The sequence below is a fragment of the Rhizobium album genome (genome assembly GCF_003122325.1).
Lineage (GTDB): Bacteria > Pseudomonadota > Alphaproteobacteria > Rhizobiales > Rhizobiaceae > Metarhizobium > Metarhizobium album.
The window spans coordinates 172,334-214,976 of sequence record NZ_QFBC01000011.1 but is presented as its reverse complement, the minus strand read 5'-3'; the positions used below and the strand labels follow the sequence as shown (position 1 = coordinate 214,976).

Here is a 42,643-nt window from a genome sequence, read left to right as displayed (position 1 = left end):
GCGGCCCGAAACGGCGGAACCATCGCGGCACACCCTCTTCGGTGCTGCGGCCGCGCAGGGCAAGCAGGGTGGCATCCGGCGCCGTCCGCCGCGCCAGCGGCAGCAGGCTCATCTCGTTGCCACCGGAACCATGGAAAAGAAACACCGTGGTGCCATCGGTCTCCGGCGGCACGAAAAACCGATGGATGAACGGCAGGTCGCGATAGATGATCCGCGGCTCACCCGGCAGCGAAAATTGCGGCAGCACCGCCTCAAGATCGGCAGTCTGTTCGGCCGTGCCCGGCGGCACGAACAAACGCGTGCCGAGATTTTCCGCCGTTTCATCCACCGTCATGCCCGGCGGATCGGTGGCCAGTTCGTAAAGCGCGCCGCCCGGCTCGCGGACGTAGAGCGAATAGAAATACTTGCGGTCGTGGACGTTCATGACCGCGTCCCCAAGCTTCGTCTGCACGGCTTCCACTTCCGCCTTGTCACGGGAGCGGAAGGCGACATGGTCGAAGGTGCCGCTTCCCGGCGCGCCGGGCCAAAAACCCTGGGCATCACGAATATCGACCGCATCGCCGGATTCGGACAGCATGCGCGTGATCGCCCCGGCCTGCACGTCGCGGCGATAATCGAAATTCCCTTCGAGGAAGGCAGCGGTTTCACCGGGCAGTTCCGTCAACAGCGTAACGCCGCGGATGCCACGGACGGCATCGCGCGGCGCGATCGACGCGCCCGCCCATGTCGGTGCCTCCGGAAAACCGGCAACACCCGTCAGCTTGACGATCACGCCGTCCGGGTCCTTCAACCGGATCGTCGGCTCGCCCAGTTCGGCCGCCGGCCCCTCCGGGGAAAGGCCGAAAGTCAGGGCTCGCGTCAGCCAGAAGCCGATGCTTTCCGGATCGATCGCCAGCGCCATCTCGCTGATCTGTCCATGCCCCGCCCGTCCCGGCGAACCGTCTTCCCAGACCAGAAAGGTAATCAGCGAGCCGGGAGATCCGGCACCATCACCATAGATCAGGTGCAATTGCGACGAATCCTCGAAGCCGGCTGTGCGCTTGACCAGGCGCAAACCCAGAAAACCGACATAAAAGTCGACATTCGCCTGAACTTTCCGTGTGATCAGCGTGAGGTGATGAATTCCCGAAACCATGCCATTCCTTTCCACCACCCGCGGCGGTTTTCGTTCCCGATCTGTCGGCCTTCGACGTGGAGCCACCGGCCGCCGCGTTTACGACCGAACTTGCACCACCGCAGCGGCGAACAAAATCCCTTTTCGATTTCGTTGGAGTCACGAGGGCAGCAAAACCCGCGCCACCCCGGAACAAAAATTTTGAGAAAACGTTAAAACTCAGAATTTTCAGTTTTCGGAGGAGCAGGTCCATGACGAACGATTATTGGCAGCCGGTCGCACTCATGCTTGTTGCGGCCTCGTGTTATTTCATGATCATTCCGTTGTGAGGTGGGCGATGTTCCTGCTCCTCTCCGCCACGCTCTATCTAGCCATATCGCTGGCGGTCATCGTCGCCATAGACCGTATCGTCGCCTATCTCTACCGGGCTCCATCCAAACCATTGTCCGGAGCATTGCGTCCGCTGAAGCTCGGAAAGACCGTGATTGGCCGCACCACCCTTTAGCCAAGCCGACCTTGCATCGACCGCGGGCTTCCATGAAGCCCGCCAAAGAATGTCGCTTTAAATATAATATATAAGCCCCCCTGAAAATGTGTTTTGAAAAACCATGGCTTACGGCGCCTGGATCGAAGGCTATGAAATGAAACACAAGATGATATATGAAACCCGGCGGTACATTTATCGGGGATTAGAGGGGAGCAGCGTGTCGGAACTCGAGCGCATCGATCATGAAAACCTATCAGCCAAGGCGTACCGGGAACTGCGTTCGGCATTGCTGGACGGGCGCTTCACTCCGGGCCAGAGGCTGCGGATATCGGCGCTCGCCGGCCTGCTCGGCACAAGCATAACCCCTGTCCGGGAGGCCATCTTCCGGCTGGTGAGCGAGGGCGCCCTCGAAATCAAGGCTGCAACTGCGATCCATGTGCCGAGCAACAGCGCCAAGCGGCTGGAGGAGGCGATGACCATCCGTCTGCACCTGGAGGGCGAGGCGGCGGCAGCGGCGGCGACCAAAATTTCCCGGCGGCAATATCTGGAACTCTGCGCCCTCCAGGAGGATTTCATCGAAGCGGCGGCGCAATCGCCGGAACAGGCCGGCGTGCTGAACCGCCAGTTTCATTTCCGCCTGCTCGAAATCAGCGACATGCCGATGACCACCTCGATCGTCGAAAACCTATGGGTCACCAGCGGCCCGTTCATGCGGCTTTTTCACACCCGCGTGCCGGTACGCGATCTCGCCAGCCGCGACCACAAGCATTTCAACCTGCTCGCCGCCCTCGACAAACGCGATCCCGAAGCCGCCCGCAAAGCGATCCAGGCCGACCTCAAATGGGGCGGCGCGCTGATGATCAAGTGGGCGAAAGAAATGGAAAGTGCCGCTCCGGTAATACCGGAAGCGGATCGCGACAACGATTGATTGCCCTCAGATCGTCTTCAGCACGTCGCCCAGCGCCTCCACCAGCATGTCGGCATTTTCGCGGGAGAAGACCAGCGGCGGGCGGATTTTCAGGATATTGGCGTTCGGGCCGGTAGCGCTGATCAGGATGCGGCGCTCGCGCAGGCCGTTGACGATGCGTGTCGTCAGCGTCGAATCCGGACGTTTGGCGGCGGCATCGGCAACGATTTCCACACCGATGAACAGGCCGGAGCCGCGGACGTCGCCGATGGCCGGATAGGTGTCCGACAAGGTCTTCAGGCCCTCCATCAGGTAACGGCCGACCTCCAGGGCATTGTGCTGCAGGCCTTCGATACGGATCGTGTCGAGCACCGCCTTGCCGGCGGCAGCGGCAATCGGATTGCCGCCGAAGGTGTTGAAATAGCGGGCGCGGGGGCCGAAATCGGCGATCACCTCGGGCCGCAGCACGATGCCGGCCATCGGGTAGCCGTTGCCCATCGGCTTGCCGATCGTCACCATGTCCGGCGCCACGCCATGGCGCTCGAATCCCCACATCGCTTCGCCGGTACGGCCAAAACCCGGCTGCACCTCGTCGGCGACGAACAGGCCGCCCGCCTCGTGGATCGCATCGACCGCCGGCTTCAGGAAACCCTTCGGCCCGGCGAAGATGCCGTCGCTCGAAAAGATCGTGTCGGTAATCAGCATTGCCGGCTTGATGCCGTGGCGCCTCAGGTCGGCAATCGCCGCCCGCACGTCGCGGCCGAATTTCTCCCTCATCTCCCCGGGCGAGAAACGATAGCTGTCGGGAGCGGCAACGGTGCGCACATGCGGCCCGAGCGTCACGGACTCGCCGAGCGAGGGTGAAAACTCCGCCACGGCATTGGTCAGGCCGTGATAAGCGAGATCGGTGGCAATGATGCCGGTGCCGCCGGTGACGAAACGGGCAATGCGAACTGCAAGGTCGTTGGCCTCGCTGCCGGTGCAGGTGAACATCGCCTGGCTCAGCGCTTCCGGGAAGGTCGCCGTCAGCGTCTCGGCATAATCGACGATGCCTTCGTGCAGGTAACGCGTATGGGTGTTGAGGACCGCCGTCTGCCTGGTGATCGCCTCGACGACGCGCGGATGGCAATGGCCGAGCGAAGCGACGTTGTTGTAGGCGTCGAGGTATTTTTCCCCCTTGGCGTCGTAGAGGAACACACCTTCGCCGCGCACCAGGTGCAGCGGCTTTTCGTAAAACAGCCGATAGGCCGGGCCGAGCACCTTTTCACGCCGGGCGATCAGCGCCTTTTCGGCCTCGTCCAGCCACTCGAAATCTTCGCGCGAGAATGCATTCACCATCGACATGTTTCAGGCTCCCGAAAGGTTGGGGACGAGCCGCTTCAATCCTGCGACGTCCAGTCCGGCTATGTTCTGCAAGCCCCGCGAGGCGGCGGCGTGATTGCGCATGATGTAGTCCCGGTTCTCCGGGAACCGTCCCGAACGCCATTCGGCGATGATCATCGACATCGCCAGCCGCGCGCGCGCGAGCAGGGGAAGCAGTTCGACCTCCGCCGGCTCGAGTGTCCGCGCCGACAGGAAACCATCGATAAAAGCGCCGGCGCGAGCGGCCCAGTTGTCCGTCGACAGATGGTAGGAAAGGCCGACGGCAAGGTCGTTGATCAGCGGCGCATGCACCATGTCGCCGAAATCGATGATGCCGACCACATCGACGGGAGCGGCCGGATCCAGCAGGATGTTGTGCGGATTGAAGTCGTTGTGGATGATCTGGCGGCGGGTGAGGTCACGGATGGCCGGCAGCGCCCGCTCGTATTCGGCCAGCACGGATTCCGGCTGTGCCCGACGGTCCGGTGCGACACAGCCCACGAAGGCGGCGAGATCCATCATGTGGGAAATGTCCCACATCAGCTTGCCGGCGGGCGGGCGGCCCCGGTAATTCTCAAGCCCCAGGCCGAGTTCGGCCAGCGCACGGCCGACATTGCGGCTCTGCGCCTCGGAGGCGGGCGTGCGGTACAACAATTCGCCGCGCAAGAATGTCAGCAGGCGCATGATGCGCGGACCGTCCGCGGTCGCCAATGTATGGCTCGACGTTCCGCCGCATGTCGGCACGATCCGCGGCACCGGCACCGCGGGGGCAGCCGCCGCCAGATGCAGGAGCGCACCATCCTGGAATTCCAGCGCAGCCGGCTCCTCGGCCGGGTTGGCGATCTTGAGGATGAATTCCGTTCCGTCGTCGCGAACAAACAGGAAGGTTTCGTCCCGTTCGCTGGAGAGCCGCTTGACGGTGCCGGTCAGGCCGTAAACGTCGGATACCGCGGCCTCGGCACCAGGAATCGATGTCTCGCTCCAGGAAGCCGACATGGCATCCTTCTTCTGCTCGGCGGGCGATCCCTCCGTCATGGTTTCTCCATTGTCCGCCGTTCCCGGCATTGCAACTGTGCACGCTTCGTTTCCCGTCGCTTTCGGTGAAAGCCGCCGGGTGACGACAGGCTCTACTTGAAACATGCCAAAAAAGATGCATCAAGTATCTTATTATCCGATTTTCAAGGTCAGTTCCATGCCTGAATTTGCAACACTGGATCATGAAAGCCTCAGCAGCGCTGTCTACGGCGCGCTGTGCGACGCGTTGATCCAAGGGCGATTCCAGCCCGGAGACCGGCTCAAGATCCGCGATCTTGCCGAACAGTTCGGCACGAGCGTGACGCCGATCCGCGATGCCATCCTGCGGCTCGCCAACGAGGAAGCGATCACTTTTCGCTCGCCGCGCGATATTCGTATTCCCAGCATGAGCGAAAGTCGTTATCGCGAAATCCGGGCCATCCGCGTCAAGCTGGAGGGGCTGGCGGCGGAAACGGCAGCCCAGGTGGCGACAAGCGCAGATATCGACTGTCTCGAGCAGATCTTGCGCGACAATGAACGGGCGATCGCCGATGGCGACCGGCTGAAGGGCACGCAACTCAATCAGGCCTTCCATTTCATGTTGCCTGAGATCGCCGGGCTTCCGGTGCTCAACGGCATCCTGCGACGCCTGTGGCTGCAGATGGGACCGCTGATTTCCGATGCCTATATTCCGGGCGGCCGGGCGATGATCGATCATCACTACCCCGTCATCGAGGCGCTGAAGCGGCACGATTCCGCTGCCGCCTGCATGGCGATCGTCGACGATATCCTGCTCGGCGGCAAGCCGATCCTCGAACGGATCGAACGCGAGGAAAGATTGCAGATGATGAGGGTCTGACACGTCGGGAATCAGGAGGCTTGCTTTCCTCCCTCGACGGATTACGATGTATCAAGCATCAACGGAGACGCCCGCATGACCGAAGAACGCCCCTACATGTTGCTGACGGGCGCCAGCCGCGGCATCGGCCATGCAACGGTCAAGCTGTTCCAGTCGAAAGGCTGGCGCATACTCACCGTGTCGCGCCAAGCCTTTTCCGAGGAATGCGCCTGGCCTTCCGCCCGCGAGAGCCACATCCAGGCCGACCTTGCCGACCTGACGCAGATCGACCGCCTCGCCGCGACCGTACGCGAACGCCTGCCGAACGGCAAGCTGCACGCCCTCGTCAACAATGCCGGCATTTCGCCGAAAGGGCCGGACAGGAGCCGCCTCGGCGTCGCCGGCACGGATGCCGACGTCTGGACGCAGGTGCTCAACGTCAACCTGATTTCGACCGCCCTGATCGCCCGCGCCCTCCTGCCGGAACTGGAGGCGGCGAAAGGCTCGATCGTCAACGTCACCTCCATCGCCGGTTCGCGCGTCCATCCCTTCGCGGGGGTTGCCTATGCTGCTTCCAAGGCAGCGCTGGCGGCGCTGACACGCGAGATGGCGCATGAATTCGGCCGCCGCGGCATCCGGGCGAATGCCATTGCGCCGGGTGAAATCGAAACCTCGATCCTGTCGCCGGGAACTGACGAACTAGTGGCTGCAGAAGTGCCGATGGGAAGGCTGGGTGAACCGCGCGAAGTCGCGGAGACCATCTATTTCCTCTGCTCCGGGCAGTCCTCCTACATCAACGGCGCCGAAATCCACATCAACGGAGGACAACACGTCTGATACCGGCCGACGGGAGGGCCAAGGCATACGCAAAGAATCCCGTTGACCCGCAATGACCAGGGTGCATCATTCGGTTGACCGTCGCTCAGGGGAAAGAGCGAGGCGACCGGAAGGCTGCAGCAACCGGCAAGGCATGGCAGGATCATGCACGACGGCGCCAGCGGCCCGCAGGAGATCGTCACGGGGCCGGCGATCGAAACCGGCTCTTCTACAAACCAAGAAAAGGGGAGTGCAATGAAAACTATCGTAAAATCAGGTATTCTGGCGGCGGCTGCCGTCGTTCTTTCCGCCGGGCTCGTCGCGCCGGTGCTGGCGCGTGACCTGACGGTCGTCTCCTGGGGCGGCAACTACCAGGATGCGCAGCGCAAGATCTATTTCGAACCCTTCGCCGCCAAGTCCGGCAAGCCGGTGCTCGACGAAGCGTGGGACGGCGGCATCGGCGTCATCCAGGCGAAGGTCAAGGCCGGCGCGCCGAACTGGGATGCGGTGCAGGTCGAGGCGGAAGAACTGGCGCTCGGCTGTGCCGACGGCCTCTACGAAAAGATCGACTGGGACAAGATGGGCGGCAAGGACAAGTTCCTGCCGTCGGCGGTCAATGACTGTGGCGTCGGCGCCATCGTCTGGTCGACGGCCATCGCTTACGACGGCGACAAGCTGAAGGAAGGCCCGACATCCTGGGCGGACTTCTGGAATGTCGAAAAATTCCCCGGCAAGCGTTCGCTGCGCAAAGGCCCGAAATATACGCTCGAATTCGCCCTGCTGGCCGACGGCGTTTCCAAGGACGAAATTTATGACATTCTCGGCACGGAAGAAGGCGTCGCCCGCGCTTTCAAGAAGCTCGACGAACTGAAGCCGAACATCGTCTGGTGGGAATCGGGCGCCCAGCCGCTGCAGCTTCTCGCCTCCGGCGAAGTGGCGATGACCTCGGCCTATAACGGCCGCATCACCGGCATCAACCGTTCCGAAGGCAAGAACTTCAAAGTCGTGTTCCCCGGCAGCATCTATGCCGTCGACAGCTGGGTCGTGCTGAAAGACGCCGAAAACAAGGACGCGGCGCAGGATTTCATCGCCTTCGCCAGCCTGCCGGAAAACCAGGCGAAACTGCCGGAATTCGTGGCATACGGCCTGCCGAACACCGAAGCGGCTGCGAAGGTTCCGGCCGATTTTGCCAAGGACCTGCCGACCGATCCCGCCAACATGACGGACTCGATCTCGCTGAACGTCGACTTCTGGATCGACAACGCCGAAACGCTGACGCAGCGCTTCAACGCCTGGCTCGCCCAGTAAAGACGTCCGTGGTGGAAGGCGCCGACCGGCGCCTTTCCCGCATGGCTGGGCGCGCTTCGTGGCCGTGGCGCGTCCTTCGCCCGTAGAGCATTTCCGCTTTTCTCCGAATCGCGAAAACACTCTATCCTTTTGTCTCTACGCAATTCCGGACGCAAATCGCTGCGCGTTTTGCTGGAGTTGCTCTGGCGATGGAGCATTCCGTGGCGGAATTCATCCGGTTTGACCGCATTACCAAATTCTACGGCCCGCTCTGCGTGGTCGAAAACCTCGATCTCGGCATAGAGAAGGGCGAGTTCGTCAGCCTGCTTGGCCCTTCGGGCTCAGGCAAGACAACGCTTCTGATGATGCTGGCAGGTTTCGAGCAGCCGACCTCGGGAAACATTCTTCTCGATGGAACGGCGATCAACGACGTGCCGACGCACAAGCGCGACATGGGCGTCGTCTTCCAGAGTTATGCGCTGTTTCCGCATATGTCGGTCGGCGAAAACGTCGCCTTTCCGCTGCAGATGCGCGGTCTCGGCAAGGCGGACATCGCCGGGCGCGTCGCGCGGGCGCTGGACATGGTGCAGCTTTCGGCTCTGGTCGACCGCCGGCCGTCGCAGCTTTCCGGCGGCCAGCAGCAGCGCGTGGCGCTGTCGCGCGCCCTGGTCTTCGAGCCGCGCGTCGTGCTGATGGACGAGCCGCTCGGCGCGCTGGACAAGCAGCTGCGCGAGCAGATGCAGCTCGACATTCGCGACCTGCATCGCCGCCTCGGCCTGACGATCGTCTTCGTCACCCACGACCAGTCGGAAGCCCTGACGATGTCCGACCGTGTCGCCGTGTTCAACAAGGGCAGGATCGAGCAGATCGGCACGCCGCGCCAGGTCTACGACGAACCAGCGACCCGCTTCGTCGCCGAATTCATCGGTGAGACCAACCTCGTCGAAGGCGTCGTCGATGCGGTGCAGGGGCAGGAGGCCAATGTCCGGCTGGTCTCCGGCGACAGCATCGTCTCGGCGGTCTCCGGCACGGTGACGCCGGGGCAGACGGTCTTCCTGTCCATCCGCCCGGAACGCGTCGATCTCAGCGAGATCCGCGGTGACGCCCGCAACTGCCTGGAAACGGAAGTCACGGACTCCGTCTACCAGGGCGACCATTTGCGCGTGCAGCTGCAAAATGCCGCCCATCCGCTGATCGCCAAGCTCAGCCGCCGCTCGCGCGAATTCCCGCCGGGCACCAAGGTCTTCGCCGGCTTTTCGGCGGGCGATTGCCGGGTCATCGCGCCATGACCGCCGGACGATCGAAAACCGGGCGATCTCTTTTGCTGCTTTTGCCGCTCTTGTTGTTCCTGGTCGGCTTCTTCGTGTGGCCGCTGTTCAGCATGATGTCGCAGTCGATCTCCGACACCGCCGTGCTGCGCCTTCTGCCGCGCAGCACCGAAGTGCTCGCAGGCTGGGATCGCCAGTCGCCGCCGACGCCGGAGATGCAGGCGGCGTTGATGGAAGACCTGAAGGCCGTCGACGACGACCAGGCGCTCGGCGACATGGTGCGCCGCCTCAACAGCGCCCGTTCGGGTTTCCGCACGCTGATGGGCAAGACGACGACCGCGCTCGGCGATACGACAAACCCGCCCGCCGACCTCGTCTCCATCGACACGCGCTGGGAGAAACCGGAATTCTGGCTCGCCATCGCCGATGCGCTATCGCCGCTCACCGACCGCAACCTGCTTGCCGCCGTCGATCTCGGCCGCAATGCCGCCGGCGAGATCGAACATCTGCCTGCCGACAAGTCGGTCAACCGCGTCATCCTGGTGCGCACCTTCTGGATCGCCGCGCTCGTCACCTTCGCCTGCGCCTGCATCGGTTTTCCCTACGCGATGATTGCAGCCTCGCTTTCCGGCTGGAAGCGCGACCTGATGCTGGGTGCCGTCCTGCTGCCGCTCTGGACCTCGCTTCTTGTTCGTACCGCTGCCTGGTTCATCCTGCTGCAGGAAAGGGGGCTGATCAACGAACTGCTGCAAACGATCGGCCTGATCGACAGTCCGCTGCCGCTGATCTTCAACCGCACCGGCGTCATCATCGCCATGACCCATGTGCTGCTGCCCTTCATGGTGCTGCCGATCTATTCGGTGCTGCTCACCATCCCGAAGAACCTGATGCCGGCCGCCGCCTCGCTCGGCGCCCACCCGCTGCGGGCCTTCCTGCGCGTGCTTCTGCCGCTCAGCCTGCGCGGTGTCGCCTCCGGCAGCCTGCTCGTGTTCATTTCGGCCATCGGCTACTACATCACGCCGGCGCTGATCGGCGGGCCGGGCGACCAGATGATCAGCTCGATCATCGCCTTCTACGCCACCGGCTCGGCCAACTGGGGCATGGCCGGCGCCCTCGGCGTCGTGCTGCTCGTCGCAACATTGCTGCTCTACAGCGTCTATGCTCGGCTGTCCGCCGAAGAACCGGGGAGACGCTAGGCCATGCCGATGAAGTTGACGAAATTCGCCTTCGCCTCGCTGACGATCCTGTTCCTGATCGCGCCGCTGATCGCCATCCTGCCGCTCGCCTTCACCTCGAGCGTCATCCTCACCTATCCGATCCCTTCCTGGTCCCTGCGCTGGTTCGAGGAGCTGTTCACGGCGGATGCCTGGCGGCGGGCGATCGTCAACAGCCTGATCATCGGCAGCGGCACGACGCTGCTCGCCACCGTGCTCGGCACCGCGGCGTCGCTGGGCCTGCGCAACAGGGCGCTGTTTTTCCGTGGCAGCATCCGCACGCTGTACCTGCTGCCCATGGTTGTGCCCGCCGTCGTCCTCGGCGTCGGCATGCAGGTGCTGCTGGCCGGTTTCGGGCTGACCAACAGTTATGCCGGCGTGATCATCGCCCATACCGTCGTGGCGGTGCCCTTCGTGGTGGTCAGCGTCACCGGTGCGCTGGCCGGCATCGACGAACGGGTGGAGCTGGCGGCCGAAAGCCTCGGCGCGTCGCCGCTGACGGTGTTCCGCCGGGTAACCCTGCCGCTCGCCTTGCCGGGTGTACTCTCCGGCGCCGTGCTCGCCTTCGCCACATCGCTCGACGAGGTGGTGCTGACGCTGTTTGTCGCCGGCCCCAACCAGCGCACCCTGGCGCGGCAGATGTTCTCCAGCATCCGCGAAAACATCAGCCCGGCAATTGCGGCAGCAGCCTTCCTCTTCATCGCCGCGACCGTCCTGATCGGCATCGTCGTCGTGCTCTCCCGGTCGATGCTGGCAAAACAACGGTAGCTCTTCTTGCACCCGCAATCGCCTGTGGGTGCAAACCATCAGACGCTGCTGAGCAGCAGGCTCGTCTCGCTGTTGGACACGCCGTCGATCATCCGCACCTCGCGCAGCACCCGGTCGAAATCCGACAGGCTTGCGGCGCGGATATTGGCGACCAGGTCCCAGTTGCCGTTGGTGGTATGCAGCGACGAGATTTCCGGAATGCCCCTGAGCTTGCGGATGACCTGCGTGGTGGATTTGCCGATGACCTCGATCATCATCACCGCGTGCACTGCCCGGTCGTCATAATCCTCCCGGACCCGCACCGTGAACCCCAGCAGCGTTCCCGTCTCGATCAAACGGTCGAGACGGTTCTGGACCGTGCCGCGGGCGACGCCGACCGCTTCGCATAATTTCGACAAAGAAGCCCGGCCGTCGGCCCGCAGATGGGCGATGATGCGGCGATCGAGATCGTCGGGAATATATTTGGCAACGGTCATGGCGCCCTGTAAATTTTGATCGCTATAGCTATAAGATTTGACCAGTTTCCTGTTCAGATCAACCCATTCTTGTCATTTCGGCTAACATCACCGCTTGTTATCCTGCCATCTTCGCGAGCAAGGAGGTACCAGTGATCGCGCCGTCCGAAAAAGCCCTTATTCCTTTCGTCAGCGTCGAGAACATGATGCGGCTCGTGCACCACATCGGCATAGAAAAGGTGCTGGTGGAACTGACAGACGCGGTGGAAGAGGATTTCCGCCGCTGGGAAATGTTCGACAAGACCCCGCGGATCGCCTCGCATTCCCGCGAGGGCGTCATCGAGCTGATGCCGACCTCCGACGGCGAGATCTACGGCTTCAAATACGTCAACGGCCACCCGAAGAACATGGCGGACGGGCTGCAGACCGTCACCGCCTTCGGCCTGCTCGCCACGGTTTCGACCGGATATCCGGTGTTGTTGACGGAAATGACGTTGCTGACGGCACTGCGCACCGCCGCCACATCCGCCATGGCCGCCCGGCATCTTGCGCCCAGGAACGTCCGCAGCATGGCGATGATCGGCAACGGCGCCCAGGCCGAATTCCAGGCACTGGCCATGAAGGCCGTGCTCGGCATCCAGGAGGTGCGCCTCTACGACATCGACGCCAAGGCAACGGCCAAGACCGCCAGGAACCTCGCCAATAGCGGCCTGACGGTGACGAGTTGCACCTCGTCGCAGGCGGCAATCGAGGGGGCGGGAATCATCACCACCTGCACCGCAGACAAGCAATACGCCACCATCCTGACCGACAACATGGTCGGCGGCGGCGTGCACATCAATGCCATCGGCGGCGATTGCCCCGGCAAGACGGAATTGCATCGCGACATCCTGCTGAGGGCGGATACCTTTGTCGAATATCCGCCGCAAACACGCATCGAAGGCGAAATCCAGCAGATGGACGCCGACTATCCCGTCACCGAACTCTGGCGCGTCATCCGGGGCGAAGCGCAGGGCCGCCGCGACGACCGGCAGATCACGCTGTTCGACAGCGTCGGCTTTGCCGTCGAGGATTTTTCGGCGCTGCGCTACGTGCGCGAAAAGCTGAAGGGCACGGATTTTTACCAGGAAATCGATATCATCGCCGATCCCGACGATCCGCGCGACCTCTTCGGCATGCTGCAGCGCGCGAAAGACTGAATTACCGGCAGCCGGTCGGCGGCGCTTACGCCGCCGCCAGCTGCTGCTCCTTCAGGAATTGCGAGATGCGCTTCAGGCCTTCCCGCAGGATAGGCTCGCCGTTGGTGTAGCCGATGCGCAGGTAGCCTTCCATGTCCATGGCGCTGCCGGGCGTCAGCATCACGCCCGTGCGTTCCAGCAGGCCGATGCAGAAAGCTTCCGACGACATCGGCAGGTCGTATTTCAACAGTGCCGTCGTGCCGGATTTCGGCTTGATCCAGGAGATCAACGGCTCGCCATCCACCCATTCTGAGAGAATGGCGAGGTTCGTGCGGCTGATGGCGTGGCTGCGCGCCAGAATCTTGTCGCGGTTTTCAAGCGCGATCGACGCGAAATGATCGTCCAGCATGCCGACGCTGATGGTGTTGTAGTCACGATGGATCGAAACGGCGCGCAGAATCTCGACGGGCGCGACGATCCATCCCAGCCGCAGGCCCGCCAGCGAATAGGTCTTCGACATGCTGCCGGTGCTGATGCCCTTCTCATAGAGATCGGCGATGGAGGCCGTCATGCCGTCGCCGTCCTGATCCATGCCGCGATAGACCTCGTCGCACAGCACCCAGGCGCCGCAGGCCCTGGCAATCTCGACGATGGCTTCGAGATAGGCCTTGTCCATCAGCGAGCCGGTCGGGTTGTTCGGATTGTTGATGGCGATCAGCTTCGTGCCCGGCGTCGCCAGCCGCTTCAACGCGTCGAGATCCGGCAGGAAGCCGGTCTTTTCGGTGAGCTTGAGGATCTGCACGTCGGCCCCGAAGCTTTCGGGGATCGAATAATGCTGCTGGTAGGTCGGCAGAACCGAAATGACCCGGTCGCCCGGCTCGACCAGCGTTTCGTGCACCAGCGCATTGGCACCGATGGCGCCATGGGTGATGACGACGTTTTCCATGGCCTGCCGCTCGTAAAGCCCGGCCACCAGATTGCGCAGCCGCTCGCTTCCTTCGATGGCGCCATAGGTGAGTTTCAGCGGCAAGAGCTCGGAGAGGATGGTGTCTGTCTTGCCGGCCATGTCGAGCAGGTCTTCGACGGTGAGGGACTCGACACAGGTCTCCGCCAGATTCCACTCGCACGTCGTCTCGTAGCGGTTCATCCAGATCTCGACGCCGAAATCGCGAATCTTCATGTGCTGGTCCTACCCGGTTTTGAAGCGCCCGCGGTTGCCAAGTCGGTTGAAAGCGGGCGATGATCGGTCTACACGATCGATATGAGCAATATATTGCGCAGTCAAGTCCGAAGCGATGTTCTCGCCCATGTTTCCGGCAACCTCAAGCGGCTGCGCCTCGACGCCGGGCTGAGCCAGACGGCGCTTGCCAGGGCCTCGGGCATCAGCCGGCGGATGATCGTGGCCGTCGAGGGCGGCGACGCCAATATCAGCCTTTCCAGCCTCGACAAGCTGGCTTCGGCCATCGGCGTCGGTTTCGTCGATCTGGTGCGCGATCCCGAACGCGGATCGCATGCCGCCATCCAGCAGGTGACCTGGCGCGGCGAACGGCCGGAAAGCCAGGCGCTGCTGCTCGCCTCCACGCCCGCGTCCTCGGAAGTGCAGATGTGGGCCTGGACGCTCGGCCCGGGCGACCGCTACGACGCGGAGCCCGATCCCGAAGGGTGGCAAGAAATGCTGTTCGTCACCGGCGGCGTCCTGACGCTCGAACTCTCCGGGGTCAGCAGGGATTTTCCGGCCGGGACGTTCACGGTCTTCAACTCCTCCCAGCCCTATGCCTATCTCAATCTGCGGGACGATATCCTGACGTTCCTGCGCAATGTCGTGTCGTGACGACGCTACGACGAGGAAAGGGCGCGACATCTCACGCGCCATCGACGATGTACGCACTATAGAAACGTCGATCGAATTGATAAAAAGCAAATTTAATACAGCCATCAGGCCGGAAGATATTTAAAATTTTACTATTATTTAACAGGAGTTCTCCAATCTGGGAAGAATGGGACAATGCTGGCGACGGCCGAAAAGGCTGAAACCGATTGTCTGTCTTGAATAGGGATGGGCGAGCCAGGCGATCTTTGACCCTTGTGTTCGCTTGGGGGGAGCCATACGCATGCTGTTCAAATCCACGACAGGCCGCAATATTTTTTCCGTCGCAGCTTGTGGCCTGGTCGCCACCATCGCGGCATCGGCCATTCTTTTCAACACCGCTTACGAAGATATCAGCGCCTCCAGCCTGGAGCGCATCCGGCAGATCGCCAAAGCGGAAGCGATGGGCTCCGAAAACAAGATCGCCGCAGCCCTCGGCGTCGTCAACACCATGGAAAGCGTGCTGTCGACGATGAAGGATACCAATGATGCAAGCCGCGCCAAGGGCGACGCGATCCTGCAGAACATGCTGGCCGACAACCCGGCACTGCTGGCGGTCTGGACCGGGTGGGAGCCGAACGCATTCGACGGCGCCGACAAGGATTTCGTCGGCAAGGAGGGCCATGACACGACCGGCCGTTACGTTCCGTACTGGGTGCGGAATGGCGAAACGATCTCCCATACGGCCCTGACGGACTACGCGACCGCCGGCCCGGGCGATTATTATCAACTGCCGTTCACGCAGAAGAAGACCTTCGTCATAGAACCCTATCCTTACGCCATCGGCGGCAAGGACGTGCTGATCACCTCGATCTCCAAGCCGATCATCGTCGACGGCAAGCCCGTCGGCGTGGCAGGTATCGACCTGTCGCTCGATGCCGCCAACAAGGCGATCTCGGCGATCCATCCGATGGAAACGGGCTTCATGAGCCTGATCACCGGTTCCGGCGGGATCATCAGCCATCCGGCAGCCGAACTCGTCGGCAAGAATATCCGCGATGGCGGCGCACAGACCGCCGGTTGGGACAAGCTGATCGCTTCGCCCGACGTCGAGCAGGAAATCATCGGCCCCGATGGAAAGACCTATTTTGCGGTCGCCTCTGCGGTCCGACTGACGCCCGACAGCAACTGGTATGCGATCGTCATCGTTCCCAAGGCGACAGTCTTCGCGCAGCTCAACAACATGATACGCGATGCGATCCTGACGACCGCCATCGCCGCCCTGCTGCTCAGCCTGGCCGGCTGGCTCATCGCCCGCAAGTTCATCCGCCGCATCACCAATGTCATCGACGAGACCGGCCAGATCGCCAGCGGCCAGCTGAACGTCGTGCTGAAGGACGAAAAGGCCAAGGACGAGATCGGCGATCTTTCCCGCTCGCTCGGCATCCTGCTCGAAAGCAACCGCGAGAAGGTTCGCCTGGAGGCCGCCGCCGAAGCCAGCCGCACGGAACAGGAGCGCGAGCGCGCCGAGCGCGCCCGGATCTCCAGCGCCCAGGAGGCGGACGTGAAATTCGCCGTCACCGAACTGGCGGCGGGCCTGGCAAAACTCTCCGACGGCGACATGACGGTTCGTCTCGACCAGCCGTTCACGGAAGCGCTGGATCAGACCCGCAGCAACTTCAACACCTCGGTGGAAAAGCTGCGGGCCGCGATGATCTCCTTCTCGGATAATGCTTCGGTCATCCTCTCGGGCTCGGAAGAGATCCGTTCGGCCGCCGACGATCTGGCGCGCCGTACCGAACAGCAGGCCGCCTCCGTCGAGGAAACGGCCGCCGCACTGGAAGAAATCACCACCTCTGTCAAGGATTCGACGCTGCGCGCCGAAGAAGCCGGCAATCTGGTCGGGCGCGCCAAGGAAAGCGCCGAACGCTCCGGCAAGATCGTTCGCAATGCCGTCGAAGCGATGAACGGCATCGAGCAATCCTCGCAGTCGATCTCCAACATTATCGGCGTCATCGACGAAATCGCCTTCCAGACCAACCTTCTGGCACTGAACGCCGGCGTCGAAGCCGCCCGCGCCGGCGAGGCTGGCAAGGGTTTTGCGGTCGTCGCTCAGGAAGTCCGCGAACTGGCGCAACGCTCGGCCACCGCGGCCAAGGAGATCAAGGCGCTCATCAGCTCGTCCGGCGAGCAGGTCAGGCACGGCGTGAGCCTGGTCGGCCAGACCGGCGAGGCGCTGCAGGTTATCGTGCAAGAGGTGCAGCAGATCAACAGCAACGTCCAGGCCATCGTGCAGTCGGCCCGCGAGCAATCGACCGGCCTCCAGGAAATCAACACCGCCGTCAACCAGATGGACCAGGCAACGCAGAAGAATGCCGCCATGGTCGAGGAATCGAACGCCGCGTCGCATACGCTGGTCACGGAGGTCTCATCGCTCTCCAACCGGCTGGGACAGTTCAATCTCGGCACCCAGCAATCGCGAGGCGCCGCGTTCTCGACCCCGCAGAGCCGCCCGAAGGCCCAGCCGGTGCCGCAACGGGCGGCCCAGCCGGTCGCCAGTGCGTCCGCGACAACCCGTCCCGTCGCCTCGCCGGCGCGCGCGCTTGCCGGAAAACTCGCCACCGCCTTCCACGGCAATGCCGCCGCCACCCAGCCGGCCGGCGGCGACTGGGAGGAATTTTAACCCCCCCTTCACCCGCGTTCGAGCCCCGGGGCTCGAACGCGGGGTAACATTCCGATCTTCCGACGGTGCCGAAGAAATTTGCATCCGCCGCATCGGGAAGATAGGATAAGGGCAGTGGAACGGTGTTTCGTGAAACCGCCGCGAAGCCGACGAACGCAACCGCAAGCACCTGCGGAAAAGCTCGCCTGACCGACCCGCCACCCGGCGGGTTTTTTATGTCTGCCTCGACATCTGGGGAATGCGCATGTCCTTTTATACGTGCCTCGTGGTCATGGCGGGAGGCGCCCTCGGCACTCTCGGCCGCTATGCCGTTTCCGTCGCCGCCGCGCCCATCAGCCGCGACCTTCCCTGGGGAACGATCATCATCAATGTCACGGGATCGTTTCTCATCGGCCTGTTCGGCACGCTGACGCTGGCGACGGGACGTTTTCCCGCATCGGAAAACCTGCGCCTCTTCGTAATGATCGGCATTTGTGGAGGTTACACGACCTTCTCGTCGTTCAGCCTGCAGACGCTCGACCTCATGCGCAACGGCGCGGCGCTGCGCGCCGGCATCAACATTGCCGCTTCCGTCGCACTCTGCGTGGCGGCCGTCGCCTTCGGTCACGTGATCGCAACCTACCTCAACGGCCCCGCCGCCCCGCCGGCCATCGACGACAAGGCCTGAGCGATCAGGCCATGCCCTCGATGCGGTCGATGGCCGTAACGATGGCAGCCGCATCCACCGGCAGCGCCAGATTGGCAAGATGCGGCGCGGTCATCGTCCAGCGGGCGATGTCCTGGATTTCGTCGGCGGTGGCATCTTTCATGCCGAGGCCTGCCAGCGTGCGCGGCATGGAAATCCCGTCGTAAAAATCCATGATGTCGCGGATATAGTCGTCGGAGCGATTTTCGGCGGCGAGTTGCACCAGCAGGCCCCAGGCGACATGTTCGCCATGGATGGCATTCTTGGCGTCGCGCGCCTTGACCAATCCGCGCGTCAGCGAATGTGCCAAGGACAGCCCGCCATTCTCGAAACCAAGGCCGCTCATCAGCACGGTCGCCTCGACCGTCGCCTCGAGGGCGGGCGTCACCTCCTGGCGTTCGACGGAGGCCAATGCCTCGGCGCCGTATTCGCGGATGGTGCGGTAGCAGGCATCGGCAACGGTGATCGCCGTGATCAGCGGCCTTGTGCCGAAGGGGGTGATGCCGGTGCCGGCAAAACATCCGTCGGCTTCGAATTTCTTGGAGATGGCATCGCCGATGCCGGCGCGCAGGAAACGCACCGGTGCCGTGGCGATCAGCTTCGTATCGACGATGACGGCTTCGGGGCTGCGGTCCAGCCGGTCGACCGAGATCATCACGTGGTGATCGTCATACATGGCGATCGAGGCGCTGGTCGGGCTGTCGTTCGAGGCGATCGTCGGCACGGTGATGACATCGATGCCGATCTGTTTTGCCAGTCCCTTCGCCGCATCCAGCGACTTGCCGCCGCCGATGCCGATCGCCACACCGGGCGAAACGCCGTTCAACGACGCGTTCAGGGCCTCGATGGCCGGATATGTGATTTCGCCTTCGAAGGCGCGGACGACCGGCTGCAACCCGGCGGCCTCCAGAATGGCCTCGATGCGGGCGCCGATACGGTCGAGAATGAAGGCATCGGCGACGACCACCGGCGTTTTGCCGAAAGGTGCTGCGGCCTTGCCCAGATGGTCCAGCGCATCGGGACCCTGGATGTAGCGATGCGGCCCGCCATAGATCCTCAGAGCGGCATTGGCAGTCATCGCGTGATCCTTTCAGCGTAATCGGCGCCGAGGCCGATCTTGTCGTAATGCCGCCGCGCTGCGGCCAGCTTGGTGAAGACGTCTTCGTAACCGAGGGCGGCGCCATCCGGATCGACGTAGACATAGCCGCCGGTGACATGGAACAGGGTGATCATCTCCGGCACATCGTCCGGCACCACCAGCGTATGGGTCTCGCCCGGCGGCTCGAAAGCGTAGCTCATCGGCAAGGCTTCCCACGCGTGTTCGAGATAACGCCAGCGGCCACGCAGGGTGAAGGCGTGAACGGGGCCGGCATGGCGGTGGCGGGAGAGAACGCCGGAATTTCTCACCCGCAGGAGATTGAGATAATAGCCCTGGCTGACACAGAGAACGAGCGGCTTGAACCAAACGCCATCCGCCTGCGGCACCCACAGATGCTCGTCGGCATCAAGGTCCAGCGCGTCCGGCATGAAGACGTCGGTGAGCATGCCGAAAGGCTGGGGCTGGCGATAGGCCACCTTGCTGGCGTCCTGGCGGGCTTGCAAAACATTCGTCTCGGCGACGGTCGACATGGTTTCTCCTCCTCGCGCCGCGGGCTCTCCCGACCCGCAATCGCCTCCTGCCGCCGCCGGCATGGCGACGGCACTGTTCGACGCAGCCTCTATCGGCCTTCGACGATGGCGCGGACGAAACGCGGCGTATCGACGCCATACTTGGCCTCGAGATATTCCTGCGAGCCGCATTCGAAGAAGCTGTCTTCCAGGCCGATCTTGATCAGCGGCTTGGCGATGCCGGCGTCATAGAGGGTTTCTATCACCAGCGAGGTCAGGCCGCCGCTGGTTTTGTGGTTCTCTGCGACGACCAATCGGTCGAAACGGCTGGCAAACTCCAGCACGGTTTTCGCATCGAACGGCTTGATCGTCGGCACGTGCAGCACACCGGCATCCTTGCCGTTTTCCTGCGCCTGGGCCGCCGCATCGAGGGCGCGGGCCGACATGTAGCCGGTGGAGATGATGCCGACATCGCGACCGGGCCTCAGGACCTTCGCCTTGCCCACCTCGAACACATAGTCCGGCCCGAGTTCGACCGGCACCTTGCCGCGCAGATTGCGGACATAGACGGTGCCCGGAATATCGGCACAGGCGCGCACCACCTGCTTGAGTTCGGTCGCATCGCAGGGATCGATGATGGTGAGATCGGCGATGCCGCGCATCATGTTCAGGTCTTCGGTCGCCTGGTGGGTGGCGCCGTAGCCGTTCACCAGGCCCGGCATCCCTGCGAAAATCTTGACGTTCGCCATCGAATGGGCGCAGGCAAGTGCCACGAAATCATAGGCGCGGCGGGTGATGAACACCGAATAGGTGGTGCAATAGGCAATCTTGCCGGTCTTTGCCATGCCGGCGGCGATCATGATGAGGTTCTGCTCGGCCATGCCGACATTGAAGAAGCGATCCGGATGCGCATCGCGAAATGGCAGGATGTCGCTGTAGCGCCCCATATCCGCCGTCAGGCCGACGATGTCAGACCGCTCGGAGGCGAGCTCGGCCAGCGTGCGGCCGAAAGGAGCGATCTCGGTCACCTTGCCGGCGATATCGATCAGTTCGCCCATGCCGCGGGTGCGGCCGGGCATGGTGCCGGTCTGGATCTCAGCCATTTTCTCTCTCCAGTTCCTCGATGAGCGCGGTCCATTCGCTGTTGTCGATGCGGACGAAATGGGCGCGGTCGCGAGCCATGATGGTGGGAATGCCGAAGCCGGGGGTGGTGCGCATGACGATTGCCTTGGGTTTGCCGTTCTTCTCGCGCGATGCGGCGAGCGCCCGCGTCAGGGCGGCGATGTCGTTGCCGTTGACCTCCAGCGTCTCCCAGCCGAAGGCGGTCATCTTGTCGGCGACGGGATCGATCCTCACGGTGACCGGCCCATCCGCCTGGATGCCGTTGCAATCGATGAGCGCGACGAGGTTGTCGCATTTGAAGGTGGCGCCGCCCATGGCGGCCTCCCAGGTCGATCCTTCCTGCAGCTCGCCATCGGAAAACTCGCAGAAGACACGCGCGGAGGACCCGTCGAGCTTCAGCGCCATGGCCATGCCGACGGCCTGGCCGAGCCCGTGGCCCAGCGATCCACCGACCATCTCGACACCGGGCGTTTCGTCGAACGTGCTCATCGGCAGGCGCGAACCGTTCAGGCCGTAGGTCGGCAGTTCGTCCGCAGAAAGGACGCCGGCTTCGGCCAGAACCGCATACATGGCGATGGAATAATGGCCGGTGGACAGCACGAAACGGTCACGCTCCCGCCAACCGACGTTTTGCGGGTCGTAGCGCATTTCGTGGAAATACAGGGTGGCCAGGCAATCGGCCATGCCGAGGCCCTGGGCGATGTAGCCTTCGCCCTTGCCGCTTGCCATCATCATCATCTTGCGGCGCAGGTTGAGCGCGCGTGTTTTCAGCGCAAAAAGATCCACCTCCGAAGGCGGATGGTTCAGGACGGTCATGGTCGTTTCCTCTTGACGATGAGCGGAAGTTGACGGTTCAGAGGGCAAGGCCTGGGCGCGACCATTGCATCGAAACCAGCCGGCCGGTGCCCGACAGCGTGACGAACGCCGTCGTCATGTCGGCACCGCCGAAACACAGATTGGTGGTGTAGGGATCAGGCGTGCGGATGCGCTCGACCTCCTCGCCCTGCGGCGACACGACGACGATGCCGCCGAGGCGCAGCGTGGCGATGGCGATGTTGCCGTTTGCCTCCACCGCCAACGAATCGTAGCGCTGGAAACCGGCAAGGCCGGCCGCGAGGTCGCCGCCGGTCGGCGAGGGCCAGTCGGGCCTGGCGAACTCTCCCGGTGCCTCGATCCGCCACGACCACAGCCGGCCGGACGAGGTTTCGGCGACGTAGAGGGTGCGATGATCCGGCGACAGGCCGATGCCGTTCGGCCCGACCAGCGGATAGGCGACTTCCTTGATAAAACTACCGTCCGCCTTGGCGTAATAGACCGCGCCAAAATCGACGCTACGGCCCTGGCGATGGCCATGGTCGGTGAAATAGAAACCGCCGTGCCGGTCGAAGACGATGTCGTTCGGCGCCGAAAGCGCAATGCCGCCGCAGCGATTGTAGAGCGTCTCGACTGCGCCGGTTTGCGGATCGACGCGCTGGATGCTGCCGCCGCTGTTATCCGGCGCTTTGCCCACCGGGCGCCATTGACCGTTCGACCGGTCCCAGGTGAAGCCGCCGTTGTTGCAGACATAGAGATGCCCGTCCGGCCCGAGCGCCAGGCCGTTCGGCCCGCCGCCGACCGTGGCGAGCGTCGCCTTGGCGCCGTCAGCGGTGATCCGCGTCAGCGTGCCGGCGCCGATTTCGGCGACAATGATGCTTTCGTCAGGCATGAGGACCGGGCCTTCGGGAAAGGCGAGGCCGTCGGTGATTTCGATGAAGGGTTTCACTCCGCGGCTCCCTTGGCTGAGGCAGCGTCAACTCCCAAGGCGGCGGCAAGTGCGGCCGGGCTGTCGACGATCACATCCGGTGCGTGGGTTTCCAGGATCGTGCGATCGTAGAAACCGTAGGTGACGGCTATGGCCGGCATGCCGGCGGCGCGGGCGGCGAGAATATCCTGCGGCCCGTCGCCGACATAGGCGGCATCCTCAACTTTACCGTTCGCACGGCTGAGCCCGAGCAGGATCGGCGCCGGGTGCGGCTTGCGCTCGACGGTGTCCTCCGCGGTGACGATGGTGGTAAAAGTTTCCGGAGGAATGCCGGCAACGCCGAGGTCGATCAGAGTGCGTTCCAGCCCCTTGTTGGTGACGACGCTGACCTGGCGTCCGGCATCGACCAGTTCCAGGATCATGTCGCGGATACCGGCAAACACTTTTACCAGCGCCGTGCATTGCGGATAGGTGTCGCGGTAGGCGGCGTGCAGTTCCTCCACCCGATCCGGCGCCACCACCGCAAACACCTCCGCCGGGCGCATGGCGAACAGATCGGCAACGGGAAAATCCTTCGGCGGAAAGGCGCTGTCCAGCTTGTTGCGGAAAACCCGCGTGTAGCACTCCACCACGGCGGCGCGCGTATCCACCAGCGTGCCGTCGAGATCGAAGAGGATATGGTGTCTGGTCGTCAGCGTCATGGCGCATCCTTTTTGGGCTGAGAGCGCTCCACGAGTTGAGCACGAAGTTTCCAGAGCGGAGCGAGATCGCCGCCAAGATCGCGAAACAGCGGATAGGCCTTGGCGTAACGCTCAGTGAGGCATGGGTCGGGTTTGACGGTATCGACGATGCGCACCATGGCACGCGCCGCCTCCGGCAGCGTCCGGTAGAAACCGGCGGCATGCGCGGCGAGCAGGGCGACACCGAGCGCGCCCGTCTCCTCTGCTTCCGGCACGGAGAGCGGCCTGTTCATCGCCGCGGCGCAGATTTCCCGCCACAAGGCCGAACGGGCGCCGCCGCCGGTGATGCAGATCGTCTCGACCGGGGCATCGAGCGCGCCGTAACAATCGATCATCGAGAAGGCGACGCCTTCCATCACCGCGCGCACCATTGCGGCCGGCGTCGTCGCCAGGTCGAGGCCGAAGATCGAGCCGCGGGCCAGCGGTTCGTAACGCGGCGCCGACATGCCGGACGTATTGAAGTAAGGATGGATCATCAGGCCGTTGCTGAGCACCGGCACGGCCCGCGCCTCGCTTTCGACGCGGGCGAAGTCGATCTCCGAGGTGCCATAGGCCTTGGCACCGTAGGCCTGCAGGATCCAGTCGAGGCATAACGAACCGCCGCCGGTGTTGGACATCAGCCGCTGCCAGCGGCCATCCGGCATCAGGAACAGGAAACCGACGCCTGCCGGTTCGAGGAGCGGCTCGTCGACCGTCAGGTTGTTCATGAAGCTGGTGCCGATGACCGTCACCGCCTGCCCGGCCTCCAGCGCGCCGACGCCGATGGCCGCCGCCACCGCATCGCCGGCGCCGGTGACCACGAGCGTGCCCTCGGCAAGCCCGGTTTCAGCCGCCGCCTGCGCCGTCACCCGGCCGACGGTTTCGCCGATCTGCAGCACCGGCGCCAGTTTTTCCTGCATCTCCGGAATGCCGGCGATGGCGAACAGTTCGGCGGAGGGCCGGCGGTTGCGGATATCGCAGGGGAAAAGCGAGAGATCGGACTCATCGGTGGCGATCACGCCGGTCAACCGATAGTTGACGTAGTCCTTGGCGAGAAAGACCGTGCGGATGCGTCCATAGAAAGCCGGATCGTTGTCCTTCAGCCAGGAAAGCAGCACCAGCGACAGGCCGGGGATCGGTGCATTGCCGGAGATGGCGAACAGACGGTCGACCTTGCCCTCTTCCTTCCAGCGCTCCAGCATGCCGGCGGCGCGCGCATCCGGCCAGGCGATGGCAGGCCCCGCCGGCTGCCCGTGTTCATCCAGGGCCCACAGGCCGCCCATATGGCCGCTGACGCCAACGGCGGCGACATCCCGAGCATCGATGCCGGCATTGGCGATTGCCTCGCGGATCGAGGCGGCGACACCGTCATAGGTGCCGTTCATATCCTCTTCGTGCCAGTCGGGATTGGGCCGAAAACTTTTCGTCGCACGACGTGCAGTCGCCAGCACCCGGCCGTCCCGCGCGTCGAAAACCGCAGCCTTTGTCGTCGTCGTTCCCTTGTCGATGCCGATGACGTAGCTCATGCGGCCACCTTTGCCGGCTTCAGGGCGGCGCGTTGCTGCGAATAACGCCGATAGACATCACGGGTCTGGCGATAAAGTTCGAACCAGCCGTCATATTCGGCCGCAGCACCGGGGTCCGGCTCGTAACGGGCAGCAACACGTGCGGTCGCCACCGCAGCCGTTTCTATATCCGGCCAGATACCGGCGGCAACGCCGGCGAGCAGGGCGACTCCCAGCGCACCGGATTCCTCCGCAGCGGCAATCTCTATCGGCAGGCCGCAGACATCGGCAAACATCTGCGCCCAGAAGGCGCTCTTGCCGCCGCCGCCCGTCAGGACCAGCGATGTCGGCTGCACGCTCATCGCCGCAAAACAATCCCGCGTCGCGAAACACAGGGCTTCGTAGACAGCCCGCAACAGGTGGTCGTAGCTCGTATGGCTACCGACGCCGAAGAAGCTGCCGCGCGCCAGCGGATCGTAGAAGGGGGCCAGGACGCCGGCACCGTTGACATAAGGAATGAATATGGCACCACCCGCTCCACGCGGTACGGCTTTCGCCTTTGCCTCCAACGCGGCGAAGTCCGGGCTGCCCTGAGGTGTCAGCGGTGCGCCAAAACGGTCGAGGAACCAGTCGAAGGAGATGGCGCCCGAGGTGTTGGGCAGGATGCGGACATAGCGGTCGAGCGGCATGGCGAACAGGAAGCCGAGCCCTTCCGGCGCCCGTTCCGGCCGGTCCATGACCAGGCTGTTGAGGCAACTGGTGCCGAGCACCGTCAAGGCGGAGCCGGGCCGGATAGCGCCGACGCCGAGTGCATTGGCGGAGGCGTCGCCGAGGCCGGTGACCACAGGCGTCCCGGCGCGCAGCCCGGTGGCCGAGGCCGCTTCCGGCGTCACCTCGCCGGCGACATCGCCCGAAGGCCGGATCTCCGGCATCTTGTCGAACCAGTCACCTGCACCGCAAATGTCGAGCACCCGCTTCGAATGTTTGCGCGCATCGATATCGCCAGGCACAAAAGAAACGTCGGATGGATCGGTGGCCATCTGTCCCGTCAGGCACAGGCGCAGATAATCCTTGGCGCAGAGCACCGCCCTGGTGCGGGCAAGGCTGTCCGGCTCGTGTTTGCTCAGCCAGCCGAGCAGCACGGCAGTGATGCCGGGCATCAGGCCGTTGCCGGAGATGGCAAAGGCCTCCTTCATCAGGCCGGCCTCCTCGATTTTGAGCTGGTCGGCCTGCGCCCGCTCGTCCGGCCAGCAGATGGCGTTGCGGACGGGGGCTCCTTGCCCGTCCACCAACCAGGCACCGCCCATATGGCCGGCAATGCCGATTGCCGCGATATCGCCGCCGGAAATGCCGGCACTGGCCAAAGCCTCGCGGATCGTTTCGACGCAGAGCGACCAGGTGACGGTCGCATCCTCCTCATGCCAGCCGGGTTTCGGCTGCAGCACCTTGACCCGGCGCTGCGCAATGCCGACCGCCGTGCCCTTGTCGTCGAACACAACCGACTTGATGACGGAGGTGCCCTTGTCTATGCCGAGCAGATAAGCCATCCGTCACCTCAGCCGAAGGATGCGATCCGGTCCGCGCCAGGCAGGGGCTGGCCGGAGGCAAACCGCAACGTGCGCTGGTCGCCGTCGAAAACATAAAGAGCGTTCTCGCGAATGGTGATGTCCACCGGTTCGTCGATGCCGAAAACCTGGCTCGGCGGCGTCATCGCCTGGATGGTCGTCTCGCCGGCCTGGACCGTAACCAGAATGGAATCGCCAAGCTGTTCCGCCACATAGACGCGGCCGGAAAGCGACAGCATGTCGGCGCCGCGCGGCGCCTGCCCCTGCTTGTGAACCGAAACCCCGCTCGGCCGGGCGCCGATGGCGATACGCCTGTCCGCCTGGACATGCGGCTTGACGCAATCGGGCAGCAGCACCTTCTGCCCGCCGCACTGGCCGGAGAATTCGGGCGTATCCCTGACGTCGGAGACCGTGAAGACGTTCATCGAATGCAGGCCGAAAAACTGGGCCACGAAGGCATTGACCGGTCGGTTGTAGATCTCGTCGGCGGTGCCGATCTGCTGCATCACGCCGTCGCGCATCAACGCGATCCGGTCTGTCATGGTCATGGCCTCAATGGGATCGTGGGTGACGATGACCGACGTCGTGCCGAGCGAGCGCTGCAGGCGTTTCAGCTCGCCGCGCAGCCGGGCACGCAGCAGCGTGTCGAGATGGGCGATTGGCTCGTCCAGGCACAAGAGGTTCGGCCGGCGGACGAGCGCGCGGGCGATCGCCACGCGCTGCTGCTGGCCGCCCGACATCTGCGAGGCGCGGCGGTCGATCAGATGCGCGATGTTGAGCATGTTGGCGACGTCCGCCACCTTCGTCTCGATCTCGCCTTTCGACAGGCCGCGGATCTTGAGCGGGTAGGAAATGTTCTGCCGGGCGGTCATGTGGGGGTAGAGGGCATTCTGCTCGAAGACCATCGCAACGTTGCGTTCCTGCGGGCTGCGCGCCTGCACCGGCACATCGTCGAAGGCAATCGTGCCGGACGTCGGCCGTTCCAGGCCGGCCAGCATGCGCAGAACCGATGTCTTGCCGGAACCGGACGGGCCGAGCAGGCCGAAAAATTCTCCGTCCTCGATGCGGAAGGAAATATCCTGCACCGCGTGCACGACACCGGCATACCATTTGTTGACGCCGGAAAGGGTGACTGAGGCCATGGATGTTCTCCTTACCGTCCGCCGAGCTCGACGGAAAAACTGCGAATGAGCGACCGCTGCATGTAATAGGACACGATGAGCAGCGGCGTGATGGCGACGATGCCGATGGCGCCGAGCTGGCCCCAGTTCGGCTGCTGGAAGAGGAAGAAGCTCGCCAGCGCCTTCGGCAGGGTGATGACCTTTTCGCCGGTCAGCACCAGGGCGAAGAGGAACTCGTTCCAGGCGAAAATCATCGCCAGGATGCCGGCCGTCAGGATGCCCGGCGCCGAGAGCGGCAAAAGCACGTCCCAGAACAGCCGATACCAGGGCGCGCCGTCGATGCGGGCGGCTTCCTCATAGGTCTTGGGAATCTGGCGAATGAATTCGGCGAGCAGCCAGATCACCAGCGGCAGGTTCATGAAAGTGTAAACGATGACGAGACCGGTGTAGGTATCGAACAGCGACAGTTCCTGGAACAGGATGTAGAAACCGATGACCGGCACGATCGGCGGCAGCATCCTGAGCGACAGGATCGTGAAACTCATCTGGCCGTGCGGAGGAAAGCGTCGCGCCAGCGCATAGGCGGCCGGAAATCCGAGGATGAGGCACAGCGCCGTCGAGATCGACGAAACGATCAGGCTGTCGCCGATGCCCTTGCCGCCGCCGATGGCCCAACCCTCGGAAAAATTCACCAGCGTGCCGTTGACCGGCAGCACCGTCGGCGGCGTGGTGAACAGCTCGGAATAGGGCTTGAAGGCGGTGAGCAGCAGCCAGGCGAGCGGCAGAAGGAACAAGGCCAGGATCAGCACGATCACCGCATGCTTGGCCACGATCCCGAGGGTCATCATCAACCGGTTGCCTTCCGAAGCAGAGGCCGGGGAGGGGGAAACGTGGCCGCTCATGAATTCGCTCCCTGAAGCTGCTGGGTGGCATGGCTGACGACGGTCGGCGGCAAGGCCTTGCCGGCTGCCGGCGCCCTGTCCCGACGCTTGGCGAGCGACAGGATCAGCATCGTGCCGACCGTCAGCAGGATCAGCTGGATGATGCTGAGCGCGCCGGCGATGCCGAACTCGAAGCGGCCGAAACCCATGTCGTAGGTGTAATAGGCAAGGTTCTGCGTACTGGTTCCCGGCCCGCCGCGCGTCAAAATGTAGATGATGTCGAAGACGCGGAAACTGTCGATGAAGCGCAGCACGAAAGCGACGGTGAGGTAGGGATAAAGCATCGGTAGGACGATATGGAAGAAGGTCTGCCAGCGGTTGGAACCGTCGACCCTAGCCGCCTCGTAGACCCGCGACGGGATCGACTTCAGCCCGGCGAGCAGCACCACCATGACGAAGGGCGTCCACTGCCAAGTATCGACCAGCACCAGCGTCGGCAGTGCCCAGTCCGGCGACTGCGCCCAGGCCGGCGGCTCGAAACCGATGGCTTTCAGGAAGGAATTCAGCGGACCGTAGATCGGGTTGAGGAACAGGTTCCAGGAAAAGCCGACGACGATCGGCGCCACCATCATCGGGATGAGGAACAGCGAGGCATAAAGCTCGCGCCCGCGGGTGATGCCGTTCAAAAGCAGTGCCAGCCCCATGCCGATGAGGATCTGCAGGGGGACGGCAACCAGCGCGAAGATCAGCGTGATGCCGAGACTGCTGAGAAAGCGGGCATTGGTGATGACGCGGCTGAAATTCTTGAAGCCGACCCATTCGATCGGGATGGGTATCGCCAGCTGATAGGAAGTAAACGAGGCGTAGAGCAGGTAAACGAACGGCCAGACGGACAAGGCACCCAGAAAGACAAGTGCCGGTCCGAGCAGCAGCCATGTCGCGCGCCGTTCTTCGGCTCCCTCCCGGGACTTGGGGGGGACATGCACAACGGCGCTCGGACGTGAGATGGTGGTCATCGGTTCACTCGGGATTCATGTCACAACGTTAAACCGCGCCTCGAGCGTGCGGTCATGACCGGCAGCCGCGGACGATGTCCGCGGCTGCCGGCGGGGAGGATCAGGACCAGTAGCCCTGCTTGATCATCCGTTGACGATATTCCTCGTAATGGGCGATCTGGCGGTCGCGGCCGTAGGTCTCGGTCGTTTCCTCGAACTCGGCGGTCATCGCCTCCAGCGCTTCCTTCGGCGTCGCCTGGCCGGTAACGGCACGCGGAACGTGCTGCATGATGGAGGCGAGATAGCGATTGGTGCCGGGAATCGAAATGTCGAGATAGGCCTTCGGGCTCGCCAGAAGCTCCTTGCTGACGGAAGCGAAATTATCGGCGAAACCCGATTCCGATTGCAGCGGGAAGGTGCTCTTCGGATCGTCGAACATGCTGTTGCGCCAGGGGTCCATCAACGACTGCTCGAAGGTTTCCGCCACCCAGCGATTGGCCTGGGCCGACTGCTGCATCCAGGCGATCGCCTTGAAGGCGCCTTCCTTGTTCTTCGAATTGCCGGCGATGCCGACGGCCCGGCCGTAGGGCAGGACGGTGACGTCGCCGAAGGAGCGGGCGCATTTGATCTTGCCGGCAACCTTGGAGATCTTCGGATCGGCCGCGCCCTTCGGCATGTCGGTCCACCAGTTGGCCTGGGCGACACGACCGTCGAAGAAGATCTGGCGACCGACATCCCACGGCATGGCCTGGGCAAGATCCTTGGGCATGAAGGCGGTCAGTTCGGCGTAGCGGCGCAGCGCTTCCTCACCGATCTCGTTCACCAGCTGCGGCTTCATTTCGGCATCGAAGAGTTCGCCGTAACGGACGCCCTTTTCGGAGCCCAGTTGCACGAGCTGATTGATGAAGAAGGCGTAGACGAAGAAGCTGGTGACTTCGACGAGGCCGTAGATGTTCTGGTCCGGCCGGGTGAAGAATTCCGCGGTGTCGCGATATTCCTTGTAACCCTTCGGCGGCGCCAGGTCGTAGCCGTACTTGCCCTTGAACGCCGCCTGTTCCTCGGCATTCTCGAAGAGATCGGTGCGGTACGTATTGATGAACATATCGCCGTCGATCATCACGCCGACGATCTTGTTTTCATAGATGTTCAGCTGCTGGAATGGCTTGGCGATATCGTTGAAATTCAGCTCGTCCAGCGTGCCGACCTCTTCGAGCGGCGTCAGGAACGGTCCGAAGTCACCGACGAAATTCGGCCAGAAATCGAACACGTCGAAACGTGCCGTGCCCTGGCGCAGGGCCAGCAGGTTCTGGTCGTACATGTTGCCGAGCGGATAGGACGCGAACTCGACCTCGATGCCCGTCGCCGCCTTGAATTCCGGGGCAAAGGTCTTGAGGATCGGCGTGAACGCGCCGCTGTCGAGGCCGACGGTTACCTTGCCGCCACCTTCCTGGCCGGCGGCGGAGAGAACCCCGCCAAAGGTGGACAGCGTCGCTGCCGCGCCGAACAGCGCGCTGCGGCGCATCAGCTCACGCCGCGAGATCAGGCCTTTCGTGTCGATGCTTGAAAGAATGTCGAGATCGCGCTCCACGGATTTCGGGCGCCGAATAAGTCGATGCATCTTTTTGTCTCCTCCCAGATGACGTCTGAAAACTGCCGATCCGCCTTTCGCTCACCCCGACCTCCAATCGTGGATGGATGCAGATTTGCGCTTTCGCCAAGAGATTATGCATGTTATTGGCATATGACAATCAAAATATTGATATACGAATATGCTGAGCAAGATGATACAATTCGGCGAAAAGCCGGGTTACGCCACCATCGTTTCCACAATTGTCGACGGCATTGCCCGGCGCATTCTCGTGGCGGGTGAACGATTGCCGCCGCAGCGGGAGCTCGCGCATCAACTGGGAGTTGCTATCGCGACCGTCGGCCGGGCCTATACCCAGCTGGAGCAGCAGGGTTTCGTCGAGAGCCATGTGGGACGCGGCACTTTCATCGCGGGCGGGCGCACCCGCTCGGAAAAGATCGACGAGCCGACCAGCGAGATCATCGATCTCGGCACCTATCGCGTGCCGGTGCCGGACCTCGATACCACGCTGTCCGACACGCTGAAGGCAATCATTGCCGAACACCATCCACAGCAGATCCTCGGCTCGTCGCCCACGGCCGGGCAGCCGGCGCATCGCCGGGCGATGGCGCAATGGCTTGAAAAATATGGCATCAGCGCCTCCGCCGGACAGATCGTCATCACCAATGGCGGCCAGCACGCGACCATGGCAGCCCTTTCGACCATCACCCATGCCGGCGAAATCATCGCCACCGAGGAGTGTACCGACCCGCGTATGAAATCGGTCGCCAGCTATCTCGACCGCCGCCTGATCGGCGTCGAGATGGACGCGGACGGCATGATCCCGGAATCGCTTGCCGAGCTTTGCCAGCGCGAGCGGATCGCCGCGATCTACGTGACGACGCGCTGCCAGAACCCGACCAATGCAACCTTACCGCTTGCCCGTCGCGTGGCGATCACCGAGATCGCCCGGCGCTTCAACCTGCCGATCATCGAAAGCGATATCTACGGCACGATCATGGCCGATCCCGACCCGCCGATCGCGGCACTGGCACCGGAAAGGACTCATTTCCATACCAGTCTCGGGCGGATTGCCGGCCCGGGCATGAAGGTCGGCTGCCTCGTTTCGCCGCTCAACGATGTCGCCCGCACCCAGTCCGGCGTCGGCATGTCGACGGGATCGGCAACCTTGATCGCCGCGGAAATCGGCGCACGCTGGATCAGCGAAAACCGCCTCGACGCGATGATCCGCTGGCAGCAGGCCGAAAACATCCGCCGCCTGTCGCTGCTGGCAACCTTTCCGCTGCTCGGCATGGCCAAGACCGACATCGCCAGCCCGCATGTCTGGCTGCCGCTGCCGGAGCAATGGCGCGCCGAGGATTTCGTCGAGGCGGCGGCGGCCGACGGCGTCACCATCGCCCCGACCCACAGTTTTGTCGTCGGGCGCCGGCCGATGCCGCATGCGGTGCGGCTCTGCATCGGCTCGCCGCCGTCGGTGGAAGCCCTGCAGATCGCCTGTGAAAGGCTGGAGCGGCTGCTTGGCTCCCAGCCCAAGAGCAGTTTCGAGACCTGAGATCTATCGGGTGCCGGACTTTGTCTGGCGCCTTTCATTCCAGACAAGGAGGAGGAAACATGACCAGGACGGAAGGAGGATCCGTTTTGATCGTCGGCGCACTCGGTGTCGTCGGCAGGGCTGCACTTGAGGCCTACGAGGTGGATGAAGGCTGGGATGTCTGTGGCCTCTCACGCCGCAGGCCGGAATTTTCCACGCGCGCCGCATGGATTTCCGCCGATCTCGGTGATGCGGAAAGCCTTGCCGCCGCCCTGAGCGGCCAGGGACCGTTCACGCATGTGGTCTATACGGCGCTGCAGGAAGAGGCCTCGCTGGTCTCCGGCTGGACGTCGGATACGCAGATCGGCCGCAACACGCTGATGCTGAAAAACCTGCTCGATGCGCTCGGCACAGCCGGCATCGCCTTCCGGCACCTGACGCTGCTGCAGGGCACCAAGGCCTACGGCGTGCACCACGGCTCCTACAAAATGCCGGCGAAAGAAAGCGATCCGCGCTTCATCGCCGGCAATTTTTATTACGACCAGGAGGATCTTGCCCGCGCCCGCGCCGAACGTGACGGTTTTCATGTCACCGTGCTGCGGCCGCAGATCGTCTGCGGTTTTGCGCTCGGCAATCCGATGAATGCGGTCACGGCGCTGGGCGTTTACGCCTCGATCTGCCGGGAGCTGGGCCAACCGCTGCGTTTTCCCGGCGGGCCTGCTTGCCTGCAGGAGGCGGTCGATGCCCGCCTGCTCGGCCGCGCCATCAAATGGGCCGGCAGCGAGCCGCGCTGCCGTGGCGAGATCTACAATATCGCCAATGGCGACTGCTTCTCCTGGCCGACGCTCTGGCCGGGATTCGCCCGCCGCTTCGGCGTCGAGCCGGGCATCTCCCACAGTTTTTCGCTGGCCGAGGTCATGGCCGACAAGGCGCCGGTCTGGGACCGCATCGTCGAAAAACACGGGCTGGTGAACAATGCCTATGGCGATATCGTCGCATCCTGGCAGTTCATGGACTATTTGCTGCGCCACGGCCGCACCTATCCGCATCACTCGATCGTCTCGACGATCAAGGCACGCAGGCACGGCTTCCATGACTGCATGGATACCGAGGAGATGTTCGACGGCATCTTCGAAGAATTGCAGGCGGCAAAGATCCTGCCGCGGTAACCAACCTGCCGGACGTCAGAAATTCTGGCGTCCGGAGGCCACGTCAAGGGCGCGCACGGCAAATCGCTCGGCCAGCGGGCCGACGGAGGCGGCATTTGCGGAGGCCGCATTGCCGGCCCGTGCCCGGTCGGCAATGCCGACGAAGATGACGGCAAAACGAAAGAGGGCGAAGGCGACGTGGAAACGCGTCAGCGGCGATGTCGGCACGGCCGTCGAAAAATACCGTGTTATGAAATCCCGCTCGTCCGGCAGGCCGAGCGCGGCGGCGTCGAGGCCGAGGATACCGCCATATTCGTCCGGGCTGGTGTGCCAGGGCATGCAGCAGAAACCCAGGTCGGCGAGAGGATGGCCGAGCGTCGACAGTTCCCAGTCAAGAATCGCCACCACCCGCGGCTCGGTCGGGTGGAACAGCATGTTGCCGAGCCGGAAGTCGCCGTGGGCGATCGATACGGCGCTGTCGTCGGCCGGCAGGTTTTGCGGCAGCCAGTCGGCAAGTTCGTCCAGTGCGGCAATCCTCGGACTGCCGGACTCCCGCCATTGCCGTGTCCACCGGCCGATCTGGCGTTCGAAATAGTTGCCGGGCTTGCCGTAGTCGGAAAGGCCGATGTCGTCGGGGCGCACGCGGTGCAGCGCCGCCAGGGCATCCGCCATGCCCATATAGATGCCGCGCCGTTCTTCCCTTGGCAGCTCCGGCAAAGCGCAATCGCTGAACACCCGGCCATCGACGCGCTCCATCAGGTAGAAGGGCGTACCGATCAGCTCGGCATCCTCGTGAAGCAGGATAGCCGGCGGCACGGGCACCTCGGTCGGCGTCAGTGCCTTCAGCACGCGGTACTCACGCTCGATGGCGTGTGCACCCGGCAGGATCTTGCCGGCCGGCTTCTTGCGCAGCACCATGCGGCGCCTGCCGAAGGTGACGAAATAGGTCGGGTTCGACTGGCCGCCGCTGATCCGCTCCAGTTCGAGCGGCGCCGGCCCTTCACCAAAACTGTCGATGAGGAAACGGTGCAGGGCCGCTGCATCGAAATCCGCGTTTCCCACCACGCTCACATCCGCACCGCTTGCCGTCATCCTGCCGTCCCGCCGCGATGGCCGCCTGCCTCGCCGGCTTCCAGCCGGGCGATGTCGCGCAGCACGAATTTCTGGATCTTGCCCGTCGCCGTTTTCGGCAGTTCGCGAAACAGGAAGCGCCGCGGCACCTTGAAACCGGCAAGCCGCTCCTTGCAGAACTGCTGCAATTCCTCGACCGTCGGCTGGTGACCACTCTTCAATTCGATGAAGGCACAGGGGATTTCGCCCCATTTCGGATCCGTCAGCGCCACGACCGCTGCAATCAGCACCGCAGGATGCTGATGCAGCGCGCTTTCGATCTCGAGGCTCGAAATATTCTCGCCGCCGGAAATGATGACATCCTTGGAGCGGTCGCGGATCTCGATCTGGCCGTCCGGATGGCGCACGGCAAGGTCGCCGGTGTGGAACAGGCCATTGCGAAAGGCAGTCTCCGTCGCTTCCGGGTCGCGGTAATAACCGGCCATCAGCGTGTTGCCCTGCAGGACGATCTCGCCGACCGCCACGCCGTCGGCCGGGATGTCCTCGCCGGCCTCGTCGATGACCCGCAAGCTGTTGGCGGTGATGTGCCGCGTGCCCTGGCGGGCCAAAAGCTCCGCCTTTGCCGTCGCGTCGAGTTCGGCCTGAAGCTCGTCCAGCGCGCACATCGTTTCCGGCCCGTAGGATTCCGTCAGGCCGTAGAGATGGACCAGGTCGAAACCCAGGGCATCCAGCTGGGCGATCAGGGCGCTCGTCGGCGAGGCGCCGCCGGTCGCCACCAGCACGCGGCGGCCGGCATCCCGCGTCTTGCGGGCTTCATGATTGAGCAGCATGTAGAGGACCACGGGCGCGCAGGACATATGCGTGACGTTGCGCTTGCCGATCGCCTCGAAGATCAGCACGGGATCGACGCGGTCGAGGCAGACATGCAGGGCGCCCGCCGCCGTCACCGCCCATGTATGGCACCAGCCGTTGCAATGGAACATCGGCAGGATCCAGAGGTAGACCGACCTTTGATGGAGCCCCAGCGCCAGGACATTGCCGAGCGCATTGAGATAGGCGCCGCGGTGATGGTAGACGACGCCTTTCGGATTGCCCGTGGTGCCGGAGGTATAGTTGAGGCAGATGGGCTGCCATTCGTCGATCACGGCATGGCGATGGTCCACCGGCTCCACCGGCGTATCCTCCAGCACAGCAAGCCGGTTTTCACCACGCTCGCGCCCGTCATCCGACAACAGCAACAAGGGCACGCCGGCGGTGGCCGCGGCCGTCTCGGCTATCGCGAGGCAGCTGCCGTCGGCAATCATCAGCTTGCTGCCGGAATGGTCGAGGATGTAGGCGATGCTGGCCTGGTCAAGCCGCGTGTTGATGGAATTCAGGACGGCGCCGACCATCGGCACGGCATAATGCGCCGCCAGCATCTCCGGGCGGTTCGGGCACATGACCGAAACGACATCCCCGCGGCCGATGCCGCGCTCCATGAGAAAGCGGGCGAAGCGGGCGACGATGCGGCCGAACTCGGCATAGGTCCAGCTTTCCTCCCGCCAGACGACGGCCTTGCGGCCGGGAAAGGTGCCGATGGTCCGGTCGAGAAAGTCGATCGGCGTCAGCGGCCGGTGATTGGCGGAACGCGGCGAAAGATGAGGGTCGAGCTGCATCCATTCCTCCTCGGCAGGCCTCCCGCCCGCCCAAATCGATCAGGTCTTCAGGCCGCCGGTGCGACGTCCCACCGCCAGAAGCCGTGCGCTTCCTCGGCCAGGTGCCGGTTCAGCACCATCTTGTGCACCTCGTCGGCACCGTCCACCAGCCGCGCCTGACGGGCGTAACGATAGATCCATTCCAGCACGGTGTCTTTCGAATAGCCACGGGCGCCATTGATCTGGATCGCCGTGTCGGCCGCCTTGTGCAAGAGGTTGGCAACGTGGATCTTTGCCATCGAGACTTCCTTGCGTGCAAAGCTGCCGCGGTCGAGTTCCCACGCCGCCTTCATCACCAGCAGGCGGCCGACCTCGATGCCCATTGCCAGTTCCCCAAGCATCACCTGGATGGTTTCGCGCTCCGCAAGCCGGATGCCGAAACCCTCGCGCCGCTCGGCATAGTCGCGGGCAATCTCGACGCAGCGCTTGGAGAGGCCGAGCCAGCGCATGCAATGCGTCAGCCGTGCCGGACCAAGCCGGACCTGCGTCACCTTCAACCCCCGGCCTTCGCCGCCCAGCAGGTTTTCCTCCGGAATCTCCAGCCCGTCGAACTCCAGTTCGCAATGGCCGCCATGTTCTTCCGGCCCCATGATCTCGATACGGCGCAGGATCTTCCAGCCGGGTTGGTCCTTGTGAAACATCAGCGCCGACAGGCCGTGGCGCGGATCGTCCGAGGTGCGGGCGATGAGGATGAAGTGGCTTGCCTCGCCGGCGCCGGTGATGAACCATTTGCGGCCGTTCACGATGTATCTGTCGCCGCGTTTTTCGGCGCGGGTGCGGATCATCGAGGGGTCGGAGCCACCACCGGGATGCGGTTCGGTCATGGCGAAGGCCGAGCGGACCTTGCCCTCCATGATCGGCTTCAGCCATTTTTCCTTCTGCTCCGGCGTGGCGAGCGCATTCAGCACCATCATGTTGCCGTCGTCGGGCGCCGCCGAATTGAAGACGACCGGACCGAAGATCGAACGGTTCATCTCCTCGTAGCAGACGGCCATGCCGACCCGGCCGATGGTCATGCCGTCGGGGCGAGGCAGCTGCAGGCACCAGAGCCCTTGCGCCTTCGCCTTCTGCCGCAGCGCATCCAGCGGGCCATGCGCGATATTGCCGTGTTCGTCATAGGAGGCCTTGTCCGCCTCGACAGGAAGGATTTCGCTTTCCACGAAGGACGCGATACGGGCGCGAAAATCTTCGACCAGCGGCGGGATTTCGAAATTCATGGGATACGCTCCTCAAAGAGACGAAACGAGATGGCCGCCATCGACGGCAAGGACCGAGCCGGTCATGTAGGCGCCGGCCGACGAACACAGCAGCAGCAGCGGCGCATCGAGATCGCTCGGCTGGCCGAGCCGGCGTTGCGGAATGCGATTGATCAGCGCCTTGCCGGCTTCGGTCTGGAAAAATTCGCTGTTGATCGGCGTTTCGATGTAGCCGGGGCACAGGGCATTGACGCGAATGCCGTAGCGCGCCCATTCCAGCGCCATCGTTTTGGTCAGCTGCACCACGGCCGCCTTCGACGCCGCATAGGCCGCCAGCTGGCCGGCCACTCGCAAGCCGAGGATGGAGGCGATGTTGACGATCGTGCCGCCGGATTTTTCGCCGCGCATGCGCTGCGCCGCGGCTTGAGCAACCGTGAACACACCCTTGAGATTGGTATCGATGACGCGGTCGAATTCTTCGAGCGGCATGTCGATCGCCGCCGCAGCACCGCTGATGCCGGCATTGTTGACGACGATATCGAGCCGGTCGCCAATGGCGGCAAAGGCCTTTTCGACAGACGCACCGTCGACGACATCCATCGCCACCGGTTCGGCCTTGCCGCCGGCCGCCTTCATCTCATCCGCAAGCGCGGTGATCGCATCGACGCGGCGCGCGGCGAGAACGACGCGCACTCCATAGCCGGCCAGTAGCCGCGCAAAATGCAGGCCGAGGCCGCTGGATGCGCCGGTTATCAAAGCTGTTTTTCCTGCAAGATCTTGCCAGGTCACGATTTCCTCCCAAAAATCGAACGAGCGCTCGATTATTTTTTTATGCGTCGACGATTGCTTTTGCAAGCGGGTTATCGATAAATTTGTCGGATAGATCTCAGACGACGGACAGACGACCTTGACCGGCCCCGCAGGACCTTTTGCCGATTTCACCACCGAGACGCTGTGCGCCCGTATTCTCGAGCGGCACCGCTCGACCATCCGGGTGCAGAAGGATCACGTCGCCGTCAAGAAGCTGGCATTGATCGTCGATGCGGTTCTGGATCTCTCCAACAAGCAGGGGTTTCATGCCACCAGCCTGCGGGATCTTGCGCAGGCTTCCGGTGTCAGCATGGGCAGCCTCTATTCCTATTTCGACAGCAAGAATACCTTGCTGATGATGATCCTCGCCGAAGTCTCGTTTACGGTCGGGGAGGTGCTGGCAAACCCGCCCGCGGAGGCGGCGGCAGATCCCGTAAAACACCTCGACTGGCTGATCGACACCCATATCCGCCTGACCGAAGCCATGCAGCGCTGGTTCGTCTTCGCCTTCATGGAGGCGAAGTTTTTCCCGGTTCAGGCCCGCCGCTTCGCCGTCGACAGCGAGGCGGCGACCGAAGCGGTCTTCGCTACCGTTCTGCGCCGCGGCGTTGCCGAAAAACGCTTCGCAATCACAGATCCCGACCTGACGGCCGCCCTGATCAAGCCGCTGCTGCAGGACTGGTACGTCAAGCGCGGCAAATACCGCAAGCGCGGCACGACCATCGAGGCCTATATCGCCGCCGTATCCAACCTGGTGGATACGGCGATCCTGAAACGCAGCGATCAGGCGATCGAATAGCCGCCGTCGATCGGCAGCAGGATGCCGTTGATATAGCGCGCATCCTGCGACAGCAGGAAGCAGACGGCGGCAGCCACATCGTCGGGTTCGCCCCAATCGCCCATCGGAATTCGCTTGAGGATCGGGCCGGCCCGTTCCGGGTCGCTCATGGCGGCCACCGACATGCGGGTCTTGATCCAGCCGGGCGCCACGGCATTGACCCGAACGCCGGAACCGCCCCAGCCGGCGGCGAGTGCACGGGTGAGCTGCAGCACGGCGCCCTTGCTGGTGGAGTAGGCCGGGTTACGGCCCGAGCCGAAGATCGACCACATCGACGCGAAGTTGACGACGGCGCCCTTGCGGGCCTTCAGGGCGTCCTGCAGGGCAAAACAAAGCTCCTGCGTGCCGCCGAGGTTGACGTCCATGACTTTTTTGAAGCCGTCGCTGGTCAGTTCCCGCCCTTCATGCAGGATGATGCCGGCGGCGTTGACCAGCGCGTCGAGCCCTTCGGTCTTTGCCGCCAGAGCCGCGATCGCCGCAGTGTCGGTGACATCGAAGCGCTCATAACTGTAGAGCGGGTGGTCGATATCCTCTTCCTTGTCCATGCCGAGGGAAATGACGCGGTAGCCGAGCTGCAGCAGCCGCTTCGAGCAGGCAAGGCCGAGGCCGGTGGCGCCGCCGGTGACGATCGCAAGCTTCGCCGTTTGATCCGAATGTGGGGTCATTGCAAAAAATTCCTGTTACAGTCCGAGATAGGTTTCGCGCAGATGGTCGTTGGCGAGCAGTTCCTGGCCGGAGCCCTGCATGCTGACCTTGCCGTTTTCCAGAACATAACCGTAATCGGCCATTTCCAGCACCTGGAAGACGTTCTGTTCGATGACGAGGATGGCGAGGTCGCGCTCGCGGATCTTGGAAATCGCCTCGAACAGGCGATCCACCATGATCGGCGCCAGGCCGAGCGACGGTTCGTCGAGCGCCAGCACGCGGGGCAGGGCCATCAGCGCCCGGCCGACAGCCACCATCTGCTGCTGGCCGCCTGAGAGCGCCGAGGCCGGCTTGTGCTGGCGTTCCGCGAGAATTGGGAACAGTTCGAACACCTCTTCCAGCGTTTCCTTGCGCCTTGCGCGGGCGCGTTCGGTATGGGCGCCGACCATCAGATTTTCGAGGATGCTCATGCCATGGAACAGCTGCTTGCCTTCCGGCGACTGGACGAAGCCGGCCTCGACGACCCGATGCGGCGGCAGGCCGTCGATGGTTTCGCCGCCGAGCGCGATCGCACCGCCGGATTTTTTCAAGAGGCCGGAGATCGTGCGCAGCAGTGTCGTCTTTCCCGCACCGTTGGCGCCGACCAGCGCCACCAGCGAGCGGGGCGGCAGGCTGAGCGTCACGCCACGCAAGATTTTCGCATCGCCGTAGCCGGCATGAAGGTCTTTGATCTCAAGCGCGGGACTGGACATAACGTTCTCCGAAATAGGCTTTCAGCACGGCCGGCTGCGACACGACCTCCTTGGGCGGACCGCTGGCGATCATCTCGCCGTAATCCAGCACCACCACCCGGTCGCTGAGCGACATGATGACCTTCATGACGTGCTCGACAATGAGGATGCTGATGCCCCGCGCCCGCACCTTGAGCACGAGCTCGACCATTTCGCCCGCCTCGCTCGGCGTCGCCCCGGCCACGACTTCGTCCATCAGCAGGAGCTTCGGCTCGGTGCAGAGCGCACGGCCGAGTTCCAGCTTGCGCCGGTCGAATGCCGTCAGGTTGTTGGCCTCGATGTTGCGTTTTGCCGCCATGCCGAGAAAGGCGCTCATTTCCTCGGCTTTTTCGCGGTTGACGCGCCGGTCGCGGTTGCGGGCAAACCCGCCGACCATGAGGTTTTCGACCACGGTCAGGTCGCCGAAGGGCTTGGACAGTTGGAAGGTGCGGCCGATGCCCGCCTCGCAGATTTCCCACGGCTTCTTGCCGGCGATATCCTTGCCTTCGAGGCGGATCGTGCCGGTATCCGGCTTGAAGAAGCCGGCGATCATGTTGAAGGCCGTCGTCTTGCCTGCACCGTTGGGGCCGATCAGGCCGAGGATTTCACCTTGGCCGACGGAAAAGGAGGCATCCTTGACGGCCTGGATGCCGCCGAAGCGTTTGGACACGTTGGCGAGTTCGAGAATGGGGGTCATCCGCGCGTCTCCTTAAGGCCGAAAAGTCGGGAAAAGAAGCGGCCGAGCGGGTGGATGACGCCTTTCGGGAAGTACAATACGCAGGCAATCAGCGCCAGGCCGTAGATCACCAGGTGCAGGCCGAGGAAACTGCCGCCCAGCGTGCCGCGCGCCGCTTCGGCGATCGGCACCAGGATCGCGGCGCCGAGCAGCGGACCGAGTACGGTGCCCTGGCCGCCGATGATCGACATGACCGCCATGTCGATCGACAGTTCCAGGCCCATGTTCCGCTCCGGATTGATGTAGCGGAAGAACTGCGCATAAAAACTGCCGCCGAGCGCGGTCATGAAGGCGCTGATGGCGAAGGCGAGGGTAGTGTAGCGGGTGGGATTGATGCCCAGCGCCTCCGCCGCATCCCGGTCGCCGCGGATCGCCTTGAGGCAATAACCGAGCTTGGAACGCTCCATCAGGCGGGTGGCGAAGATGGCGACGGCCAGCATGATCAGGATGATGTAGAAATAGGGTATCTTCGAGGTGAACTGGAAAGCCCAGACGTCATCGCCCATCGACGGAACGACAAGCCCTTCGGCGCCCTTGAGCGGGATACCATAGAAATCATTGGTGTTTTCCACCCAGATACGCAGGATTTCGGCGCAGGCGATCATCGTCAGGGTGAAATACGGCCCCTTGAGCCGGAAGGTCGGCAGGCCGATCAGCACCGACAGGAAGGCTGCCAGGAAGCCGCCGAAGATCATGCCGATCCACGGGCTGACACCGAGCTGTGTGAACAGCAGCACCGAACAATAGCCGCCGGCGCCGCTGAACATGGTGTGGCCGAGCGACAGCTGGCCGACATAACCGCAGACGAAGTTCCACGCCGTCGACATATAGGCGAAGAACAGGATCATGATCAGCGAATGGATGAAGAAGCTGTCGGAAACGAGAGCCGGCACAAGCGCCAGAACGCCGAGAACGACAACGGCGACGAGGCTGGAGGGCCGAAGCGGAAGGCTGGTGGTCTTCTCCACGTCTTTCCTTTCGAGCGGAATGGTTTTCGTGTTCATGCGCGCCCCATGATGCCCGCCGGGCGGAAGATCAGGATGAGGACGAAGAGGGCCAGCGAACCGATCGCGGCCGACGTCGCGGTGACGAATTGCGAGGCCACGGCTTCGAATACGCCGATGACGATGCCGCCGATGATGCAGCCCGGAATGGAGCCGAGACCGCCGAGAACGACGACGATGAAGGACTTGATGCCGAAGGACAGGCCGATGGACGGCGAAATCGGGATGAAGGTGGACATCAGCGCCCCGAACAGTCCGAGGATGCCGCAGCCGATGCCGAAGGTGACGGCATAGACGAAAGGAACGTTGATGCCGGACATCGCCGCCGCATCGCGGTTCTGCGCCGTGGCCCGGATCGAGCGGCCGAGATGCGAGGTGCGCAGCCACCAGGACAGCGCGGCGGCGACGATCACGGCAGCGACCGCGCCGATCAGGCGCTGGCTGTTGACCGGAATGCCGCCCAGCATCAGGC

Annotated in this window: 41 protein-coding genes (1 of these 41 only partly in view); 15 read left to right on the top strand and 26 right to left on the bottom strand. The window is 63.4% G+C overall.

Annotation, left to right across the window (positions count from 1 at the left end; genetic code table 11):
• Positions 1–1,135 (bottom strand): VOC family protein (locus DEM27_RS21870; protein ID WP_109460366.1); only part of this gene is annotated, 1,135 nt, incomplete at its 3' end.
• A gap of 316 nt (positions 1,136–1,451) precedes the next feature.
• Here DEM27_RS21870 and DEM27_RS34095 point away from each other — a divergent pair.
• Positions 1,452–1,619, top strand: coding sequence for a hypothetical protein (locus DEM27_RS34095; RefSeq protein ID WP_165823525.1), 168 nt, complete (start codon positions 1,452–1,454; stop codon positions 1,617–1,619).
• 199 nt (positions 1,620–1,818) lie between these two features.
• Complete coding sequence (locus tag DEM27_RS21865; RefSeq protein ID WP_109460393.1) at positions 1,819–2,529, top strand: GntR family transcriptional regulator; 711 nt, start codon at positions 1,819–1,821, stop codon at positions 2,527–2,529.
• A gap of 6 nt (positions 2,530–2,535) precedes the next feature.
• Here DEM27_RS21865 and DEM27_RS21860 read toward each other — a convergent pair whose 3' ends face one another.
• Both DEM27_RS21860 and DEM27_RS21855 read right to left on the bottom strand, forming a co-directional pair.
• Positions 2,536–3,852, bottom strand: a complete 1,317-nt coding sequence (locus DEM27_RS21860) for an aspartate aminotransferase family protein (RefSeq protein ID WP_109460365.1) — start codon at positions 3,850–3,852, stop codon at positions 2,536–2,538.
• A gap of 3 nt (positions 3,853–3,855) precedes the next feature.
• On the bottom strand, positions 3,856–4,905 hold the full coding sequence (locus DEM27_RS21855; RefSeq protein WP_109460364.1) for a phosphotransferase: 1,050 nt from the start codon (positions 4,903–4,905) through the stop codon (positions 3,856–3,858).
• A 157-nt stretch (positions 4,906–5,062) separates the two neighbouring features.
• Between DEM27_RS21855 and DEM27_RS21850 the strand changes: the two genes are divergently transcribed.
• The 6 genes from DEM27_RS21850 to DEM27_RS21825 all read left to right on the top strand — a co-directional run bounded on the left by DEM27_RS21850 (position 5,063) and on the right by DEM27_RS21825 (position 11,075).
• Positions 5,063–5,743 carry a GntR family transcriptional regulator gene (locus DEM27_RS21850; RefSeq protein ID WP_109460392.1) on the top strand — a complete coding sequence of 227 codons (681 nt, stop codon included), beginning with the start codon at positions 5,063–5,065 and terminating at the stop codon, positions 5,741–5,743.
• Between the two features lie 75 nt (positions 5,744–5,818).
• A complete protein-coding gene (locus tag DEM27_RS21845) occupies positions 5,819–6,559 on the top strand; it encodes an SDR family NAD(P)-dependent oxidoreductase (RefSeq protein WP_205908939.1) in 741 nt (246 codons plus the stop codon).
• A gap of 234 nt (positions 6,560–6,793) precedes the next feature.
• Positions 6,794–7,846, top strand: a complete 1,053-nt coding sequence (locus DEM27_RS21840; RefSeq protein ID WP_109460390.1) for an ABC transporter substrate-binding protein — start codon at positions 6,794–6,796, stop codon at positions 7,844–7,846.
• Between the two features lie 188 nt (positions 7,847–8,034).
• Positions 8,035–9,114, top strand: a complete 1,080-nt coding sequence (locus DEM27_RS21835) for an ABC transporter ATP-binding protein (protein ID WP_109460363.1) — start codon at positions 8,035–8,037, stop codon at positions 9,112–9,114.
• Positions 9,111–10,289 (top strand): ABC transporter permease, encoded by a 1,179-nt coding sequence (locus tag DEM27_RS21830; RefSeq protein WP_109460362.1) that lies wholly within the window; start codon positions 9,111–9,113, stop codon positions 10,287–10,289. Before DEM27_RS21835 ends, DEM27_RS21830 begins: the two co-directional genes overlap by 4 nt.
• A gap of 3 nt (positions 10,290–10,292) precedes the next feature.
• Positions 10,293–11,075: an ABC transporter permease gene (locus DEM27_RS21825; RefSeq protein WP_109460361.1), complete on the top strand. Its 783-nt coding sequence runs from the start codon at positions 10,293–10,295 to the stop codon at positions 11,073–11,075.
• Between the two features lie 38 nt (positions 11,076–11,113).
• Here the strand turns inward: DEM27_RS21825 and DEM27_RS21820 are convergent, their stop codons facing one another.
• Complete coding sequence (locus tag DEM27_RS21820) at positions 11,114–11,551, bottom strand: Lrp/AsnC family transcriptional regulator (protein WP_109460360.1); 438 nt, start codon at positions 11,549–11,551, stop codon at positions 11,114–11,116.
• A 131-nt stretch (positions 11,552–11,682) separates the two neighbouring features.
• On the opposite strand from DEM27_RS21820, the gene DEM27_RS21815 reads away from it, so the two are divergent.
• Positions 11,683–12,729: an ornithine cyclodeaminase gene (locus DEM27_RS21815; protein WP_474176024.1), complete on the top strand. Its 1,047-nt coding sequence runs from the start codon at positions 11,683–11,685 to the stop codon at positions 12,727–12,729.
• Positions 12,730–12,754: 25 nt separating this feature from the next.
• Here DEM27_RS21815 and DEM27_RS21810 read toward each other — a convergent pair whose 3' ends face one another.
• A complete protein-coding gene (locus DEM27_RS21810) occupies positions 12,755–13,888 on the bottom strand; it encodes an aminotransferase (protein WP_109460358.1) in 1,134 nt (377 codons plus the stop codon).
• A 93-nt stretch (positions 13,889–13,981) separates the two neighbouring features.
• On the opposite strand from DEM27_RS21810, the gene DEM27_RS21805 reads away from it, so the two are divergent.
• The 3 genes from DEM27_RS21805 (at position 13,982) to crcB (ending at position 17,865) form a co-directional block, all read left to right on the top strand.
• Entirely contained in the window at positions 13,982–14,539 is a 558-nt protein-coding gene (locus DEM27_RS21805) for a helix-turn-helix domain-containing protein (protein WP_245446010.1), read from the top strand.
• A gap of 280 nt (positions 14,540–14,819) precedes the next feature.
• A complete protein-coding gene (locus DEM27_RS21800; protein ID WP_109460356.1) occupies positions 14,820–17,198 on the top strand; it encodes a methyl-accepting chemotaxis protein in 2,379 nt (792 codons plus the stop codon).
• A gap of 244 nt (positions 17,199–17,442) precedes the next feature.
• Positions 17,443–17,865, top strand: a complete 423-nt coding sequence (crcB, locus tag DEM27_RS21795) for a fluoride efflux transporter CrcB (RefSeq protein ID WP_109460389.1) — start codon at positions 17,443–17,445, stop codon at positions 17,863–17,865.
• Between the two features lie 4 nt (positions 17,866–17,869).
• Here crcB and DEM27_RS21790 read toward each other — a convergent pair whose 3' ends face one another.
• From DEM27_RS21790 to DEM27_RS21735, 12 genes are all read right to left on the bottom strand, one after another.
• A complete protein-coding gene (locus DEM27_RS21790) occupies positions 17,870–18,961 on the bottom strand; it encodes a glycerol dehydrogenase (RefSeq protein WP_109460355.1) in 1,092 nt (363 codons plus the stop codon).
• A complete protein-coding gene (locus DEM27_RS21785; RefSeq protein WP_245446008.1) occupies positions 18,958–19,512 on the bottom strand; it encodes a 2,4'-dihydroxyacetophenone dioxygenase family protein in 555 nt (184 codons plus the stop codon). The genes DEM27_RS21790 and DEM27_RS21785 overlap by 4 nt, the downstream gene beginning before the upstream one ends.
• Before the next feature lie 89 nt (positions 19,513–19,601).
• Positions 19,602–20,594: a transketolase family protein gene (locus DEM27_RS21780; RefSeq protein ID WP_109460354.1), complete on the bottom strand. Its 993-nt coding sequence runs from the start codon at positions 20,592–20,594 to the stop codon at positions 19,602–19,604.
• Positions 20,587–21,429, bottom strand: a complete 843-nt coding sequence (locus DEM27_RS21775; RefSeq protein WP_109460353.1) for a transketolase — start codon at positions 21,427–21,429, stop codon at positions 20,587–20,589. Before DEM27_RS21775 ends, DEM27_RS21780 begins: the two co-directional genes overlap by 8 nt.
• Positions 21,430–21,466: 37 nt before the next feature.
• Positions 21,467–22,375: an SMP-30/gluconolactonase/LRE family protein gene (locus DEM27_RS21770; protein WP_280954530.1), complete on the bottom strand. Its 909-nt coding sequence runs from the start codon at positions 22,373–22,375 to the stop codon at positions 21,467–21,469.
• Complete coding sequence (locus tag DEM27_RS21765; RefSeq protein WP_109460352.1) at positions 22,372–23,055, bottom strand: HAD family hydrolase; 684 nt, start codon at positions 23,053–23,055, stop codon at positions 22,372–22,374. The genes DEM27_RS21770 and DEM27_RS21765 overlap by 4 nt, the downstream gene beginning before the upstream one ends.
• Positions 23,052–24,599, bottom strand: coding sequence for an FGGY-family carbohydrate kinase (locus DEM27_RS21760; RefSeq protein WP_109460351.1), 1,548 nt, complete (start codon positions 24,597–24,599; stop codon positions 23,052–23,054). The genes DEM27_RS21765 and DEM27_RS21760 overlap by 4 nt, the downstream gene beginning before the upstream one ends.
• Positions 24,596–26,125 (bottom strand): FGGY-family carbohydrate kinase, encoded by a 1,530-nt coding sequence (locus tag DEM27_RS21755; RefSeq protein ID WP_109460350.1) that lies wholly within the window; start codon positions 26,123–26,125, stop codon positions 24,596–24,598. Before DEM27_RS21755 ends, DEM27_RS21760 begins: the two co-directional genes overlap by 4 nt.
• An 8-nt stretch (positions 26,126–26,133) precedes the next feature.
• Positions 26,134–27,285 carry an ABC transporter ATP-binding protein gene (locus DEM27_RS21750; RefSeq protein WP_109460349.1) on the bottom strand — a complete coding sequence of 384 codons (1,152 nt, stop codon included), beginning with the start codon at positions 27,283–27,285 and terminating at the stop codon, positions 26,134–26,136.
• Positions 27,286–27,296: 11 nt separating this feature from the next.
• Positions 27,297–28,166, bottom strand: coding sequence for a carbohydrate ABC transporter permease (locus DEM27_RS21745; RefSeq protein WP_109460348.1), 870 nt, complete (start codon positions 28,164–28,166; stop codon positions 27,297–27,299).
• Positions 28,163–29,161, bottom strand: coding sequence for a carbohydrate ABC transporter permease (locus tag DEM27_RS21740; protein ID WP_109460347.1), 999 nt, complete (start codon positions 29,159–29,161; stop codon positions 28,163–28,165). The genes DEM27_RS21745 and DEM27_RS21740 overlap by 4 nt, the downstream gene beginning before the upstream one ends.
• A 100-nt stretch (positions 29,162–29,261) precedes the next feature.
• Positions 29,262–30,758, bottom strand: coding sequence for an ABC transporter substrate-binding protein (locus tag DEM27_RS21735; RefSeq protein WP_109460346.1), 1,497 nt, complete (start codon positions 30,756–30,758; stop codon positions 29,262–29,264).
• Between the two features lie 151 nt (positions 30,759–30,909).
• On the opposite strand from DEM27_RS21735, the gene DEM27_RS21730 reads away from it, so the two are divergent.
• Together DEM27_RS21730 and DEM27_RS21725 are read left to right on the top strand one after the other, a co-directional pair.
• Positions 30,910–32,280 (top strand): aminotransferase-like domain-containing protein, encoded by a 1,371-nt coding sequence (locus DEM27_RS21730; RefSeq protein ID WP_109460345.1) that lies wholly within the window; start codon positions 30,910–30,912, stop codon positions 32,278–32,280.
• A 59-nt stretch (positions 32,281–32,339) separates the two neighbouring features.
• The gene (locus DEM27_RS21725) at positions 32,340–33,428 is read left to right on the top strand and encodes an SDR family oxidoreductase (RefSeq protein WP_109460344.1); all 1,089 of its coding nucleotides are present in this window, start codon (positions 32,340–32,342) and stop codon (positions 33,426–33,428) included.
• 15 nt (positions 33,429–33,443) lie between these two features.
• Here DEM27_RS21725 and DEM27_RS21720 read toward each other — a convergent pair whose 3' ends face one another.
• The 4 genes from DEM27_RS21720 to DEM27_RS21705 are packed head-to-tail and all read right to left on the bottom strand — an operon-like array spanning position 33,444 to position 38,157.
• Positions 33,444–34,499, bottom strand: coding sequence for a phosphotransferase family protein (locus DEM27_RS21720; protein WP_109460343.1), 1,056 nt, complete (start codon positions 34,497–34,499; stop codon positions 33,444–33,446).
• The gene (locus DEM27_RS21715) at positions 34,496–36,133 is read right to left on the bottom strand and encodes an AMP-binding protein (protein WP_109460342.1); all 1,638 of its coding nucleotides are present in this window, start codon (positions 36,131–36,133) and stop codon (positions 34,496–34,498) included. The genes DEM27_RS21720 and DEM27_RS21715 overlap by 4 nt, the downstream gene beginning before the upstream one ends.
• 47 nt (positions 36,134–36,180) lie before the next feature.
• A complete protein-coding gene (locus tag DEM27_RS21710) occupies positions 36,181–37,389 on the bottom strand; it encodes an acyl-CoA dehydrogenase family protein (protein ID WP_109460341.1) in 1,209 nt (402 codons plus the stop codon).
• A 12-nt stretch (positions 37,390–37,401) separates the two neighbouring features.
• Positions 37,402–38,157, bottom strand: coding sequence for a glucose 1-dehydrogenase (locus DEM27_RS21705; protein WP_245446004.1), 756 nt, complete (start codon positions 38,155–38,157; stop codon positions 37,402–37,404).
• A 118-nt stretch (positions 38,158–38,275) separates the two neighbouring features.
• On the opposite strand from DEM27_RS21705, the gene DEM27_RS21700 reads away from it, so the two are divergent.
• A complete protein-coding gene (locus DEM27_RS21700; RefSeq protein WP_109460340.1) occupies positions 38,276–38,977 on the top strand; it encodes a TetR/AcrR family transcriptional regulator in 702 nt (233 codons plus the stop codon).
• On the opposite strand, the gene DEM27_RS21695 is transcribed toward DEM27_RS21700, so the two are convergent.
• The 5 genes in view from DEM27_RS21695 to DEM27_RS21675 are tightly spaced (at most 15 nt apart) and all read right to left on the bottom strand, a layout consistent with a single transcriptional unit that may run on beyond the window.
• Positions 38,962–39,681, bottom strand: a complete 720-nt coding sequence (locus tag DEM27_RS21695) for an SDR family NAD(P)-dependent oxidoreductase (protein WP_109460339.1) — start codon at positions 39,679–39,681, stop codon at positions 38,962–38,964. The two genes, DEM27_RS21700 and DEM27_RS21695, sit on opposite strands and share 16 nt — an antisense overlap.
• A gap of 15 nt (positions 39,682–39,696) precedes the next feature.
• Positions 39,697–40,413 carry an ABC transporter ATP-binding protein gene (locus DEM27_RS21690; RefSeq protein WP_109460338.1) on the bottom strand — a complete coding sequence of 239 codons (717 nt, stop codon included), beginning with the start codon at positions 40,411–40,413 and terminating at the stop codon, positions 39,697–39,699.
• Positions 40,394–41,128, bottom strand: a complete 735-nt coding sequence (locus tag DEM27_RS21685; RefSeq protein WP_109460337.1) for an ABC transporter ATP-binding protein — start codon at positions 41,126–41,128, stop codon at positions 40,394–40,396. The genes DEM27_RS21690 and DEM27_RS21685 overlap by 20 nt, the downstream gene beginning before the upstream one ends.
• Complete coding sequence (locus DEM27_RS21680; protein WP_109460336.1) at positions 41,125–42,171, bottom strand: branched-chain amino acid ABC transporter permease; 1,047 nt, start codon at positions 42,169–42,171, stop codon at positions 41,125–41,127. The genes DEM27_RS21685 and DEM27_RS21680 overlap by 4 nt, the downstream gene beginning before the upstream one ends.
• Positions 42,168–42,643, bottom strand: partial view of a branched-chain amino acid ABC transporter permease gene (locus DEM27_RS21675; protein WP_109460335.1) — the 3' portion only. 409 nt of this gene lie beyond the right edge of the window; the window shows 476 of its 885 coding nt (coding positions 410–885); its start codon lies off the right edge, out of view; it ends in the stop codon at positions 42,168–42,170. The genes DEM27_RS21680 and DEM27_RS21675 overlap by 4 nt, the downstream gene beginning before the upstream one ends.

What these genes read in the sequence shown, in the direction of transcription:
- DEM27_RS21780 (WP_109460354.1), bottom strand. Translation starts at nt 20,594, where the DNA reads ATGGCTGAGATCCAGACCGGCACCATGCCCGGCCGCACCCGCGGCATG.
- DEM27_RS21735 (WP_109460346.1), bottom strand. Translation starts at nt 30,758, where the DNA reads ATGCATCGACTTATTCGGCGCCCGAAATCCGTGGAGCGCGATCTCGAC.
- DEM27_RS34095 (WP_165823525.1), top strand. Translation starts at nt 1,452, where the DNA reads ATGTTCCTGCTCCTCTCCGCCACGCTCTATCTAGCCATATCGCTGGCG.
- DEM27_RS21810 (WP_109460358.1), bottom strand. Translation starts at nt 13,888, where the DNA reads ATGAAGATTCGCGATTTCGGCGTCGAGATCTGGATGAACCGCTACGAG.
- DEM27_RS21840 (WP_109460390.1), top strand. Translation starts at nt 6,794, where the DNA reads ATGAAAACTATCGTAAAATCAGGTATTCTGGCGGCGGCTGCCGTCGTT.
- DEM27_RS21860 (WP_109460365.1), bottom strand. Translation starts at nt 3,852, where the DNA reads ATGTCGATGGTGAATGCATTCTCGCGCGAAGATTTCGAGTGGCTGGAC.
- crcB (WP_109460389.1), top strand. Translation starts at nt 17,443, where the DNA reads ATGTCCTTTTATACGTGCCTCGTGGTCATGGCGGGAGGCGCCCTCGGC.
- DEM27_RS21715 (WP_109460342.1), bottom strand. Translation starts at nt 36,133, where the DNA reads ATGCAGCTCGACCCTCATCTTTCGCCGCGTTCCGCCAATCACCGGCCG.
- DEM27_RS21680 (WP_109460336.1), bottom strand. Translation starts at nt 42,171, where the DNA reads ATGAACACGAAAACCATTCCGCTCGAAAGGAAAGACGTGGAGAAGACC.
- DEM27_RS21835 (WP_109460363.1), top strand. Translation starts at nt 8,035, where the DNA reads ATGGAGCATTCCGTGGCGGAATTCATCCGGTTTGACCGCATTACCAAA.
- DEM27_RS21710 (WP_109460341.1), bottom strand. Translation starts at nt 37,389, where the DNA reads ATGAATTTCGAAATCCCGCCGCTGGTCGAAGATTTTCGCGCCCGTATC.
- DEM27_RS21720 (WP_109460343.1), bottom strand. Translation starts at nt 34,499, where the DNA reads ATGACGGCAAGCGGTGCGGATGTGAGCGTGGTGGGAAACGCGGATTTC.
- DEM27_RS21830 (WP_109460362.1), top strand. Translation starts at nt 9,111, where the DNA reads ATGACCGCCGGACGATCGAAAACCGGGCGATCTCTTTTGCTGCTTTTG.
- DEM27_RS21730 (WP_109460345.1), top strand. Translation starts at nt 30,910, where the DNA reads ATGCTGAGCAAGATGATACAATTCGGCGAAAAGCCGGGTTACGCCACC.
- DEM27_RS21685 (WP_109460337.1), bottom strand. Translation starts at nt 41,128, where the DNA reads ATGACCCCCATTCTCGAACTCGCCAACGTGTCCAAACGCTTCGGCGGC.
- DEM27_RS21800 (WP_109460356.1), top strand. Translation starts at nt 14,820, where the DNA reads ATGCTGTTCAAATCCACGACAGGCCGCAATATTTTTTCCGTCGCAGCT.
- DEM27_RS21790 (WP_109460355.1), bottom strand. Translation starts at nt 18,961, where the DNA reads ATGACTGCCAATGCCGCTCTGAGGATCTATGGCGGGCCGCATCGCTAC.
- DEM27_RS21755 (WP_109460350.1), bottom strand. Translation starts at nt 26,125, where the DNA reads ATGGCTTATCTGCTCGGCATAGACAAGGGCACCTCCGTCATCAAGTCG.
- DEM27_RS21690 (WP_109460338.1), bottom strand. Translation starts at nt 40,413, where the DNA reads ATGTCCAGTCCCGCGCTTGAGATCAAAGACCTTCATGCCGGCTACGGC.
- DEM27_RS21855 (WP_109460364.1), bottom strand. Translation starts at nt 4,905, where the DNA reads ATGACGGAGGGATCGCCCGCCGAGCAGAAGAAGGATGCCATGTCGGCT.
- DEM27_RS21850 (WP_109460392.1), top strand. Translation starts at nt 5,063, where the DNA reads ATGCCTGAATTTGCAACACTGGATCATGAAAGCCTCAGCAGCGCTGTC.
- DEM27_RS21760 (WP_109460351.1), bottom strand. Translation starts at nt 24,599, where the DNA reads ATGAGCTACGTCATCGGCATCGACAAGGGAACGACGACGACAAAGGCT.
- DEM27_RS21725 (WP_109460344.1), top strand. Translation starts at nt 32,340, where the DNA reads ATGACCAGGACGGAAGGAGGATCCGTTTTGATCGTCGGCGCACTCGGT.
- DEM27_RS21740 (WP_109460347.1), bottom strand. Translation starts at nt 29,161, where the DNA reads ATGACCACCATCTCACGTCCGAGCGCCGTTGTGCATGTCCCCCCCAAG.
- DEM27_RS21825 (WP_109460361.1), top strand. Translation starts at nt 10,293, where the DNA reads ATGCCGATGAAGTTGACGAAATTCGCCTTCGCCTCGCTGACGATCCTG.
- DEM27_RS21745 (WP_109460348.1), bottom strand. Translation starts at nt 28,166, where the DNA reads ATGAGCGGCCACGTTTCCCCCTCCCCGGCCTCTGCTTCGGAAGGCAAC.
- DEM27_RS21750 (WP_109460349.1), bottom strand. Translation starts at nt 27,285, where the DNA reads ATGGCCTCAGTCACCCTTTCCGGCGTCAACAAATGGTATGCCGGTGTC.
- DEM27_RS21765 (WP_109460352.1), bottom strand. Translation starts at nt 23,055, where the DNA reads ATGACGCTGACGACCAGACACCATATCCTCTTCGATCTCGACGGCACG.
- DEM27_RS21845 (WP_205908939.1), top strand. Translation starts at nt 5,819, where the DNA reads ATGACCGAAGAACGCCCCTACATGTTGCTGACGGGCGCCAGCCGCGGC.
- DEM27_RS21775 (WP_109460353.1), bottom strand. Translation starts at nt 21,429, where the DNA reads ATGACCGTCCTGAACCATCCGCCTTCGGAGGTGGATCTTTTTGCGCTG.
- DEM27_RS21785 (WP_245446008.1), bottom strand. Translation starts at nt 19,512, where the DNA reads ATGTCGACCGTCGCCGAGACGAATGTTTTGCAAGCCCGCCAGGACGCC.
- DEM27_RS21820 (WP_109460360.1), bottom strand. Translation starts at nt 11,551, where the DNA reads ATGACCGTTGCCAAATATATTCCCGACGATCTCGATCGCCGCATCATC.
- DEM27_RS21695 (WP_109460339.1), bottom strand. Translation starts at nt 39,681, where the DNA reads ATGACCCCACATTCGGATCAAACGGCGAAGCTTGCGATCGTCACCGGC.